Below are 55,771 nucleotides of genomic sequence, written 5' to 3' on the forward strand. Positions count from 1 at the left end.
TCAGGTGCGGTGGTGGTCCCCAGCGGTGGTGGCGGCACCATCGGCGGCGGGATCACCGACCCGCTCGGCTCGCTGGCCAAGGGCTGCGCGCAGGCCGCCGCCTACGTGGTGCGGGCGCTGTCCGGCGCGATCGACGGCACCACCCAGGTGGACTTCACCAACGCCGCCTTCCTCCAGCAGTACGCGGTGGTGTTCGCGGCCTCCACGGTGATCACCCTGGTGCTCTGGCTGCTCGCGGTGACCAAGCGCGCGGTCCGCGGCGCCTCGCTGGCCGGGGCCATCTCGGAGGCGATCGGCTTCCTCTGGCTGACCGTCATCGCCTCCGCCTTCACCCCGCTGATCCTCTACACCCTGGTCTCCGCCACCGACGGCCTGACCGACGCGATCTCGGCCGGCACCAAGTCCGACACCGGCACCTACCTGGGCGGCTTCGCGGACACCCTGGAGAAGGGGTCGATCGGCGGCGGGCCGCTGATCCTGATCATCATCTCGCTGGTCGCGGTGCTGGCCGCCGCGGTGCTCTGGATCGAGCTGCTGATCCGGGCCGCGATGCTCTACGTCGGCGCGCTGCTCGGCACCGCCGTGTACGCCGGGCTGGTGGACAAGCAGCTCTGGAAGCACGTCCGGCGCTGGGCCGGGGTGATGCTCGCGGTCGACCTGGCCAAGCCGATCATCGTGATCATCCTCGGTCTGGCCGGCGCGGTGGCCACCGGTGCCGGGGTCACCGACGACTTCTCCAAGGTGCTGTCCGGCCTGGCCATCCTGTTCCTGTCGATCTTCGCGAGCGCCGCCGTCTACCGCTTCGTCCCCGGCTTCGGCGACGAGATGATGCAGCTGCGGAACGCCCGGGCGAGCGCCGTCTCGGCCGGCTCGGCGATGATCAACGGCCCGGCCAACCTGGTCAAGCAGGGCATCTCCACGCACGGTTCGCGCGGCGGCCCGCAGGCCGCCAACGCCTCCACCGGAGCGGGCGGCGGCTCCGTCGCCCCCGGTATCGCCGCGCACGGCTCCCGCACCCCGGCCCCGCCGGCCCAGGCCCCCGCCCCGACCACCAACCCAGTGAAGGGAGCGTGACCGGCCAGTGAGCAGCGAACAGTACGGCGGTGGTTCCTACGCCCAGCCGTACGTGCACCAGCGTCGGACCTATCTGATCGGCAAGTCCCGCCCGAACGCGCCGATCGGGCGCAACCGGGAGTCCGGGGAGATCGTGCTGATCATCTTCGGCGCCTTCCTCGGCATGGTGTGGGGCCTGGCGATGCCGGTCCTGCCGTTGCGGATCGCCGGTCTGATCGGCCTGCCGCTGCTCGCCGTGATGGCCGTCTACGTGCCCTACCGGCGGCGGACGTTCTACAAGTGGGTGGAGATCAACCGCACCTACCGCCGCACCGCGCGCAGCGGCCGGGGCCTGTGGCGGTCCGACGTGGTGGACGCCGGCACCCGGCTGGACGGCCGGGAGATCGAGATCGGCCCGCCGCCCGGCGTCGGACGGCTGCGCTGGCTGTCCGCGCCGTTCGGTCCGGACGAGGTCGGGGTGCTGATGCACCTGGAGCGCCGTACCGTGACAGCCGCGATCGAGATCGAGGGCCCGGGCGTCGGGCTGCGCGACTCGGAGGACCAGGAGACGCTGGTCGACCGGTTCGGCACGCTGCTCAAGCACGTCGCCAACGGGGACGGCTTCGTGACCCGGCTGCAGATCCTGGCCCGGACGCTGCCGGCCGACCCGGACGCGCACGCCAAGGACGTGGAGCGGCGGGGCAACCCGTCCTCGCCGGGCTGGCTGCAGGACAGCTACGACCAGCTCCAGTCGATGGTCTCCACCTCCTCCGAGCAGCACCGGGCCTACCTGGTGGCCTGCATGCACTACACCCGAGACCTGGCGGCCGAGGCGCACGCGATGGGCCGTACCTCGGGGGCCCGGCGGGCCAGGGACGACGAGGGACTGGCGGCCGTGATGGCCCGTGAGCTGACCGACATCTGCGCCCGGCTGGCCGAGGCCGACATCCGGGTCAGGCAGCCGCTCGGCCACGCCCGGCTGTCCTCGCTGCTGCACTCGATGTACGACCCGGACCACCCGATCGACCACATCCAGGCGATGAGCCAGCGGAACGCCTGGCCGGCCGAACTGGACGCCACCCACCAGCAGTTCCTGCAGGCCAAGACCCGGGAGTCGGCCACCAGGGAGCCCTGGTGCCACGCCACCGCCTGGATCAAGGAGTGGCCGCTCACCCCGGTCGGGGTGAACTTCCTGGCCCCGCTGCTGGTGCACACCCCGGACGTGATCCGCACCGTCGCGGTCACGATGGACCTCGAGCCGACCGACGTCGCGATCGAGCGGATGCTGACCGAGAAGACCAACGACGAGGCGGAGGCCAGCCGGGCCGCCAAGATGAACCGCACGGTGGACCCGCGCGACCTGGCGCACACCGGCCGGGTGGACCAGCGCGGCGACGACCTGGCCTCCGGCGCGGCCGGGGTGAACCTGGTCGGGTACATCACGGTCTCCTCGCGCAGCCCGGAGGCGCTGGCGCGCGACAAGCGCACCATCCGCGCCTCGGCGGGCAAGAGCTACCTCAAGCTGGAGTGGTGCGACCGCGAGCACCACCGGGCCTTCGTCAACACCCTCCCGTTCGCCACGGGCATCCGCCGCTGACCCTTCCCGGGAGGACCACTGATGGCCATCGGAAGCCTGACCGACGCTTTCACCAGCCTGATGTTCGGCAAGGTGGAGACCGCCCGGCTGCCCGTGCGCACCTCCACCGGCCAGGCCCAGGCGGTGTACCTGCCCACCGCCGCCCCGGGGCTGGGCGACTCCGGGGTGATCATCGGCCGCGAGGTGTACAGCGGCAAGGGTTACGTCTACGACCCGTTCCAGCTGTACGGGCAGCAACTGCCCGCCCCGCACTGGCTGGTGCTCGGCGAGTCCGGCAACGGCAAGTCGGCGCTGGAGAAGACCTACGTGCTGCGCCAGCTGCGGTTCAAGGACCGCCAGGTGGTGGTGCTGGACGCGCAGGGCGAGGACGGCGTCGGCGAGTGGAACCTGATCGCCAACGCGCTGGGGATAAAGTCCATCCGGCTGGACCCGATGGCCGCCCGGGACGGCGGCGTCAAGCTCAACCCGCTCGACCCGGCGATCACCACCACCGGCCAGCTGTCGCTGCTGCGCACCATCATCGAGGTGGCGATGGGGCGCGGCCTGGAGGAGCGGGCGGGCTTCGCGCTGAAGGCCGCGCACGCCCATGTGCTGGCCACCGTGACGGACCGTCAGCCGGTGCTGGACGACATCATCACCACCCTGCGCAGCCCCGAGCTGGGCTCCACCGACTCGCTCGGGGTCGAGGTCCGGGACGTGCAGTCCTGGGGCCTGGACGTCGCGCTGGTGCTGGACCGGCTGGTCGACGGCGACCTGCGCGGCATGTTCGACGGCTCCACCACCGACGGCATCGACCTGGACGCGCCGCTGATCGTCTTCGACCTCTCGCACATCGACCGGAACTCGATCGCGATGCCGATCCTGATGGCGATCGTCGGGGTCTGGCTGGAGCACACCTGGATCCGTCCGGACCGGAAGAAGCGGATCTTCCTGGTCGAGGAGGCCTGGCACATCATCAACAGCCCGTTCGTGGCCCAGCTGTTCCAGCGGCTGCTGAAGTTCGGTCGGCGGCTCGGGCTGTCCTTCGTCGCGGTGGTCCACCACCTCTCCGACGTGGTGGACGGGGCGGCGGCCAAGGAGGCCTCGGCGATCCTCAAGATGGCCTCCACCCGGACCATCTACATGCAGAAGGCCGACGAGGCGAGAGCCACCGGCCGGGTGCTCGGCCTGCCCCGCTGGGCGGTGGAGATCATCCCGACGCTGTCCCCGGGCATCGCGGTCTGGGACGTGAACGGCAACGTCCAGGTGGTCAAGCACATCATCACCGAGGCCGAGCGGCCGCTGGTGTACACCGACCGCGCGATGACCGAGGACGCGGTGGCGGAGCGGGACCGGGCCGAGCGGCACCTGGAGGCCGAGCCCCGGCGGTGAGGGGCCGTCAGTCCCCGGCGGTCCGGTCGGATTCGTCTGCAGGAAACGCTCTCGTTACCTCCGGGGTCCTGACAGCTACGCGCGTTGACTCTAGGCTGCATCGGGTCACACCACCCTCGGCTCCACCCCACGGCGGAGCCCCAAACGGTGCAGGGGAAACCTCATGCCCAATGTCGGTCAGCTCGGCCGCTTCCGTCGGCCCGCGTACGCCGCGGCCGCCGTCGTCGGCCTGTTCGGGACGTTGCTGGTGCCGAGCGCCGCCCAGGCGCACGGCTGGGACTGGAACTGGCACCAGCCCAAGACCGAGGACCTCCAGATCCTCGCCATCAACGACCTGCACGGGAACCTGGAGCCGCCGGCCGGCTCCTCCGGGAACATCAAGGAGATCGACCCGGCGACCGGCAAGGTGGTGGACACCCCCGCCGGTGGCATGGAGTACCTGGCCACCGCACTGCGCCAGGCCCGCGAGGGCCACCGCAACACGGTCACCGTGGCGGCCGGCGACCTGGTCGGCGCCAGCCCGCTGCTCTCCGGCCTGTTCCACGACGAGCCCACCGTCGAGGCGCTCAACAAGGTCGGCCTGGACGTCACCAGCGTCGGCAACCACGAGTTCGACGAGGGCTCCAAGGAACTGCTCCGGCTGCAGAACGGCGGCTGCCACCCGACCGACGGCTGCTACGAGAAGGGCCGCAAGTTCAAGGGCGCGGACTTCGAGTACCTGGCCGCAAACGTCACCAACGAGAAGACCGGCCGCCCGATCCTCAAGCCGTACTGGGTGAAGAACGTCCACGGCGTCAAGGTCGGCTTCATCGGCGCGACCCTGGAGGGCACGCCGAACATCGTCACCGCGGCGGGCATCCAGGGTCTCAAGTTCGGCGACGAGATCGAGACCATCAACAAGTACGCCAAGGAGCTCAAGCGCCAGGGCGTGGACTCGATCGTGGCGCTGATCCACGAGGGCGGCTACCCGGCCTCCAGCACCTACAACTACGACTGCGGCGCGGCCGGCCAGGGCATCTCGGGCCCGATCGTGGACATCGCCAAGGGCCTCGACCCGGCGATCGGCGCGATCGTCACCGGGCACACCCACAACGCGTACGCCTGCGCCATCCCGGACCCGAACGGCCAGCTGCGGTCGGTCACCAGCGCCGCCTCGTTCGGCCGGCTGTACACCGAGATCAACCTCAAGCTGGACAAGCGCTCCGGCGCGATCGTCCGCCCCTCGGTGACCGCCGCCAACCACGTGGTGCGCCGCACCACCGAGAAGGCCGCCGACATCACCTCGCTGATCAGCCGCTACAGCAAGCTGGCGGCTCCGATCGCCAACCGCTCGCTCGGCTGGATCGGCGCGGACATCAACGGCCGTGGCTCCAGCGCGTACGAGAAGCCGCTCGGTGACGTGATCGCCGACGCCCAGCTGGCCGGGCTCGCGCCCGCCGACAAGGGCGGCGCGCAGATCGCCTTCATGAACCCCGGCGGCATCCGCTCCGACCTGGTCTACAAGGCCAGCGGCGCCGAGGGCGACGGCGTGGTGACCTACGGCGAGGCGTTCACCGTCCAGCCGTTCACCAACATGATGCAGGTCAAGACCCTGACGGGTGCCCAGGTCGTGCAGCTGCTCAAGGAGCAGGTCAGCGGCCTCAACACGGCCGCTCCGAAGATCCTGCAGAACTCCAAGGGCCTGACCTACACCCTGGACCTGAACAAGACCGGCGCCGACCGGGTGCCGGCCGACTCGGTCAAGCTGAACGGCGCCCCGATCAACCCGACCGCCAACTACCGGGTCGCGGCCAACGAGTTCCTGGCCGGCGGCGGCGACGGCTTCCCGACCTTCGCGGCGGGCACCGACAAGCTGGTCGGCGTCTCCGACCTCGACCTGTTCGCGGCCTACCTCGGCGCCAACTCCTCCGCCACCGCCCCGCTGGCGGTCCCGGCGCAGGACCGGATCAAGGTCATCGGCGTCGGCGAGGACGTCAACTGACGTCCACCGCACACCTGAAGTGAGAGGGGCACCCCTGCGGGGGTGCCCCTCTCGCGTGCGGTCCGCCTGCCGCCTACGGCCGGTCGGTCTGGCCGGGGAGGCGGACGGTGGCCAGGGTGCCGGGGCCGTCCGGGGGTGCGCCGAGGGCGACCTCGCCGCCGGAGTCGCGGACGGCCTGCGCCACGATCGACAGCCCGAGGCCGGAACCGGGGAGCTGACGGGAGGACGGGGAGCGCCAGAACCGGTCGAAGACGTACTGGAGTTCGTCCTGCGGGATGCCGGGGCCGTGGTCGCGGACGGTCAACCTGCCCTGGAGCAGGGAGACTTCGACGGTGCCTGCCGGCGGGGAGTACTTGACCGCGTTGTCCAGCAGGTTGATCACCGCGCGCTCCAGTGCGGCGGCGTCGCCGTGCACGTACCAGGGCTGGATCGCGAGCTCGAAGTGCAGTCCGGGGCCGCGCAGTCGGGCCCGTTCGACGGCCCGGTCGGCGATCTCGTGCAGGGCCACCACGGTGGGGTTCTGACCGGGCCTGGGGGAGTCCGGGCGGGACAGCTGGAGCAGGTCGCCGATCAGCAGGGTGAGTTCCTGCATCTGCGCCTTCATGTTGCCGAGCAGCTTGGTGCGGGTCGCCTCGGGCAGCGGGCGGCCGGTGTCGTTGGAGCGGATCAGCAGGTCGACGTTGGTGCGGAGGGAGGTCAGCGGGGTGCGGAGCTCGTGCCCGGCGTCGGCGATCAACCGGGTCTGCCGGTCACGGGAGTTGGCCAGCGCGGTGGACATCGAGTTGAAGGAGGAGGACAGCCGGGCGATCTCGTCGTCCCCGTGCACCGGGATGGTGGAGCCGACCTCCTCGGTGCGGGCGATGTGCTCGACCACGCCCGTGAGTTGGTCCACCGGCTTCAGCGCGGACCGCGCGACCAGCCGGCCGGTCACCCCGGCCCCGACCACGCCGAGGGCGGCGACGGCGAGCAGGATGAAGGCGAGCTGCTGGAGCGACTTCTCCACCGAGGCGAGCGGCTCGGCGGCCAGCATGACGTAGGTCTGCCCCTCGTAGGGGAAGGTTGAGGCGCGCACCATGACCGACTCCCCGTTGGTGTACGTGCTCTCGTGGAAGACGTACGTCCCGGGGGCGGTGGTGGAGTTCAGCAGTGCCAGGTCGACCGAAGTGACCTTGATCGCGTGGTTGGAGCCGATCTGCAGGCAGATCTGCTGGTCGGGGCTGATGGCCTGGAGCGGCCAGCGGGGGCCGAGCGGCTGCCCGGCCGGCAGCTTGCCGACCGCGGCGGTGGCATTGGCCAGCGCCGAGTCCGGGGTGGCGCCACAGGGCCAGTAGGTGGCCCCGGGCCGAGTACCGGCGGTCGGTGAGTTCGGTGCGCCCCTGAGGTTGCTCCGTACCTGCTCGTACAGCTGTCCCCTGACGATGAACCAGCAGGCCAGCGCCGACAGCGCGATGGCGACCGCCACCGCGGCGGCGGTGAGCATGGCGAGCCGGCTCCGGAGGGAGCGGCTGCGGAACCAGCCGGTGAGTCTCTTCACGCCGCTGGGCCGGTGGCGGACCGGAGGGCGTAGCCGACGCCGCGGACGGTCTGGATCAGCCGGGGGAGGCCGCCCTGTTCGGTCTTGCGGCGCAGGTACATCACGTAGACGTCCAGCGAGTTGGAGGAGGGCTCGAAGTCGAAGCCCCAGACCGCCTTGAGGATCTGTTCCCGGGTCAGCACCTGGCGCGGGTGCGAGAGGAACATCTCCAGCAGCATGAACTCGGTCCGGGTCAGCTCGATCGGCTTGCCCTCCCGGGTGACCTCGCGGGTCGCGGTGTTCATCCGCAGGTCGGCGAAGGCGATCACCTCGGTGTCCTCGGCCTCGACCGCCGCGCGGGCGGCGGCCTCGGAGGCGAGGGCGCTGCGGCGGAGCAACGCCCGGACCCGGGCCAGCAGTTCGTCGAGTTCGAACGGCTTGGCCAGGTAGTCGTCGGCACCGACGTCGAGACCGGTGACCCGGTCGCCGACCGCGTCCCGGGCGGTGAGCATCAGGACCGGGGCGGTGTCGCCCCGGGCCCGCATCCGGCGGACGGCGGTGAGGCCGTCCATCCGGGGCATCATGATGTCGAGCAGGACCAGGTCGGGGTGGTCGCGTTCGACGGCGTCCAGCGCCTCGAAGCCGTCGGTGGCGGTGGTGACCTCGTAGCCCTCGAAGGCGAGGCTGCTCTCCAGGGCGTCCCGCAGCGCGGGCTCGTCGTCGACCACGAGGAGCCGGGCCGTGCTGCCCGGGGTCTCGGCAGAGGTGCGGTCGTCGGCGGGGGGTGTCATCGGGGCGGGACCTTTCCTAGTCCGGTCGTACGGTCATTGTGCTGCTCAGAGCTGCTGGCCGGCCTGCAACTTGGGCAGCACGTCCTTGATGTCGTTGATCGGGATGGCGAAGCCGAGCCCGACGCTGCCCGCGGTGCCGGACCCGGCGGTCGAGCTGGAGCCACTGGCCGAGTACATCGCGGAGTTGAGGCCGATCACTTGGCCGGCGGCGTTGATCAGCGGGCCGCCGGAGTTGCCGGGGTTGAGCGCGGCGTCGGTCTGCAGCGCCTTGTAGTTGGCGGTGTCGCCGCCGGTGGAGCTGCCGGAGCTGCGCTGACCGGGCAGGTTGGGGAAGCCGAAGCCGCCGTTGCCGCTGGTGGTGGACTCGTCGACCTGGACGGTGACCGGGCGGTCCTTGGCGCTGATGATGCCGGAGGTGACGGTGCCGGTCAGGCCCTCGGGGTTGCCGATGGCGACCACCGAGTCGCCGACCTGGACGGCGTCCGAGTCGCCGAGGGTGGCTGTGGGCAGCCCGCTGACGCCGTTCGCGGTGATCACGGCGACGTCCAGCGAGGCGTCGGTGCCGGTCACGGTGGCGGTCTTGGTGGAGCCGTCCTTGAAGGTCACGGTGAGCTGGCCGCCGCCGCTGACGGCGCCGGAGATCACGTGGTAGTTCGTCAGGATCTGGCCGTTCGCGGTGAGCACCACGCCGGTGCCGGTCGCGGTGCCGGAGGCGGACTTCACGGTGATCTGGACCACGCTCGGCGAGACCGCCGAGTTGATCGCGGTGACGTCGGCGCTGCCGTCGGACTTCGCGGAGACCGGGCGCACCAGGGTGCTCGAGCTGCTGCCGCCGGAGCCGTGGTCGGCGGCGATCACCCCGCCGGTGACCCCGCCGAGCAGGGCGGCCACCGTGGCCACGGCGGTGACCAGGGCCAGCCGGCCCTTGAGGAAGCCCTTACGGGCGTGGCTGACCGGGGGCACGGGCTCGGTCGGCGGTGCGGCGAAGTCCTCGGCGTACGGGCCGTGCGGGAGCACGGTGCCCTCGATCACGTGGGCGCTCGGCGCCTCGGTCGGTTGCGGCGGGGTCCAGCCCGGGTAGCCGTACGGACCCTGGTCTTCGGTGTTGCGGTGCTGGTCGCTCATGCATCCAACGTCCGCCCGGTTGATGAGAGCCGGATGAGAGCGCGGTCAGAGCCGCCCGAGAAGCCCGTTGACTTCTCATAAAGCCTGGTCAGCCCTGGGAGGGGGCTCCGCAGCCGCAGGAACGGCGGATGACCAGCCGGGACGGGAACTTCCGGACCCGCTCGGTGTCCGAGCCGGGCACCATCAGCGAGTCGTCCAGCACCAGGTCGACGGCGGCCCGGGCCATCGCGTCCCGGTCCGAGGCGACGGTGGTCAGCGGCGGGTCGGCCAGCGCGGCCTCGGGGATGTCGTCGAAGCCGGCCACCGCCAGGTCCTCCGGCACCCGCAGGCCGACCTCACGGGCGGCCCGGAGCACGCCGATCGCCTGGTCGTCGGTGGAGCAGAAGATCGCCGGCGGCCGCTGCGGCGAGCGCAGCAGGGCGACCGCGACCTCGTACGCGCCGTAGCGGTGGAACGGGGCGTCCACCAGGTTGGGCTCGACCGGCAGGCCGTGCGCGTCCATCGCGCGCTGCCAGCCCTCGACGTGGTCGATCACCGGGTCGCCGGGAGCGGGCTGCTCGACCGGGCCGCCGAAGCAGACCACGTACGGGTGCCCGTGCACCTCCAGCAGGTGGCGGACGGCGGTCTCGGCGCCGCCCACGTCGTCGGTGACCACCGCGACGTCGTCGATCGCCTCGGGCCGGCGGTGCAGCAGCACCACCTTGGCGCCCTCCATCGCGGCGAACTCCTCGGCGGCCCGCTGCGAGGGGCCCTGGCTGACCAGGATCAGGCCGGAGACCCGCATCCCGAGGAAGGCGCGGACGTAGTGCACCTCGCGGTCGTCCACGTAGTCGGAGTTGCCGATCAGCACCAGCTTGCCGCGCTCGGAGGCGGCCCGTTCGACCGCGTGCGCCATCTCGGCGAAGAACGGCTGCCGGGCGTCGGGGACGACCATGCCGACCAGGTTGGTCCGCCGGGAGGCCATCGCCTGGGCGACGCTGTTCGGCCGGTAGCCGAGCTGCTCGATCGCCGCGAGCACCTTCTCCTTGGTCGCGGGCGCGACCGGTCGCGGCCCGTTGTTGATGACGTAGCTGACGACCGCGGTCGAGGTCCCAGCCAGTCGGGCTACATCGTCACGCGTCACCTTGGCCACGGGGGGAGTCTACGCGGGTCGCGCAAGGGGGTACGGCTGGCCGCCCGACCCGCCCCGGACAGGCCGGGGCGTAGTCGGACAAGCCGGTCACGGCCGGCCGCCGGGCCGTCAGTACTCGCGGGCGGCCGGGGAGCGCTGCTCCAGCCCGGGCCGCTCGCCCTTGTCCGGCTTCTCCGGGATGACGAAGCGGTAGCCGACGTTGCGGACGGTGCCGATCAGCTGCTCGTTCTCGACGCCGAGCTTCGCCCGCAGCCGCCGGACGTGCACGTCCACCGTCCGGGTGCCGCCGAAGTAGTCGTAGCCCCAGACCTCCTGGAGCAGCTGGGCCCGGGTGAACACCCGGCCCGGGTGCTGGGCCAGGTACTTCAGCAGCTCGAACTCCTTGAAGGTCAGGTCGAGCACCCGGCCCTTGAGCTTGGCCGAGTAGGTGGCCTCGTCGACCACCAGGTCGCCGTTGCGGATCTCCATCGGGCTGTCGTCGGAGACCACCTGGAGCCGGCCCATCGCCAGCCGCAGCCGGGCCTCGACCTCGGCCGGGCCCGCGGTGTCCAGCAGGACGTCGTCGATGCCCCACTCGGCGGTCACGGCGGCCAGGCCGCCCTCGGTGACCACCAGGATCAGCGGGCAGCCGATCCCGGTGGAGCGGAGCAGCTGGCAGAGGCTGCGGATCTGCGGCAGGTCCCGGCGGCCGTCCACCAGGATGACGTCGGCGCTCGGGGTGTCGACCAGGGCGGAGCCCTCGGCCGGGGCCACCCGGACGGTGTGCAGCAGCAGGCCGAGGGCAGGCAGTACCTCGGCGGAAGGCTGCAGCGCGTTGGTGAGCAGGAGGAGAGAACTCATACCCGGTAGTCCCCTTTCCGGGTCGTCGCGGTCGCAGCCGGTCGGCCGGGGGGCCGGTGGCGGGCTGCGGTGAAGGTGGGGGAGCGGACGTCCGAGGGACGAGATCCGACCGGTTCGTGAGCGCGCAGCACCGGCCGGGGCGTGCGTCCGGGGTCCCGCAACCCCTGATGCTCCGTCTCAGTCCTGCTCATCCGCGAACCTTCCGGTCTGCTCCCGCTGCACTCCCGCCCGGCCGGGCTCCCGCACACCGTTGTGCGGCTCCGGCCGGTCGGTCCTCGCCGGCAACGGTGCGGGTGGGGCACCGTCCCGGGAGGCCATCCGTACGTGGCGTCCTGAAAGCACAAAAGGACCCGGGGGCGACTCTGCCCAGGTCCCTCACGCCACGAGAATAGCCGACCACTCCCCGCACGGGGAGGGCTGTGCACGCGTCGTCGGGCCACATCGGGTCACTCCGGGCGTGACTCCCGCCACGTCCGCGCCGTTCACCGGGTGCCGAACGCGCCACGCGCGACCAGCGCCGTTACGGCTTCCGGGCCCGGCCGGTCCATCATGGGAGCCGCACCGGCCGCACCGTACGTGTACACCTTTGGCGTGGGTGCCCCGGCAGCAGAGCCGGCGCACCGCACCGGGCGAGGACGACGAGGAGGGCTGCCATGGCAGCGCACACTTCCACCGCACGAGCGACGGCGCCCGGGGCCACCAGGGTGACCGGCACCCTCCGGTACTGGGCCGCGGCCAAGGCCGCCGCAGGGGTCGCCGAGGAGCCGTACCTGGCCGCCACGCTCGGCGAGGCGCTGGCCGAGGTCCGGCAGCGCCACGGCGACAACCCCCAGCTGCTCCGGATACTCACCCACTGCTCCTACCTGGTCGACGGCCACCAGGTGGGCGCCCGCGACCACACCACCGTCCCCCTCACCGAGGGCGGCACCATCGAGGCCCTCCCACCCTTCGCCGGCGGCTGACCCGGCCTTCCGGCACGTGGTTCGGATCTACGGCGCCAGGGGCTCGGGGAACTGCGACGCCGACCTCGGACCAGGTGATCCGTTCAGGGGCGGTCAGGCACTTTCGCAGTGACCCCGGCGCCAGATCTCCTCGCCCACGCGGCGGAGCCGCAGATCGGCAGAGCCCCGAGCCCCTGGGTAGTAGACCGCTGAGCGCCTGCCTACAGCGCAGCCCCCAGATTGGACAGTGCAGAAATGGTCCTGACCGCCGCCCCCGCGAAGAGCGACTCGCCGATCGTGGCGCCGGGCCTGCGGCCCGCGGTGCTGACGGCGGGCCTGTGCGCACTGCTGGCGGTGGCCGCTCTCGGGGGCCGGTACGGCCTTGCGGCCGGGCTGACGGTGGCTCAGGGGCTGACCGCGGTGGGGTGGTTCAGGCTGCACGGGATGTGGCCGGCCCGGCAGGGTATCGCCGGGGTGGCGCTGACGGGCTTCGCCGCCGACGCCGGGGTGTTGGTGGGTGGGGCGACCGGTCTGGCGGTGGCGCTGGGGGTCGGCCTGGTGGTGGTGCTGGTCTGGCAGACGTTCCGGCCGGCCGATCCGGCCGAGCGGTTCTATGCGCTGACCGTGCTCGGTTCCGGCGTGCTGCTGACCGGGCTGATGGCCGGGCTGCTGCTCGCGGGGCACGCCCCGGCCGCGCTGCTCGCGGTCGCGGTGGGCACGCTGCTGGCGGCGGCCCCGGTCCGGGGTGCGCTCGGGCCGGTCGCCGCGGTGATGCTGGGGGCGACCGCCGGGGTGCTGGCGGGCGGTCCGCCGGCCGCGGCGGGGCTGGCGGCGGTCGGTGCGGTGGTCGGCCACCGGGTGGCGTCGTACGACTTCCCGTCCCGGTTCGTGCACTTCACGGCGGGTGTGGTGCTGCCGCTCACGGTGGCCGCGCCGCTGGTGTGGATCGGCTCGCGGCTGGTCGGCTGACCGGCCGCCCCGTCCGCTCTGCGAGACGCACTGTCCAGCATTGCCGTTCCGGGGCCTGCCCGGCCGGGTGGCGGACGGGGCCGGGCCCGGTGCGAGTAGGGCGGGAAACCCGCAAATCTCACTATGTGATGCGAATCGTCTCACTATTCGACACGCTGATGACAGCGGCCGGTCCGAGTCCCTAGCATCGTCAGCATGAAGCGACAGGCGGACCTCACGAAGCGGCGGGCGGTAGACCTGTGCCGCGTGGCCGCCTGCCTGTGTCGAATGCGCTGAACGGGCGGTTCTGACCGGCACGTCCGGCCCTGCCCACTCCCTTGCCGCTGGCTCTGACCAGGCAGTTCCACGCCTCAGGCCGCCTCGGCACCCCTGCAAGGAAGCCCAACCCCGGCCACGCCCGTGCGTCTCGGTATTCGGACAGAATTCCGGACGGCCCGGCCTCCCGGGGTGCCGCTCACACAGACCTCCGCACCCCTTCCGCAGTACCGCCCCCGGATGGAGACACCACCATGAGCCGCAGTGACGTCCTGGTCGACGCCGACTGGGTCCAGGAGAACCTGGACAACCCGAAGGTCGTCGTCGTCGAGGTTGACGAGGACACCGCCGCGTACGAGCTGAACCACATCCGCAACGCGGTCCGGATCGACTGGAAGCAGGACCTCCAGGACCCGGTCCGCCGCGACTTCGTCGACCAGGCCGGCTTCGAGGCGCTGCTCTCGAAGAAGGGCATCGGCAACGACCACATCGTGGTGCTCTACGGCGGCAACAACAACTGGTTCGCCTCGTACGCCTACTGGTACTTCAAGCTCTACGGCCACGGTGACGTCCGCCTGCTCGACGGCGGCCGCAAGAAGTGGGAGCTCGACGCCCGCGAGCTGGTCGCCGAGGTGCCCGAGCGCGCCGCGACCGAGTACAAGGCGCAGGAGCAGGACAAGTCGATCCGCGCCTTCCGCGACGACGTGGTGAACGCGATCGGCACCCTCAACCTGGTCGACGTCCGGTCGCCCGACGAGTTCGCCGGCCGCCTGCTCGCCCCGGCCCACCTCCCGCAGGAGCAGTCGCAGCGTCCGGGCCACGTCCCGTCCGCCCGCAACATCCCGTGGGCGAAGAACGCCAACGACGACGGCACCTTCAAGTCGGACGAGGCGCTCAAGGAGCTCTACTCCGCCGAGGGCGTCGACCTGGCGAAGGACACCATCGCGTACTGCCGCATCGGTGAGCGCTCCGCGCTCACCTGGTTCGTGCTGCACGAGCTGCTGGGCCAGGAGAACGTCAAGAACTACGACGGCTCCTGGACCGAGTACGGCAGCCTGGTCGGCGTGCCGATCGCGCTCGGCGACAACTGAGCCTCTCGAACCGTAGGAAGGGAAGACATCATGTGCGGTGCGAAGGCCGGTGGCCCCGATCTGGCAGGAGTTGACGTGGCCAAGGAGACGATCATCCAGGGTTCGGTGACCCGCGACGGCGAGCCCGTCAACGGTTACGTCCGTCTGCTGGACGAGAGTGGCGAGTTCACGGCCGAGGTGCCCACCTCGGCGACCGGGCAGTTCCGCTTCTTCGCCCGTCCGGGCAAGTGGACGCTGCGCGCGCTGGTCCCGGGCGCGACCGTGGACCGGGTCGTGGTCGCCTCCCAGGGCGCCCAGACCGAGGTCGCGATCGCGGTCTGACGACCCGACAGCTCCCCGACGTACGACCGAGGGCCCTCTGCCGCGCAGGGGGCCCTCGGCCGTACCGTGGAAGGGTGCAGCAGCGCCGGAGGCACCTCTACTACTTCGTCATGATGGCCGTCTGCGTGACGATGTTCGTCCTGGCCTGGGGAGTGGTGCGGTTCTTCTCGGTGCCCGCCGCGATCGGGATGTGCGTGGTAGCGGCGGTGATACCGCCGACCGCCGCGATCTTCGCCAACAAGCGCGACCCCGAGGACGACTGGTGGCAGGACCCGCGCTGGGACGACCCCCGGTGGGACGAGCCCGGCCACGACCGGGACCGGCCGGATCAGTAGACCAGGGCCTGCACGTCGTCGGCCATGATCTCCTGCACGAACAGCTGCGCCCCGGCGATCCGGGCACCCTCGACCAGGTCCTGCTCGACGATGCCCCGGCGCACCGCGCACTGGGTGCAGACGGTGACCTGGCCGGCCGCCAGCACCGCGTCCAGCAGGTCGGGCAGCGGCGCGGCGTGCGGCAGCTCGAACTCGGCGGCCCGGCCCGGCAGTGCGAACCAGGTCGCCTCGCCGGTCAGCCAGAGCGAGACCTCGACCCCGCTGGCGACCGCGACGGCGGCCACCGTGAACGCCTGCGAACAGCGCTCCGGGGCGTCGGCTCCGGCGGTGACCTTGATGACCAGCTTCTTCGGCATGGTGACACCTTATAGACGACGTGGCGGGGCTCACCGAGACCGGCGCATACCGGGCCGATAGACTCAGCCCGTCCTGCTCTGTACCGCAACGCCGCAATGGGAGCGCCCCGTGTCCGGTCTGGAAATGTTCTTCGACGGTCTGCTCGCCCTGATGGCCGTGTTGATCACCTGGTTCGCCATCTTCGCCGTCATGAAGCTCTACCAGGGCCAGCGCTGATCCCTCCCGTACGGTTGAGGCAGTCCCACACCGACGACAGCGACCAGGAACATGATCGAGATCCCTTCTGACCTCCACAAGGACGTCGTCCCGCTGGCCTTCCTCCTCGGCACCTGGGAGGGCGCGGGCGTCTACGACTTCCCGGGCACCGAGAAGTGCAACTTCGGCCAGGAGATCGTGTTCCGGCACGACACCCGGGCCTTCCTCGAGTTCCGCTCCCGCTCCTGGGTGCTGGACAACGACGGTGAGAAGGTCCGCCCGCTGGAGACCGAGCACGGGTTCTGGCGGATCACCAGCAACCAGCACGGCACCAGCGGCGAGCGCGAGATCGAGGTCTCCTCGGTCCGCGACGACGGCACCGTGGAGATCTGGTACGGCAAGCTGCACGACGGCAAGCCGCAGATCGACCTGGCCACCGACGCGGTCGCCCGGATCGAGGGCGCGGCCCCGTACACCGGCGGCAAGCGGCTCTACGGCATGGTCGCCGAGGAACTGCTCTGGGTCGGCGAGAAGGCCGCTCCCGAGGTGCCGCTGCGGCCGTACATGTCGGCGCAGCTCAGGAAGGTGCTGAACCCGGCGAAGCTGATCCAGGACATCGCGGACCTGCCGGACGACGGCATCGCCTTCTTCCGCTGAGCCGGTGGTGCACCGTAGGGGCCGACCGGATGGTCGGTCCCTACACTTGTCGCACCCGGCCTGATCCGACGCGAATGGTCAGCAGGCCCTAGAGGCAGGGCAGGCGCACCGTGGCTGACACCGAGACCCCCTTCGACTGGAAGGCCGACCTGCGCGAGCGCGGGTACCGGCTCACCCCGCAGCGCCAGCTGGTGCTGGAGGCGGTGGACACGCTGGACCACGCCACCCCGGACGAGCTGCTGCACGAGGTCAGGAAGACCGCCAGCGGGGTCAACATCTCCACCGTGTACCGGACCCTGGAGCTGCTGGAGGAGCTCGGGCTGGTCTCGCACGCGCACCTGGGCCACGGCGCCCCGACGTACCACCTGGCCGGCCGGCACACCCACCTGCACCTGGTCTGCCGGGACTGCGAGAGCGTCACCGAGACCGACACCGCGATCGCCGCGCCGCTGATCGACAGCCTGCGCGCGGAGCACGGCTTCGACACCGACCTCAAGCACTTCGCCATCTTCGGCCGCTGCGCGGACTGCACCGCCAAGCTCGGCGGGGCACAGTCGTAAGCTTGCCGTCATGAAGAGTCCGCTGCTTGCCCTGCCCGGTGCCGTCCCCGCCGAAGGAGCCGACGAAGGGGTGGCCGCGCACTACGGCGGCCTCTTCCCCGAGCAGCGCGAACTGGCCGAGGGGCGCGGGTTCGTGGACCTCTCGCACCGGGGCGTGCTGACCGTCACCGGCGCGGACCGGCTGAGCTGGCTGCACCTGCTGATCACCCAGCACGTCAGCGCGCTGCCGCCGCAGCAGGCCACCGACGCGCTGGTGCTCTCCCCGAACGGGCACGTCGAGCACGCGCTCTACCTGGTGGACGACGGCGAGACCACCTGGGCGCACGTCGAGCCGGGCACCCAGGCGGCGCTGATCGGGTACCTGGAGAGCATGAAGTTCTTCTACCGGGTGGAGGTCGCCGACGCGACCGAGGAGTACGCCGTGGTGTACCTGCCGGCCGGCTCCGAGGCCTCCGCGGAGGGCGCCGCCGCGGTCCGCGAACTCCCGTACGGGCGGGACCTGTTCGTGCCGCGGGCCCGACTGGCCGAGCTGACCGCGGGCTACGGCCCGGCGGCCGGGGTGTGGGCGTACGAGGCGCTCCGGATCGAGGGCCACCGGCCCCGGCTGGGCTTCGAGACCGACCACCGGACCATCCCGCACGAGGTGGACTGGCTGTCCAGCGCCGTGCACCTGCAGAAGGGCTGCTACCGGGGCCAGGAGACGGTGGCCCGGGTGCACAACCTGGGGAAGCCGCCGCGCCGCCTGGTGCTGCTCAACCTGGACGGCACCGAGGAGAAGCTCCCGGCGCACGGCGCCGAGGTGCTCCGGCCCGGCCAGGACCGCCCGGTGGGCTTCGTGACCTCCTCGGCCCGGCACCACGAGCTGGGCCCGATCGCGCTGGCCCTGGTGAAGCGGAACGTGCCGGTGGACGAGGTGCTGCTGGCCGACGGCGTGCCGGGCAGCCAGGACGTGATCGTCCCGGCCTAGGCCCTACAGCTCCAGCAGGACGGTGAACGGGCCGTCGTTCACCAGCGACACCTTCATGTCGGCGCCGAACCGGCCGGTCTCCACCGTGGCGCCGAGCGCCCGGAGTTCGGCCACCACGGCGTCCACCAGGGGCTCGGCCTGCGGGCCCGGGGCCGCCGCGTTCCAGGTGGGGCGGCGGCCCTTGCGGGCGTCGCCGTAGAGCGTGAACTGACTGATCACCAGCAGCGGGGCGTCCAGGTCCGAGCAGGACAGCTCGGTCTCCCCGCCGTCGAACAGCCGTACCGACCAGAGCTTCCGGGCCAGTTGGGCGGCCTGCTCCGGGGTGTCCGCGTGGGTCACCCCGACCAGCACGCAGAGCCCGGGGCCCTCGATCGCGCCGACCGTCTCGCCGTCCACCGTCACGGCCGCCTCGGCGACCCGTTGCACCACTGCTCGCATGGGCCTCATTCTGCCGGAGCGCGTCGGCCGCCCCACGGGCGCGTGGCAGGGTCGCGCACGCCGGGGGCGCATTCCGCGCGCGGTCGGACGAGGGGCACGGCCTGCGGATTGTTCCGGTCGTATCAGCCACCCCCCTTCGCCAGGGGGCCGTTCGGGTGCACGGGCGGTGCACCGGCCGGTCCCGGATGGCACGCTGTGGGCGACGCGTGGACGAGTACCCATGCGGGGTAGGGAGTTCCGGGGTCGCTCGCACGGGTGGAGTCGCTGCCCGGCGGGAACTCCCGGCGTCGGGCGGGCGTCACCGGACACGGGGCATCCGGCGGCGGACTCAGTGGGGGATCAGTGACCGGTACAGCGGCAGGTGGTTGGTTGATGGACGCGAGCAGCACGGCCCACGAGCAGGAGTACGGCCTCACCGGGCTCGGCCTGGAGCAGCTCCGGCTGCTCCGCCGGGACGCACAGGACCAGGAGGCCGACCTCTCGTACCTGCGCCGGCTGCTGCACGGGCGGTTGGACATCCTGCGGGCCGAGCTGGCCCGCCGGCGGTCCACCGGGTCCGAGCCCGGGGGTGACGGGCTGTCGGACGCGCTGCTCGACCAGCTGCCGGCGATCCTGGCCGACACCCCGTCACCGGTCCGCCGCCCGGCCAGGCACCTGCGGCTCGGCCCGCCGCGCGGGGAGCGCTACCAGCGGGAGGCGGACGCCCTGATGGGTGACGTCCAACTGGCCGATCTGGAGGCCCACCAGACCGTCGAACTGGTGGCCGCCGTCGAGCGCCTGACGCTGCACGAGCGGGAGGTCTCCGGGCGCAGGCAGGCGCTCCAGCGGCGGGCGGACGACTGCAGCGCGGAGATCACCCGGCGCTACCGGGAGGGCGAGGCCAGGGTGGACGACCTGCTCACCGGCGGGTGAGCGTGCGGGACCGGTTCGGCTGGGGCACGGTGGGACCGGGGGCGCACCGATGGGAGAAGAGCCATGAGCGAACACGTGTACCGGGTCACCGAGATCGTCGGTTCCTCGACCGAGGGGGTGGACGCGGCGATCCGGAACGGGGTCGGGCGGGCCTCGCGGACGTTGCGCAACCTGGACTGGTTCGAGGTCACGCAGATCAGGGGGCACATCGCCGACGGCGGGGTCGCGCACTTCCAGGTGGGGCTGAAGGTCGGCTTCCGGCTGGACGACGAGGACTGACCCGCACCGGGGCTGCCCGCCCCGGCGGCGGGCAGCTCAGTGCCGGGACGGCAGGACCAGCGGGACACCGCTGACCGGGTGCGGGAAGACGTCCACGGGGTGCGCGTACACCTCGGTCAGCAGCGGGGCGTTCAGCACCTCGGCGACCGGTCCGTCGGCCACCGCGCGGCCGCCCGCGAGCAGCACCACGCGGTCGGCGTAGGCGGCGGCCAGCGAGAGGTCGTGCAGCACCACCACCACGGCGTCGCCCGCCTCGGCGCGGTCCCTGGCCACCCGCAGCACCAGCTCCTGGTGGCGCAGGTCGAGGGCGGCGGTGGGCTCGTCGAGCAGCAGCAGCGCGGCCCGCTGGGCGAGCACCCGGGCCAGCGCGATCCTGGCCCGCTCGCCGCCGGAGAGCGCGGTGAACGGGCGGTCCACGAAGGCGGCCGACTCGGTCGCGGCCAGCGCGGCGGCCACCGCCGCGTCGTCCTCCTGCTCGGCCGCCGTACCGGCCCAGGGCGCGCGGCCCATCCGGACCACCTCGCCGGCCGGGAACGGGAAGGAGAGCGCGGCGGACTGCGGCAGCAGCGCCCGGTGCAGGGCGAGTTCGGCCGGGCGGTAGCCGGCCAGCGGGCGGCCGCCGAGGGTGACCGTGCCGGAGGTCGGGGTGACGTCCCCGGCCAGCACCGAGAGCAGGGTGGACTTGCCGGCCCCGTTCGGCCCGAGCAGGGCGAGCACCTCGCCGGCCCGGACCACCAGGTCCACCCCGCCCAGCAGTTCGCGGCCCTCGACCTCCAGCCGGAGGCCGGCCGCGGTGAGCAGTTCGGCGCCCGGGAGCGGACGTTCGGGCACCTGGCGGCGTCGCTTCACGCCCAACCCCCTTGCTTGGTACGGGTCCGGCGGAGCAGCCAGAAGAAGAACGGGCTGCCGATCAGCGCGGTGAGCACGCCGAGCGGCAGTTCGGCGGGCTGGGCCAGGGTGCGGGCGGCCAGGTCGCCGAGCACCAGTACCAGCGCGCCGGCCAGCGCGCTGCCGGGCAGCAGGAAGCGGTGCCCGGGACCGGCGAGCATCCGCAGCAGGTGCGGGACGACCAGGCCGACGAAACCGATGATGCCGCTGACCGAGACGGCGGCGGCGGTCAGCAGCGCCACCACGGTGATCAGCACCAGCCGCATCCGCTCGACGTCCACGCCGAGGTGCCTGGCCGGGCGCTCGCCGAGCGCCAGCAGGTCGAGCTTCCGGGCGTGGAACGGCGCGACGGCCAGGCCGAGCAGGGCGAACGGCAGGACCGCGAGCACCTTTCCCCAGGTCGCCTGGGAGAGTGAGCCGAGCTGCCAGAAGGTCACCTGGTTGATCGCGGCGCTGTCGGCGGTGAACAGGAAGATGCCGATCAGCGCGCCGCAGAAGGCGTTCACCGCGACCCCGGTGAGCACCAGGGTGACCACCTCGGTCCGGCCGCCCGAGCGGGACATCGCGTACACCGCGAAGACCGTCAACAGGCCGGTGACGAAGGCGAAGACGGTGACCGTCCAGCTGCCGAGCGCGTCCAGGCCGAGCACGATGCAGGCGACCGCGCCGACCGCGCCGCCGGAGGACACCCCGATCACGCCGGGCTCGGCCAGCGGATTGCCGAAGACGCCCTGCATCAGGGCTCCGGCGCAGCCGAGCGAGCCGCCGACCAGCAGGGCCAGCACCACCCGGGGGAAGCGGACGTTCCAGAGCACCGACTCGGGTACCCGGTCGAGCGCGTGGCCACCGAGGCCGGCCCGGTGCGCGACCGAGGCGAGCAGGTCGCCGAGCGGGATGCGGTAGGCGCCGACCCCGGCCGCCAGCAGGGCGGCGACCAGCAGGGCGAGCCCGAGCCCGGCGGTGAGCAGGGTGCTGCGGCTGACCCTGGGGCGGGTCAACGGGAGGGCGGTGGCGGTCACTTGGCGGCCCCGTAGAGCTGGTCGGAGATCGACCTGAGCACCTCGGGGGTGCGCGGGCCGTAGCTGAGCAGGACGCCGTCCGGCACCGAGACCACCCGGCGGTCGAGACCGGCCGGGGTCTGGGCGACCCCGGGCAGCTTGAGCATCCCGTCGATGCCGCCGACCGAGTCCAGGCCCTTGCTCATCACCAGCAGGGCGTCGGGGGCGGCCTTGACCAGTGCCTCGCTGGTGAGCGGGGTGAAGTCGCCGGTCAGCCCGGAGGCGGTGCCCGCGTCCACGCCGCCGACCGCGTCGATCAGCGAGCCGGCGCCGGAGTCGGCGCCGCCGAGCAGGAAGACCGAGGCGCTGCCGCGCAGGTAGAGGAAGGCGACCTTGGGCTTGGCGCCGGTGTGCCGGACGGCGGCCTGCACCTCCTGGGTGCGGGCGGCGGTCCGCTCGGTCAACTGCCGCCCGGCGTCCGGCACTCCGAGGGCGGCGGCGACCTTGGCGATCCGGCTGTCGATGTCGGAGAGCTGCTTGGCGTCGTCCAGCACGATCAGCGGGACCCCGGCGGCGCGGATCTGTGCGATCGCCTCGGCCGGGCCGGTGGACCGGTCGGCCAGCACGACGGTGGGGTGCAGCGAGAGCACGCCCTCGGCGGAGACGTCGTGCGCCTGGGTGATCACCGGCAGCGCGGCGGCCTGCTCGAAGGTGGTGGAGACGTCCCGGGCCACCACCCGGTCACCGAGGCCGAGGCTGAACACCAGCTCGGACAGGCTGCCGCTGAGCGGGATGATCCGGTCGGCGACGGACACCGTGACCTGGCGGCCGTCGGCCGAGGTGACGGTGGCGGGCAGCACGGGGGTGGCGGCGGCCAGCGGCTCGACCCGGTCGGGCGCGGCCGGGGCCTTCGCCGCCCCGGACCCGGCGGCGGTGCCGCCGCAGGCGGCCACGGTGGCCAGCAGCAGGGCGAGGCCCAGCGCGCGGGCCCGGTTTCGGATGGTCCCCGTCAACTGCTGCTCCTTAGCTGGGTGCTGGCACGTCCGGACCGTGAAGCGGTGGTGGACCCGGGGTGTCTCTTGACGCATATATTAGGTTAGCCTTACCTGACATCCGCAAGGGGGGGCTCTGCTGAGCCCACTCCGAACCCATGCTGCCGAGGAGCCCTTCGCCATGCCCGTACCGCGACGTCTGCGCCGCCTTGCCGCCACCCTGGTCGCGGTGCTCGCGTCGCTGCTGCTGGTCGCCCTGCCGAGCGTCCCGGCGCTGGCGGCGCCCGGTACGGTTGCCGGCGGGCGGCTGGACTGGGGGTTGAAGCAGTCCTTCCTCAGCTATGTCACCGGCCCGATCGCCAAGGGCAGTTGGGGTCTCACCGGTGGGGCGGCCACGGTCGGCGGCAGCACCTTCCGGTTCCACTCGGCGACCGGGACGTACGACCCGGAGAGCGGTGCGCTGACGGCCGCCTTCTCCGGCGGGGTCACCTTCAAGGGGCATGAGTCCAACGGCAGTTACGGCCTCGACATGAAGCTCGGCCGGTTCACCCTGAAGGCCGGCGGCAGCGGCGCGGGCCTGTACGCCGACGTCAGCAGCAAGGCCAAGGACACCGGTGTGGTGAGCAACGCCACCCAGGCCAAGCTGGTCGACCTCGGCCTGGACGGGCTCGACCTGCGCGGCCGCTCCGGCACCCTGACGCTCTCCAACGTGCCCGCCACGCTGACGGCTTCGGGCGCGGTGGCGTTCGGCAACTTCTACACCGCCGGCACCGCGCTGGACCCGCTGACCGTCTCGGTCGACGTCAAGGCCGCCGCCGCTGCGACCCCGGCCGCCCCGGCCACCCCGCCGGCCGGCACCCCGGCGACCACGCCGCCGCCCCCGGCCGCCGCCACCGAGACCCCGGCGGCCCCGCCGGCCGTGACCGGGACCGAGTTCGCCCAGGGCGCGCTCGACTGGGGCGTCCGCCGGACCTTCCGGGACTACGTCACCGGCACCATCGCCAAGGGCGACTGGCAGCCGGCCGACGGCGCCGCCGACGGCGGCGCGTTCTTCCGCTGGACCCCGGCCAAGGGCAGCTACGACCCGGCCACCGGCGAACTCACCGCCGCCTTCACCGGCACCGTCCGGTTCCGGGGCCTGAGGACCGGCGACGCGTACGGGCTCGACCTCAGCCTGACCAACCCCGCGGTCAAGGTGGCCGGGGGCAAGGGCACGCTGCTGGCCGACGTGTCCGGCAGGACCGTGAGCGGTGCGGCCCAGCAGCTCCCGGCCGTCCCGCTCGGCACCTTCGACGCGGCCGCGCTCAAGCCCGAGGGCGGTCTGCTCAAGGTGACCGAACTCCCGCTGCTGCTCACCGAGGACGGCGCCAAGGCGTTCGGCGGGCTCTACCCGGCGGGCACCGCGATGGACCCGCTGAGCTTCGCCGTCGCCCTCGACCCGGCCGCCGCCCTCCCCCCGCTGCCGAACCTCGGCAGCACCCCGACCGCCACCCCCGCCACCCCCGCCGCCCCGGCGTCCGCTGCGCCGGTCGCGGCGGTCACCGGCCAGGGATCCTCGCCCTGGCCGTGGATCGCCGTCGGCGGCGGGGCGCTGGCCGCCGGTGCGGCCGTGGCCGTCACCCTGCTGGTCCGGCGTCGCCGGACCGTCTGAACTCTTCCCCGCCGCCGTTCCTGAAGGAGTACCAGCACCATGTCCGTCACCGCCAAGAGCGCCCGCCGCAACCGCACCCCCCTTCCGGCCCTGGCCGCCGTCGTGGTCGGGCTCGGTCTGACCGCCGTCGGCATGCCCTCGGTGGCGTTCGGGGCCGGGCCGGCCACGGTGGTCTACGACCAGGGCTCGCTGGACTGGGGCGTCAAGGAGTCCTTCCGCAGGTACCTGGAGGGCCCCGCCTCCCAGGGCGGCAAGATCGAGCTGACCGGCGGCACCACCCGGAACGCCGATGGCAGCTTCCACCTGGACGGCAGCGGCGCATACGACGGCACCGCCCACACGATCAGCGGCGCCTTCACCGGCGGACTCCACTTCACCGGCCACCAGGGCCAGTTGGACATCGCGCTGACCGACTTCAAGCTCACCACCGCCGGCTCCACCGGCACCATCACGGTGGACGCGGTGACCGCCGAGACCACCGAGGACCCGACCACCAAGGCGAAGAGCACCAAGCTGGTCACGCGCTCGGACGTCCCGCTGGTCACCTTCGCGGTCGGCCGCGACACCACCACCGGGGTGGCCACCCCGACCACGCTGACCGAGGACGGCTCCAAGGCGTTCGGCGGCTTCTACCAGGCCGGTGCGGCGATGGACCCGGTCAAGCTGGTGCTGACCAAGTCGACGCCGTCGCCGTCCGCGAGCCCGTCCGCCTCGGCCTCTCCCTCAGCTTCGGCTTCGGCCTCTGCGTCGGCGAGCCCGAGCGCGCCGTCCGAACTGCCGATCGTGGACGGCGTCCTGAACTGGGGCGTCAAGAAGTCCTTCGTCAGCTACCTGACCAGCCCGGCCGCTGCGGGCAAGGTGGAGTTCGGCGGCGGCGCGGCCGACTTCCGGTTCGCCGGCGGCAGCGGCGCGTACAACACCAAGACCCACGCCGTCTCGGCCGGGTACCAGGGCTCGGTGCACTTCCTCGGCCACCCGAAGGACGGCGGCTACGAGCTCGACCTGACCTTCGCCAACCTGGCCGTCGCGGTGGACCAGGGCGGCGCGTTCCTGACCGCCGACGTGAAGTCCAAGGCGCTGGACGGCAAGGTGACCGAGCTCAAGGGCGTCCGGACAGCCGCGCTGGACGTGTCCAAGGCCAACTTCGCGCCGGTCAACGGGGTGGTGACGCTGACCGAGCTGCCGGCCACCCTGACCGCCGACGGTGCGGCGGCCTTCGGTGGCTTCTACGGCGCCGGTACCGCGCTCGACCCGGTCAGCGCCACGCTCGCCTTCCGGAAGACCGCCCCGTCGCCCTCCGCTTCGCCGTCGGCGAGCACCTCGCCGTCCGCCCCCGCCTCGCCGTCCGCGAGTGCCTCGCCGACCCAGACGCCCGCCGAACTGCCCATCCTGGACGGTGCGTTGGACTGGGGCGTGAAGGAGTCCTTCCGCGCCTACCTGAAGACGCCGGCCGCTGCGGGCAAGGTGGAGTTCGGCGGCGGTGCGGCCGACTTCCGGTTCGGCGGCGGCAGCGGCGCGTACAACACCAAGACGCATGTGGTGACGGCCGCGTTCAAGGGTTCGGTGCGTTTCCTGGCCCACCCGAAGGACGGCGGCTACGAGCTCGACCTGACCTTCGCGGATCTCGGCCTGCGGGTGGACCAGGGCGGGGCGTTCCTGACCGCCGACGTGAAGTCCAAGGCGCTGGACGGCAAGGTGACCGAGCTCAAGGGCGCCAAGGTCGCCGCGCTGGACGTCTCCAAGGCCGGCTTCGCCCCGGTCGACGGCGTGGTGACGCTCAATCAGCTCCCGGCCGCCCTGACGGCCGAGGGCGCCTCGGTCTTCAGCGGCTTCTACCAGGCCGGTGCGGCGCTCGACCCGGTCACCGCCTCGCTGGTCTTCGACAAGGGCGCCACGGTGCCCACCCCGGCCCCGGGCACCGGCGGTACGGTCACCCCCGCCCCGGCCCCGGGCGGCAGCACCGGCGGCGGCGCGGTGCTGACCAGCAGCGGCGGCTCCACCGGCGGTGAGCTGGCCTCCACCGGGATGGACACCCCGATCGTCCCGCTGGTCGCCACGGCGGCCGGGCTGCTGCTGCTCGGTGGCGGCACCACGGTGCTGCTGCGCCGTCGCACCGTCAGGTAGGACCGGGCAGACGCCGCTGCCCCCTGGTGAACTTCACCAGGGGGCAGCGGCGTTGAGGAATCAGGCGCTGAGCGGGTAGCGCAGGTCCAGGTCCGAGAAGATCGCGCCGTTCAGCGTGAACGCCTTCTTGGTCTCGTCGGTCACCCGGCGGCGCTCCACCTCGTCCAGCGCCTGGCCGGCCGCGTCGAGCTTGGAGCGGTAGTCGCGCTTGAACGCGGCCGGGTTCTCGACCTGCTCGAAGACGTAGAAGTGCACCCCGGGGCCCTTCTTCTCGAAGCCCCAGGTCTTCTCGGCTATGCCACGGATGATCTGACCGCCCGACAGGTCGCCCAGGTAGCGGGTGTAGTGGTGGGCCAGGTACCCGGCCGGCCAGGTGTCGATCAACTGCTCCAGCCGGGCCACGTACGCGGCGGTGGCGGGCGAGGCGGTCAGCCCGGCCTGCCAGTCGGCGCCGCGCAGGTGCAGCAGGTCGGCCTCCAGGGCGGCGGTGCGGAACAGCGCCGGGTCGATGAACGGACCGATCACCGGGTGCTCGGCGAGCTCGGCGGCCCGGCCCTCCAGTGCCCGGTAGACGAACCAGAGCTGCCCCGAGAGCTCCGCGTAAGCCTCCACGCCCAGCCGCCCGTTGAGCAGGTGCCCCATGAACGAGGAGGATTCGGCGGCCTCGTGCTCGGCGGCGCTGGCGGTGCGCAGCACGACGGAGAACGGGGTGGGCTCAGGGCTGGTCATGCGGACCTCCGGTTGGGGCGGATGCTGGCCCTGATTCTTATGGTTAGCCTTACCTAAGTCAACATGATGCCGACAGGGTGTCGGGAAAAGTGTCGGCACCGCGCCGCCCGCATCGGTACCGGCTGCCGTCGAAGGGCAGAAAAACGGCCGGGGCGAGCATCTCTGCTCGCCCCGGCCGGGGTGGCCCGTCGGGCCGGTGTCGGTGCCGGGCTCAGTGGCCGGACTCCTCGTGGCGCTTGACCGAGGCGACGATCTCGGCCTCGGCCTCGACGCGGCCGACCCAGTCGGCGCCCTCGACGGACTTGCCGGGCTCCAGGTCCTTGTAGACCTCGAAGAAGTGCTGGATCTCCAGGCGGTCGAACTCCGACACGTGCTGGATGTCCTGCAGGTGCTCCCAGCGCGGGTCCGTCGCCGGGACGCAGAGCAGCTTGTCGTCGCCGCCGGCCTCGTCGGTCATCTTGAACATACCGATGGCGCGGCACTTGATCAGGCAGCCCGGGAAGGTCGGCTCCTCCAGGATGACCAGCGCGTCCAGCGGGTCGCCGTCGTCCGCGAGGGTGCCCTCGACGTAGCCGTAGTCGGCCGGGTAGCGGGTCGAGGTGAAGAGCATCCGGTCCAGACGGAGGCGACCGGTCTCATGGTCGACCTCGTACTTGTTCCGCGAGCCCTTCGGAATCTCGATCAGGACGTCGAACTCCAACGGTTCCTCCAAGGTAGGGACTGACAGAATCCAAGTGTCTCCTACGGGAGGGTGTGCTCAGGAAAGGGGCCGGTCGGTGCAGCGAGGTGCAGGGGTGGGGCGTGGTCGCCGGATGGCGGTCGCCGGGATGCTCGGGGTGGCGCTGACGGCGAGTGCGCTGAGTCCGGCGTGGGCCGATCCGAGCCCGGGTGCGACGCCCGGGAAGACCGGCAGCGGTACGCCGCAGCCGCCGACCGCCGCCGGGCTCAAGGCCGTTGCCACCGGCGGCCCGGTGCTGGCCGCCAGTACGACCGGGGCGGAGGGCATGCCGACCACCGCCGGACTCCAGCGCGACCTGGCCGCGCTGCTCCAGGACAAGGCGCTCGGCACCCTCAACTTCGCCATCACCGACGGCGCCACCGGCCAACTGCTGTACGGCGCGGGCGAGAACACCCCGGCCACCCCCGCCTCCACCACCAAGCTGCTCACCGCGCTGGCCGCGCTCGAGCTGATCCCCGGCGACACCCGGCTGACCACCAGGGTGGTCAAGGGCACCGCACCGGACGAGATCGTGCTGGTCGGCGGCGGCGACCCGACCCTCTCCACGCTGCCCGTCGACCAGGTCAAGGTCGGTGGCCTGCCGGTGGACCCCGACACCGCCCCCGCCACCGTGGCCGAGCTGGCCAAGCGGACCGCCGCGGCCCTCAAGGCGGCCGGGCTGAGCTCGGTCAAGCTCGGCTTCGACGTCTCGATGTACACCGGCCCGGCGAACCACCCGCAGCACGACGCGATGAACATCGCCACCGTCACCCCGCTGATGGTGAACGAGGGCCGGATCGACCCGAAGTCCCCCGACGAGGCCCCGGCCCGGGTCTTCGACCCGGCCGGCCAGGCCGCTGACGCCTTCGCCGCGGCGCTCGGTGCCGAGGGCGTGACCGTCCAGGGCAAGCCCAAGCCCGGCGTGGTCGCCGCGGCCGGCGCCCAGCCGGTCGCCGCCGTCGAGTCGCCCACCGTCGCCCGGCTGGTCGAACGCCTGCTCACCACCTCGGACAACACCCTCAGCGAGGCGATGGCCCGTCAGGTCGCGATCGCCGCCAAGCAGCCCCCGAGCTTCGAGGGCGCCTTCGCCGCCACCCGGCTGACCCTGGAGAAGCTCGGCGTCCCGATGGCGGGCGTGGTCCTGCACGACGGCAGCGGTCTGCACACCGGCAACCAGATCTCGCCGCTGGTGCTCTCCAAGGTGCTGGCGCTGGCCGCATCGCCCGAGCAGCCGCGGCTGCGGCCGGTGCTCACCGGCCTGCCGATTGCCGGCTTCACCGGGACGCTGCTCAGTCGGTTCGGCGTCGCGACCCGGGCGCAGAACGGGATCGGCATCGTCCGCGCCAAGACCGGCACCCTGGCCGGCAGCGGCATCCACACCCTGGCGGGCACCGTCCTGGACGCCGAGGGCCGGGCACTCGCCTTCGCCCTGATGACCCGCACCACGGCCACACCCGACGCGGCCCGCGCCGCCGTCGACCGGGTCGTCGGCCAACTCGCCACCTGCGGCTGCCACTAGGCAGGTGCTCAGCTTTTTGCAGGGCGCCCGGTTGCACCACCCAAGGGCTCGGGGCTCTGCTTTTGTGCGGCTCCGCCGCGTGGGCGACGCCGACCTTTTGGCAGGTGGTTCGGAAGAGTCAGGGGCTCGGGGAACTGCGACGCCGGCCCTTGAAAGGTCACCGTTGCGTAGGTGGTCAGGCACTTTCGCAGTGACCCCGGCGCCAGATCTCCTCGCAGTTCCCCGAGCCCCTGGGTAGTGCAACCGGACGCCCTGCAAAAGGCGCAGCCCCGAGCCCCTGGGTAGTGCAACTGGACGCCCTGCCAAAGGCGCAGCCTCCGAAGCATCTGCCCGAGCCGCTGGTGGTCCCGTACGGTGAGGGCATGACGAGCGCTAGCGGCGGGGCTGGGATGGTCGACTGGGATCTCGCGGTCGCGACGGCGACCCGGCTGGCGAGGTCGGGCCCGGAGGTGAGTCGGGCCGAGGCGCGGGCGGTGGTCTCGGAGCTCCGGCGGCACGCGCTGGAGGCGGAGGAGCACGTCCGCGCCTTCACCCGGATGGGATCGAGCAGCCTGCTGACCACGGCCGCCACCCCGGTGCTGGTGGTGGACCGGCCGGGGTGGATCAGAGCCAACGTGGCGGGCTTCCGGACCATCGTCCGGCCGCTGGTGGAGAAGTTGCAGTCGCGTCGCTCGGACTCACCCGGTTCGGCGGCGCTGGGTTCGCTCGGTGAGAAGGCCACCGGGGTCGAGGTCGGTGCGGTGCTGGCGTTCCTGTCGGGGAAGGTGCTCGGTCAGTACGAGACCTTCGCCCCGGCCGAGTTCCCCGGTGCGCTGCCGGTGGCGCCGGACAGCCCGGCCGGGATCCTGGAGACGCCGCGGCAGGCGCTCCCGCCGCTGACCCCGGGGCGGCTGCTGCTGGTGGCGCCGAACATCGTCCAGGTCGAGCGCGAGCTGGACGTGAACCCGCACGACTTCCGGCTCTGGGTCTGCCTGCACGAGGAGACCCACCGGACCCAGTTCACCGCCGTCCCGTGGCTGCGCGACCACATCCAGTCCGAGGTGCAGTCCTTCCTGGCGCAGACCGACGTCGACCCGGTGGCGCTGCTGGACCGGGCCAGGGACCTGCTGGCCGGGCGTGGGGAGGAGCGCCGGGGGAGTCTGCTGGAGGTGGTCCAGTCCCCGCAGCAGCGGGACACCCTGAACCGGCTGACGGCGGTGATGTCCCTGCTGGAGGGGCACGCCGACGTGGTGATGGACGGGGTGGGCCCCGCCGTGGTGCCGAGCGTGGCGGAGATCCGGGAGAAGTTCCAGCGGCGCCGGGCCGGTGGCGCCGGCCGGCTGGACCTGGTGGTCCGGCGGCTGCTCGGGATGGACGCCAAGCTGCGGCAGTACCAGGACGGGGCGGTCTTCGTCCGGGGCGTGGTGGACCGGGTCGGGATGGACGGCTTCAACCGGGTCTGGACCTCGCCGAACACGCTGCCGACCCGTGACGAGATCCACAATCCGGGCGCCTGGGTGGCCCGGGTCACCGCCTGAGACCGGACCGGGCGACCGGGTCGTCCGTACGTTCGCGCCGGTTGACCCGTTGGCTGCGGATGAACGTTTCTTCATTCACTCGTACGTGGGACGGTGGTCGTACCGGTGGCGCGGGTGGCGTAGCCGGTGCCCGGATTCTGCGACCATCTGTGAGCACCCGGTGACCGTGCGCTGACGCCGCGTCACCATCTGCTCCGCCTCTCCGCCAAGGAGTGCTTACCCGTGGGACCACACCCCGCTGTCGCGGCGATACGCCTCGCCGTCCGCCGTACCCTCGCCGAACTCGCCGCAGACCTGGGCGAGACCACCCCGGCCGCCCGGGCGCCCCGCAGCCGTCCGTCCGAGCTCGCCCTGAGCGGTGCCGCCGGTGCCACCACCCTGATCGGCAACGCCCGCCGACACCCCTCCGGCCTGCCCCGCACCCCCGCCGCGCCCGGTTCGCCGCTGGTGCTGGTCGCGGTCAGCGGCGGCGCCGACTCGATGGCACTGGCCACCGCGACCGCCTTCGAGGCGCCCAAGCTCGGCCTGCGGGTCGGTGCGGTGACGGTGGATCACGGACTCCAGGCCGGTTCGGCCGAGCGGGCCCAGCAGGTCGCCGAGCGGCTGCGCGAGCTGGGCCTGGACCCGGTGGAGGCGGTCCCGGTCCTGGTGGGCCGTCAGGGCGGCCCGGAGAACGCCGCCCGGGAGGCCAGGTACGCCGCGCTGGACGACGCCGCCGAGCGGCTCGGTGCGGCGGCCGTGCTGCTCGGCCACACCAGGGACGACCAGGCGGAGACCGTGCTGCTCGGTCTGGCCCGGGGCTCCGGCTCCCGTTCGCTGGCCGGGATGCCCGCGCAGAAGGGCCGCTACCGCCGCCCGTTGCTGGAGCTCGACCGGGCCGCCACCCGGCAGGCCTGCTCCGCCCAGTCGATCCCGGTCTGGGACGACCCGCACAACAGCGACCCGGCCTACACCCGCTCCCGGGTCAGGCACGAGGTGCTGCCGGTGCTGGAGAAGCACCTCGGCGCCGGCGTGGTCGAGGCGCTGGCCAGGACCGCCCGGCTGTTCCGGGACGACGCGGACGCGCTGGACCAGTGGGCCGCGCTGGCCGAGCGCGACCTCCGGACGGCCGAAGGGGCGCTGGACGTCACAAAGCTGGCCGAACTGCCCTCGGCGGTCCGCCGCCGCCTGCTCCGTCGGGCCGCGCTCAGGGCGGGCTGCCCGGCCGGTGACCTGTTCGCCCGTCACCTGGAAACCGTGGACCTGCTGGTGACCGGCTGGCGCGGCCAGGGGCCGTTGCACCTACCCGGTGGCGTGGAGGTCACCCGTAGGTGTGGCACGCTGGTGTTTCGGCGACAGAGCGACTGACGAGTGAACACCTGGTCGCAGGGCCGCCGCCGACACAGGACCCCGAACGTTTGAGGACGTATCCCCGGTGGATCACAACGACATGGGCGCCGACCTGGCGAAGGTGCTCATCAGCAAGGACGAGATCGACGCCAAGCTGCTTGAGCTGGCCGAGCGGATCGACCAGGACTACGCCGGACGGGATCTGCTGATCGTCGGCGTGCTCAAGGGCGCCGTGATGGTGATGGCCGACCTGGCCCGCGCGCTGCACTCGCAGGTGACGATGGACTGGATGGCGGTCTCCTCCTACGGGATGGGCACCAAGTCCTCCGGCGTGGTCCGGATCCTGAAGGACCTCGACACCGACATCGCCGGCCGGGACGTCCTGATCGTCGAGGACATCATCGACTCCGGCCTGACGCTGTCCTGGCTGCTGGGCAACCTGGGCTCGCGCGGCCCGGCCTCGCTGGAGGTCTGCACGCTGCTCCGCAAGCCCGACGCGGCCAAGGTCGAGATCGACGTCAAGTACGTCGGGTTCGACATCCCGAACGAGTTCGTGGTCGGCTACGGCCTGGACTACGCGGAGAAGCTCCGCAACCTGCCGTTCATCGGCACGCTGGCCCCGCACGTCTACGGGGGCTGACGGACCGTCCGACAACAGCTGCCCCAATCGGGCGACGGGCGGGAACAGTGCGATGTTCCCGCCCGTTGTGCCGGGGTAGGAAAATACGTCGTAGTCGTGGTGCTCTCGCCTCGGGTGGAGAGGACTGCGGTACGGTCCCATCAACCGCTCTTCTGATGAGCACATACCCGGAATGCGCCGACGGCCCACAGCCGTGCAGCGCCGTTGAGTGGCAGGAGGGACGGGGCGGAAACGCCCCGCATGGATGGACGTCAAGCGATACTTCCGTGCGCCGATCATGTGGATCGTGCTGGCCGTCCTAGCCGTCATTGTGCTGATGCAGGTCGTCTCCGACTCGAGCGGCTCCAAGACGGTGGACACCAGCCAGATCGTGGCTGCGATCAACAACAATCAGGCGAAGTCGGTGCAGATCACCACCGGCGACTCGAATCTGATCAAGGTCGAGCTGAGGGACGGTCAGAAGCTGCCGGTTGGCAGCAATGGCAAGGTTCCCTCCGGCTCCAAGTTCCAGGCCTCGTACATCGGAGACCAGGGCGCCGCTGTCGCGGACGACCTGAGCAAGAACCCCGGCCTGGTTCCCAACGGTTACACCGTCGTCCCCGAGAAGCAGTCGACCTTCGTCAGCGTCCTGCTGTCGATGCTGCCGATCGTCATCATCGTGCTGGTCTTCCTCTTCTTGATGAACCAGATGCAGGGTGGCGGCTCGCGGGTCATGCAGTTCGGCAAGTCCAAGGCCAAGCTGCTGACCAAGGACACCCCGAAGACCACCTTCTCCGACGTCGCAGGCGCCGACGAGGCGGTCGAGGAGCTCCACGAGATCAAGGAGTTCCTGCAGGAGCCGGCCAAGTTCCAGGCGGTCGGTGCCAAGATCCCCAAGGGCGTGCTGCTGTACGGCCCGCCCGGGACGGGCAAGACCCTGCTGGCGCGTGCCGTGGCCGGCGAGGCGGGCGTCCCGTTCTACTCGATCTCCGGCTCGGACTTCGTCGAGATGTTCGTCGGTGTCGGTGCCTCCCGGGTCCGCGACCTGTTCGAGCAGGCCAAGGCGAACGCTCCGGCGATCGTCTTCGTCGACGAGATCGACGCGGTCGGCCGGCACCGCGGGGCCGGCCTCGGGGGCGGTCACGACGAGCGCGAGCAGACCCTCAACCAGCTGCTGGTCGAGATGGACGGTTTCGACGTGAAGGGCGGCGTCATCCTGATCGCCGCCACCAACCGCCCGGACATCCTCGACCCGGCGCTGCTGCGCCCCGGCCGGTTCGACCGCCAGATCGCGGTCGACCGCCCGGACCTGATGGGCCGCCTGGAGATCCTCAAGGTGCACCAGAAGGGCAAGCCGGTCGCGCCGGACGTCGACCTCAAGGCCGTCGCCAAGCGCACCCCCGGCTTCACCGGTGCCGATCTCGCCAACGTCCTGAACGAAGCCGCCCTGCTGACGGCCCGTTCGGACAAGAAGCTGATCGACAACAACATCCTGGACGAGGCCATCGACCGGGTCGTTGCCGGACCGCAGAAGCGCACCCGGATCATGTCCGAGAAGGAGAAGAAGATCACCGCGTACCACGAGGGCGGTCACGCCCTGGTCGCGGCGGCTTCCCCCAACGCGGACCCGGTGCACAAGATCACCATCCTGTCCCGCGGCCGGGCCCTGGGTTACACCATGGTGCTCCCGGACGAGGACAAGTACTCGACCACTCGCAACGAGATGCTCGACCAGCTGGCGTACATGCTGGGCGGGCGCGCGGCGGAGGAGCTGGTCTTCCACGACCCGACCACCGGCGCCTCGAACGACATCGAGAAGGCCACCGCCACCGCCCGCGCCATGGTCACCCAGTACGGGATGACCGAGCGGCTGGGTGCGATCAAGTTCGGCACGAGTGACTCCGAGCCGTTCCTGGGCCGCGAGATGGGCCACCAGCGCGACTACTCGGAAGAGGTCGCCGGGCTGGTGGACGAGGAGGTCAAGAAGCTGATCGAGAACGCGCACAACGAGGCCTGGGAGATCCTGGTCGAGAACCGCGACGTGCTCGACAACCTGGTGCTGGAACTCCTCGAGAAGGAGACCCTGAACAAGGAGCAGATCGCCGAGATCTTCCGCTCCATCGTCAGGCGCCCGGCCCGGCCGGCCTGGACGGGCTCGTCCCGTCGTACGCCGTCCACCCGTCCGCCCGTGCAGTCCCCGAAGGAGCTGGCGCTCACCAACGCCGCCCAGTCGGAGATCGCCGCCCCGGTGGTCGACACGGTCAAGCAGCCCGAGGCCCCGGCCGAGAGCTGACCGACCGTACGGAATGGATGCCGCGCCACCAGGGTTTGTACCCTGGAGGCGCGGCATTCGTGCTGTCGGCCCTTCCCCTTGAACCAAGCGAGGCACAGATGATCGACCCGGTGACCCTGGAGCAGGACGCCGCCGCCATCGGGACGTTCGACCAGAAGCGGGCCGAGAACGCGGTCCGCGAGCTGCTGCTCGCGATCGGTGAGGACCCGGACCGCGAGGGCCTGCTGGAGACCCCGGCCCGGGTGGCCCGCGCGTACAAGGAGATATTCGCCGGGCTCTGGCAGGAGCCGGAGGACGTCCTCACCACCACCTTCGACCTCGGCCACGACGAGATGGTGCTGGTCAAGGACATCGAGGTGTTCTCCACCTGCGAGCACCACCTGGTGCCGTTCCGCGGCGTCGCGCACGTCGGGTACATCCCGTCCACCAGCGGCAAGATCACCGGCCTCTCCAAGCTGGCCCGCCTGGTCGACGTCTACGCCCGCCGCCCCCAGGTCCAGGAGCGGCTGACCAGCCAGGTGGCGGATTCGCTGATGCGGATCCTGGAGCCGCGGGGTGCCATCGTCGTCATCGAGTGCGAGCACATGTGCATGTCGATGCGGGGCATCCGCAAGGTCGGCGCCAAGACCATCACCTCCGCGGTCCGCGGGCAGCTCCGCGACCCGGCCACCCGCGCCGAGGCGATGAGCCTGATCATCGGGCGGTAGCCGGCCCTCCGGGGTGACTCTGACCCTTTGGCAGGTGCTTCGGAAGAGTCAGGGGCTCGGGGAACTGCGACGCCGGCCTCGGTAAAGGTGATCGTCGCGTAGGTGGTCAGGCACTTTCGCAGTTACCCCGGCGCCAGATCTCCTCGCAGTTCCCCGAGCCCCTGGGTAGTGCCTGGCTGATGCCCGGAGGCAGGCGGCCTCAGCCGAGGGCGTTGCGTTTGGCGGGCATCGCGAGGGTGACCATCCGGCGCCAGCCGACGGTGCGTTCGTAGAGGTAGAGGACGTGCAGGCCGGCCGCCAGCAGGAGGCGCTGGTGGCGGGGCCACCGGAGGATGCGTCCCATCGCGCCCATCACGGCCAGCCCGACGTCGCGGTGGGTGCGGATCTCGGCCCGGGCGATCGACTCCAGGGTGTGCCGGATGTACGGCTCGTGGCCCGCCGCCGCGAGCCGGAGCAGCTCCTCGTGGCAGTACGCGAGGTGGTTGTCCTCGTCGGCGGAGATCATCCGGAGCGCCTTCCCGAGCTCCGGGTTGGCGCTGTACGCCCTCACCAGCTGCCGCATCTGTTCCGAGGCGCGCTGCTCGGTGACCCGGCTGTGGGCCAGGTAGGTGATGATCTCCCGGTCGTCGAGCGGGGTGGCGGACTTCAGGCGGTGGTGGGAGAGGCCGATGCCCTGGCGTTCGAGCAGCATGCAGTAGTCGGTGTCGAGCGGGATCGAGACCTTGCTCAGGCCGCGCTTGTTGAGCAGCTGGGTGAAGATCCGGCCGTGCTTGCGCTCGTCCGCTCCGTGCCGGGCGATCTTGGGGGCGAGCACCGGGTCGGTGGTGAGTTCGGTGATCCGCTCGTTCTCCCAGCCGCCCTGGTCCTCGCCGCCGGCCGCGACGCTGCAGAACAGCTGGTACGCCTCGTCGTGGGCGTAGATCTGGTGGAAGAGTGCACGGGTACTGAGCATGGATCTCTCCTACTGAACGTCCGTCAGCACGGTGGTCCGGTCGGTGGCGTGGCCCGTTCCGGTCGCACCGGGGTCCCGGAACATCGTGTGGCGAGCGGCCGGGCCGGGGCCACCGGAGCTGCGCCGGACGGGTAGCCGCCGCCGGGGCTCCGGGGGCGCAACCGAGGGCCTAGAATGCGGCGTCCACCCGTGTGCGGCGCCGATCCGCGCCCCGCGTGCACCACCAGGCCCGCACCCGCCGTTCGGCGGGGCGGGCACACCCGTCCCCAGGGCTCTGCCGTCGCCGGGGGCTCCAGCAACGACCGTACTGGGGCTCCAACTTGACGGTCCGATTGCCAGATCAAGGATTTGTCATGAAGGTTCATCACGACTCCTCCTACGGAGTGACAGAACGGACCGCCGCAGCACCTACGCTGACTCTCCATGAGCGTTCCAGTGTCCGTTGAGCCGTCCGTCGAGGCGCCGGGGGAGCAGCCGCGCCGCAGGTTCCAGCACCTGCGGACGCAGGCCGCCTCGGTGCCCCGTGCCTGGCTGCCCGGTGCGGTCGGGTACGCCGCGCTGCTGATCGGTCTCGTCGACATCGCCTGTGCGGTGTTCCCCAAGCTGCGCAACACCAAGATGCACTGGCTGGCCGGGCAGCTGCCCGGCGGCACCACCACGCTGGCCGCGGCGGGCACCCTGATGGTCGGCCTGCTGCTGGTGATACTGGCGCACGCCCTGCGCCGCCGGAAGCGCCGGGCCTGGCGCGCGGTCTGCGTGCTGCTCCCGATCGGGGCCGGCCTGCACCTGCTGCGCTGGCACCAGGTCGGTCCGGCGGTGATCTCGCTGGTGCTGTTCGTGGTGCTGCTGGTGCACCACCGCGAGTTCTACGCCAAGGCCGACCCGCGCACCCGCTGGCGGGCGGTGGTCGCGTTCGTCCTGCTGACCCTGGTCAGCGTCGGGCTCGGCCTGGTGATCGTCGGCGTCAGGCACGGGGCCGAGATCGGTGACCCGGGCCTGTTCGAGCGGCTGCAGCACGTGGCGTACGGCCTGTTCGGCTTCGAGGGTCCGATCGACTACCGCAACGACCGGGTCGCCTGGTACGTCGGCTACTCGCTGGGCGCGCTCGGCCTGCTGACCGCGGGCACCACCGCGTACCTGGCGCTGCGGCCGGAGCGGCCGCAGCCGGAGCTGACCGCCGAGGACGAGGTCAAGGTCCGGGCGCTGCTCGACAAGCACGGCGCCCGGGACTCGCTGGGCTACTTCGCGCTGCGCCGGGACAAGAGCGTGCTGTTCTCGCCGACCGGCAAGGCGGCGATCTCCTACCGGGTGGTCTCCGGCGTGATGCTCGCCTCCGGCGACCCGGTCGGCGACTACGAGGCGTGGCCCGGGGCGATCAAGCTCTTCATGGCCGAGGCCAGGGAGCGGGCCTGGGTGCCCGCGGTGATGGGCTGCAGCGAGCTGGGCGGCGAGATCTGGACCCGGGAGGCGGGCCTGGACGCGATCGAGCTCGGCGACGAGGCGATCGTGGACGCCACCACCTTCTCGCTCTCCGGCCGGGCGATGCGCAACGTCCGGCAGATGGTCAAGCGGATCGAGCGCAACGGCTACTCCTGCCAGGTCCGCCGGGTCGGGGACCTCAGCCAGGAGGAGAAGCACCGGATCGCCGACGCCGCCGCCCGCTGGCGCGGCACCGACACCGAGCGCGGCTTCTCGATGGCGCTCGGCCGGTTCGGCGACCCGGGCGACGACGACTGCGTGGTGGTCACCGCCCACAAGGCCCCCGAGGAGGGCGAGAGCGGCGACGACCTCAAGGCGGTGCTGCACTTCGTCCCGTGGGGTGCCGACGGCATCTCGCTGGAACTGATGCGGCGTGACCGGGCGGCCGACCCGGGGCTGAACGAGCTGCTGATCGTGGCGGCCCTGCAGGCCGTGCCGGCGCTCGGGGTGCGGCGGGTCTCGCTGAACTTCGCGATGTTCCGCTCGGCGCTCGCGCGCGGGGAGCGGATCGGGGCGGGGCCGGTGCTGCGGGCCTGGCGGGGGCTGCTGGTGTTCTCCTCGCGGTGGTTCCAGATCGAGTCGCTGTACAAGTTCAACGCGAAGTTCCAGCCGGAGTGGGAGCCGCGGTTCCTGGTGTATCCGCAGACCAGGGATCTGCCGCGGATCGGCTTCGCCGCGATGCAGGCGGAGGCGTTCATCACGCTGGGGATGCCGAGGTTCGGGCGCAAGCGGCAGCGGCAGGGGCTGATGCCGGAGGCTGCGCCGCTGCCGAAGGCGGCCTAGGGAAGTTGCACTGCCCGGGGGGCTCGGGGCTGCACCTTTGGCAGGGCGTCCGGTTGCACTACCCAGGGGCTCGGGGAACTGCGAGGAGATCTGGCGCCGGGGTCACTGCGAAAGTGCCTGACCACCTACGCAACGGTGACCTTTCAAGGGCCGGCGTCGCAGTTCCCCGAGCCCCTGACTCTTCCGAACCACCTGCCAAAAGGTCGGCGTCGCCCACGCGGCGGAGCCGCACAAAAGCAGAGCCCCGAGCCCCTGGACCGTAGCGGGCTGAGCACCTGCCGAAAGGGCGGCGGCGCCGGTGTGGTGGAGCCACACATAATGGCCGGATGAGCAACCTGCCCGGGCTTCCGCGTCTTGATCGCTGCGCTGTGATGGGGGTGGTCAACGTGACCCCCGACTCGTTCTCGGACGGGGGGTTGTGGCTGGACCCGGCGGCGGCCGTGGCGCATGGGCTGGCGTTGACGGAGCGGGGTGCCGACCTGGTCGACGTGGGTGGGGAGTCGACCCGGCCGGGGGCGCGGCGGGTGACGGAGCAGGAGGAGCTGCGGCGGGTGATCCCGGTGGTCCGGGAGCTTGCGGCGGCGGGGGTGGTGGTGTCGGTGGACACCATGCGGGCGGCGGTGGCCGAGCAGGCGGTGACGGTCGGGGCCCGGTTGGTGAACGACGTGTCGGGCGGGCTGGCCGATCCGGGGATGGCAGCGGTGGTGGCGGCCACCGGGGCGCCGTTCGTGGTGATGCACTGGCGCGGGCAGTCGGCGGACATGGACAAGCTGGCGGTCTATCAGGACGTGGTGACCGACGTGGTGGCCGAACTGAAGGACCGGATGGCGGCGTTGACCGCGGCGGGGGTGAGGGAGGATCAGCTGGTGCTCGATCCGGGTCTGGGCTTCGCCAAGACCGAGGAGCACAACTGGGCCCTGCTCGGCCGGCTGGCCGAGCTGACCGCGCTCGGGCGGCCCGTCCTGGTGGCCGCTTCGCGCAAGCGGTTCCTGGGTACGCTGCTCGCCAACCCGGGAACCGGGGAGCCGCGCCCGGCCAGGGAGCGGGACGACGCCACCGCGGCCGTCTCGGTGCTGTCGGCCAGGGCGGGTGCGTGGGCGGTCCGGGTGCACGACGTGGCCGGCACCGCCGATGCCGTACGAGTGGTGGCGGCCTGGGAACGGGCGGCACGAAGGGGGCGGTGAGATGGGCCCCGGAGGGGATGCTGGCTTGGCACTGCGGAGGAAGCATGGCGGGTGACGGCAGGTCGACCGATGACCGGGCGACGGCGGCGGCGTTGGACCGCGACGCCGTCCTGGCAGCCAACCAGGCGCTCTACGAGGCGCTGGAGAACGGGGACCTGGAGGGCGTCGAGGCCGCCTGGCTGGGCCCCGGTGAGGCGGACGACAAGACCGGGGCGGTCTGCGTGCACCCCGGCTGGCCGGTGCTGCGCGGCCGGGCCCAGGTGACCCGTTCGTACATGTTGATCATGATGAACACGGAGTACATCCAGTTCTTCCTGACCGATGTGGAGTGCGAGGTGCAGGGCGATGTGGCCCTGGTCACCTGTACCGAGAACATTCTGTCCGGCGGGGAGGCCGAGGAGGACGGTGAGCTCGGCCCGCTGGTGGGTGGGAAGGTGGTCTCCACCAACCTGTTCCGCCGGACCCCGGCCGGCTGGAAACTCTGGTCGCACCACGGTTCACCCGTGCTGACCAGCGGTGACGACGAGGAAGAGGACTGACGCCCGAGCAGGGTGGCAGGGAATCCGGCCCTGGCCGGAAGTGTTGTCGCGACGTGCACCGGATGTTCACGTCAATGGCCGTTCCGGCGCGCGTGGCGCCGCGCGGTGCCGGGTAGGACGGTCGGGGTTCGTCGTCGCCCGCAGGTAGATTCGAAGGTCGCGGGCGACGAGGCCCGGCGCCCCGCCCTGCGCGGGGCCTGTCCACATGGGAGAAGTGAGTTGCTGGACCGCGTCACACTGCGGGGCCTCCGCGCCCGGGGTCACCACGGCGTCTTCGAGCGCGAGCGGATCGAGGGCCAGACCTTCGTGGTCGACCTGGTGCTGTACCTGGACACCCGCCCGGCGGCCTCCGGCGACGACCTGACCCGTACCGCGCACTACGGCGTGGTGGCCGAGGAGGTCACCGCGATCATCTCCGGCGAGCCGGTCGACCTGATCGAGACGCTGGCCCAGCGGATCGCCGACCAGTGCCTGAAGCACGCCGCCGTCGAGGAGGTCGAGGTCACCGTGCACAAGCCGGACGCCCCGATCACCGTCCCGTTCGACGACGTCACGATCACCATCCACCGGGGCCGCGCGTGACGTCCGTGCCCCGTCCCGCCCCCGAAGCCGCAGAGGGATCTTGATGAGCACCAGCGACCCGACCGCCTCGCCGACCACGTTCGACCTGGAACGCCGGGTGGACACCGCCGACTCGACCCTGCACAACCCGCGCAGCGCGGTGGTCGCCCTCGGCAGCAACCTGGGCAACCGCCTGGAGACCCTGCAGGGCGCGGTGGACGCGTTGGAGGACACTCCCGGGGTGCGGATCACCGCCGTCTCCGCGGTGTTCGAGACCGAGGCGCTGGGCGGCCCGGACGAGCAGCCCAACTACTTCAACGCCGTCGTGGTGCTGCGCACCACGCTGCCGCCGCACTCGCTGCTGGAGCGCGCCAACGCGGTCGAGGACGCCTTCGGCCGGGTCCGCACCGTCCGGTGGGGCCCGCGCACCCTGGACGTCGACATCCTGGCGTACGAGGGCGTCACCAGCGACGAGCCGGAGCTGCTGCTGCCGCACCCCCGGGCGCACGAGCGGGCCTTCGTGCTCGCCCCGTGGCAGGACGCCGACCCGGACGGCGAGCTGCCGGGCCTGGGCCGGGTGGCCGACCTGCTCAAGGAGATCGCCGACCTGCCCGGTCAGAGCGTCCGGCGCCGGGAGGACATCCAGCTCCGGCTGCCCGAGTGAGACCCGCCGATCGCCGGCGGGTCCAGGAACTTCCCGATCCGGTCGGCCGTCGGACCGGGTGAGCGCCGGTACGGTGGGCTGACCAGCCGTCAGGATCTCGCACCGCCCGTTCACCCGCCGGGAAGGACCTCCGTGAAGCCGCTCCGCCTCCGCCTGCTGCTCGCCATCGCCGCCGTGGCGACGGCGCTCGCCTGGGCCGGTGCCCGGCTGTGGGACTCGCTGGGCCACCTGCCCGGCGTGCCCGCGGCCGCCCCGATCGTGCTCGCGGCCGTCGCGGTCGTCCTGCTGGCCACCGCGATCTCGCTCCGGTCCCGGCTCAAGGCGGTCCGCGAGCGGCAGCCCGGCGCCAAGGGCGTGGACCCGCTGGCCGCCGCCCGGGCGGTGGTGCTGGCCCAGGCCAGCGCCCTGGTCTCGGCGCTGATGACCGGCGTGTACGCGGGCACCGGCATCCACCTGCTGAGCCAGCTGGACAACCCGGCCCGCTCCTCGCAGGCGATCACCGCCGGCTTCGCCGTGCTGGCCGGGGCCGCGGTGGTCGCCGCCGCGCTCTGGCTGCAGCACGTCTGCCGGCTCCCGGAGGACCACGAGGGGCCGACCGGCCCGGCCCCCTCGCCGCGCTGACGGGGCGTCGGGAACCGGTCACCGGCGGTGGCCGTGACGGACTGTCAAGAGCGGAAAACGAACCCAGGCTGACAGCGCCCCAATTCGCACGCTAGTTTCTTTGGCATGTCTCGCGGACGCCACCGGCACTCCTCACTCCTCGGCCGCTCTGTGCCGCCGATCGCCATCGGCGTACTCGTCGTCGCCGCCCTCGGTGCACTCGCGGCCAGTCCGGACACCCTCGTGGTGCGTTCGGTCGGGATCGCGGCGGTGCTCGCCGCGGTCGGGGTCGGCGTGGTGCTGCGCCAGCGCGACCGCACCGCCCGGGTGGCCGCCGAGCTGGCCGCCACCCGCCGGAAGCGGTCCGAGGAGCGCTTCGAGGAGCAGCTCGCCGAGGCCGAGTACGCCGCCGAGGTGGCCGAGGAGCGGGCCACCCGGTTCGGCCGCCGGCTGACGGCGGAGAAGTCCCGGTTGGCCAAGGCCGAGACCGAGATCGCCCGGCTGCTCCGGGAGCGGGCCGTGAGCGTGGCCGAGCAGGCCCTCAAGGAGGCCGAGGCGCACCAGCGGGCACTGGCCGCCGCCCGGCCCAAGTACCCCGCCTCCCCGGCCGCCTACGTCCGCGCGGCGTCCGTCCTGCGGCAGCTGGAGCAGGAGGCCGACCGGGCCGAGGCCCGGCGGGAGAGCGACCAGCGGGCCGCCGTGGTGCTCCGCCCGGCCGCGCTGCCGGAGACCGTCCCGACGGTCCGTCAGCTCGGTGCCGCGCCGGAGCGGCCGGTGCTGTCCGCGCCGGGGGCCTCGGCCGAGTCCGTGGTCGCGGTCCGGCAGCGGGCCAGGCCCGCCTCCCGGGTGCCGAACTTCAGCTTCTTCGGCCGCAGCGGTGCGGCCGGTGCCGCCGCCGTCCGGGCGGCCGCCCCGGCGCCCGCCGTGGGCAGCGTGACGGAGCTGGGCGCCCAGGGTGACCTGGCCGACGTGCTCGGCGACGAGGCGCTCGCCGAGAGCGCCCGCTACGCCGCCCGGCAGCAGCCCGCCGAGCAGCCGGTGGCCGCTCCGGAGCCGGACGAGCAGCACGCCAGGCCCGAGGTGGTCGACCTGACCCCGCACGACGACACCGAGATCATCCAGGTCGCCCAGCTCCGGGCCGAGCTGGGCTGACCCCGGGTACGACCGAGGGGCGCGGGGAGTGATCCTCGCGCCCCTCGGTCGTGTCGGAACGTCAGATGCTGACGCCGAAGTCCTGGGCGATCCCCGCCAGGCCGGAGGCGTAGCCCTGGCCGATGGCGCGGAACTTCCACTCGGCGCCGTTGCGGTACAGCTCGCCGAAGATCATGGCGGTCTCGGTGGCCGCGTCCTCGGAGAGGTCGTAGCGGGCGATCTCCGCCTCGCCGGCCTGGTTCAGCACCCGGATGTAGGCGTTCCGGACCTGGCCGAAGCTCTGGCCGCGGGTGGTGGCGTCGTAGATCGACACCGGGAAGGTGATCCGGGCCGCCTCGGCCGGCAGGCCGGCCAGGTTGACCTTGATGACCTCGTCGTCGCCGGCACCCTCACCGGAACGGTTGTCGCCGGTGTGCACCACGGTGCCGCCGGGGGCGCTGGTGTTGTTGAAGAAGACGAAGTGCTCGTTGGTCAGCACCTTGCCCTCCGCGTTCAGCACGATGGCGCTGGCGTCCAGGTCGAACTCGGCACCGGTGGTGGTGCGTACGTCCCACCCGAGGCCCACGTTGACCGCGGTGAGGCCGGGGGCCTCCTTGGTGAGCGAGACGTTGCCGCCCTTGGAGAGGCTCACTGGCATGGTGTGGTGTCCCTTCGTCGCTTTTGTCGGAAGAACGCGAGCGGCGGGGCCGGTGGTTCCTGCCGCGGCCGCCAATTTCTCATGCCGGGACCCCGAAGGGGGCTCAGACCCGGGGAAACTTCCCCTGAACCGTCCAGATGTTCGGGTTGTCGGCCAGTCCTTCGTGCAGGTCGAACAGGTCGGCCAGGACGTCCTGGAGGAAGTCCCGGGCCTCCCGTCGCAGATCGGCGTGCCGGACCACCGCGATCGGCTCGTCCGGCAGCCAGGTCGCGCTGATCTCGACCAGGCCGAACCGGCGGGCGAACCGGAGCAGCTCGGTGTTCTGGGTGAAGTCCAGGTCGTACGTCTGCACCGTGGCGGAGCGGCTGCCGCGCCGGTCCTGGTCGAGGTGCTCGACCGTGTCGCAGAGCGCCCAGGCGAAGTCCAGCACCGGCACCCATCCCCAGCCTGTGGACAACTCCGCGCCGTCCGCATCCAGGTAGACGTCGCCGCAGAACAGGTCGTGCCGCAGGCTGCGGACCGGTGCGGTCCGGTAGTCCGTCTGCGGAGGGTCGGGGAAACGGTTGGAGAGGGCGTAGCCGAGCTCGATCACACCGCCCATCCTCCCAGGCGTAAACCTGGTGACCGCGCCGCAGTGGCGGGAGATGATGGGCGTATGCCCGAGCCCATCCGCGTCCGGGGATCGGTGGTCGTCCCCGACGCCGAGCTCGTCTGGCGCTTCTCCCGTTCCTCCGGCCCCGGTGGCCAGCACGTCAACACCTCCGACACCCAGGTCGAGCTCCGCTACGACCTGGCGGCCTCGGACGCCCTGCCCCAGGTCTGGAAGGACCGCGCCCTGGAGCGGCTCGCCAACCGCCTGGTGGACGGCCGCATCCTGGTGGTGCGGGCCTCCGAGCACCGCTCGCAGTGGCGCAACCGCGAGGTGGCCGCGGCCCGGCTCGCCGCCCTGCTCGGCGAGGCCACCGCCCCGCCGCCCAAGACCCGCCGCAAGACCAAGCCCACCCGCGGCATGATCGAACGCCGCCTCTCCAACAAGCGGCACCGCTCCGACCTCAAGCAGGGCCGCAGCCGGCCTGCGGCCGACTAGCTCAACTTTTGCAGGTGCTCATCCGGCTACGGTCCAGGGGCTCGGGGCTCTGCTGTTGTGCGGCTCCGCCGCGTGGGCGACGCCGGCCTCGTTCAGGGTGATCGTCGCGTAGGTGGTCAGGCACTTTCGCAGTGACCCGGACGGCAGATCTCCTCGCAGTTCCCCGAGCCCCTGGACCGTAGCCCCGAACGCCCTGCCAAAGGCGCAGCGCCGAGCCCGGAGGACCTGTTCAGGCGAGGTGGCGGTAGCCGCCGCGGTGGTAGAGCAGGGGGGCGGCCCCCGGGGCGGTGACGGTGGCGGCGAGGACGTGGCCGAGGAGCAGGACGTGGTCGCCGGCCGGGATGCGTTGGACGGTGCGGCACTCGACGGTGGCGAGCGCCCCGTCGATCAGCGGCGCCCCGGTGTGTGCGCCCCGGTGGTGCGCGGTGTCGGCGAACAGCAGCCGGTCGCTCAGCCGCCCCTTCATGGCGAACCGGGAGGCGACCGCCCGGTGGTTCTCGCCGAGCAGCGAGACGGCCCAGAGCTCGGACCGGGTCAGCACCTCGTCCATCCGGGAGTCCTCGCGGACCGAGACCAGCACCAGCGGCGGCTCCAGCGAGACCGAGAGGAACGAGGTCGCCGTCATGCCGGCGTCCTCCTCGTCCTCGGGGTCGTGGACGGTGACCAGCGCGACGCCGGAGGCGAGCTGGCCGAGGGCCGCGCGGAACTCCTCGGGAGTGGCGGCCGGGCTGGTGGTGGAGGACTGCGGGGACGTCTGCACGTACCGCACGGTAGTCGTCCGGCCGGGCGGGCGGCATCGGGCCGTGGTCGTAGGACCGCTGGGTCGGAGGGCTGAACCGGCGGCGGCCTTCGGTCCGGGCCGTGGACGACCGGAACCGCCAATGGTCGCGATTGTCCGGAGATGTCATCTCCATGGCGGGTGAGCTGCGGTTTCGGTCATGTGCATTGTGTGATTTGGGTCACAAGTGGTGACCTATTGTTGACCGAGCGTGCCGAACGTTGTGCTCCCTGTGATTCAGTTCTTCTGGCAATCGGACGATAACCATCAAGAACTATCCGAAGCAGCCGGGGAGCCCCCGCATGGAAGCCGAGTCGGAGCCCTACGTCCGCCTCGCGACCCTCCGCACCTTGCACCGGGTCGTGGCGGACCTCAACGCTGCCCGCAGCCTGGCCGGGACCTTGCAGGCCGTGGTCGAGGGTGCCGTGCACGGGCTCGGCTTCGACGCCGCGGCGGTCAGCCTGGTGCGGCCGGACGGCGACCTGGTGGTGGCGGCGGTCTGGGAGCTCGAGGAGAGCGCCTTCGGCGGCCCCGCGGTGCTGCTCGGTCAGGTCGGTTCGCGGGAGTCCTGGGAGCGGATGCTGAGCGTCAGCGACCACTGGGGCACGCTGCGCTTCCTGCCGTACGACCGGGGCTGGGCGATCGGCACCGACATCCCGAGCTGGACCGGGGACGGCCCGCTGCCGGTGTACACCAACGACTGGCACCCGGCCGACGTGCTGCTGGCCCCGATGTACAGCGCCGGCGGAGACCTGCTCGGCGTGCTGTCGGTGGACCGCCCGCGCAGCGGCAAGCGGCCCGGGGCGTGGACCAGGGAGGCGCTGGAGATGTTCTCGCTCCAGGCGTCGATCGCCATCGGGAACGCCCGGCTACGCGCGGAGATGCAGCGGGCGCTGGCCCGGCTGGAGAAGGAGCAGCAGGCGCTCAGGGCCAGCGAGGAGAGCTTCCGGCAGGCGTTCGAGTACGCCCCCAGCGGGATGGCCATCACCGAGCTGCACGGGGCCGGCACCGGCCAGCTGACCCGGGTCAACGACGCCCTCTGCCGGCTGCTCGGCCGTCCGCGGGCCACCCTGCGGCAGCAGCGGTTCGCCGACCTGGTGCACCCCGACGACCTGGAGCTGCTGAACCGGACCAGTGCCGAGGGAGGCCGGGCCGAGCTGCGGCTGTCCCGCCGGGACGGCGGTTACCAGTGGGTCTGCCTGCGTAACTCGGTGGTGGCCGACGCGGCCGAGGGCCCGAGCTTCCTGCTCACCCACGTCGAGGACATCGAGGAACGCAAGCGGCACGAGTTCCAGCTCGCCCACCGGGCCAGCCACGACGCCCTCACCGGGCTGCCGAACAGCGCCGAGCTGCGCACCCGGCTCGGCCGCCGGCTGTGCGCCCAGGCGCCCGGCGCACCCGCCGTGCACCCGGAGCAGGAGCGCCACGACACAGAGCCCGCGTACGCCGGTCAGGCAGCCTCGTACGGGGCGCACGGCGCCTTCGACGGCCAGGGGGGCCAGATCGCGCTGCCGCACGGCTACGGGACCCCTGACGGCTTCGGCCGGTCGCCCTATCCCGACCGGGAGCAGTTCGGCCGCCCCCGGGAGTGCACCGAGGTGCCGGCCGACCACGTGCACGCGGTGATCCCGGCCGAGCTGCCGGGCGGGAGCGAGCTGTGGGGCGGTTCGATCAGGCCGGGCACGGCCGAGAAGGGGCTCGCGGTGATCTTCTGCGATCTGGACGGTTTCAAGTCGATCAACGACCGGTTCGGCCACAAGGCCGGCGACGGGGTGCTGATCGAGGTGGCCAGACGGCTCCAGCAGGTGGTCCGCGAGGGTGACACGGTGGCCCGGCTCGGTGGTGACGAGTTCGTGGTGCTGGCCGACGGGATCGGCCGCGAGGAGGCCAAGGACCTGGCCGGACGGCTGCGCAACGCGATCATCCCGCCGATGCGGATCGACAACCGGACCACCCGGGTCGGGGTCAGCCTCGGCATCGGCTGGGCGGGCTGCGGGATGAGCATCGAGGAGGTGCTGCACGTGGCCGACGAGCGGATGTACGACGAGAAGCGGGCCCGCGGCGGCCCGGCCCGGGGCGCGCGGGGCGAGCGTTCGCACCGGCGCGCGGGGTGAACCTCTCCGTACGGCTTCTCCACCGGTCCTCCTGATTGCGCGGGCCGCGAACCGACTTTCCGCCGCGTCGCGCTCGGCAGGTAGGGTTCGCCTGGTACGAGCGTTCATCTGCCCGTACGGCGTTCGGCCGCCGTACGGAGTGCTGCGATGGGGAGTTGACCACCGTGACGACGGCCGGCAGTAACGGAGCGCCCGAGGACGCGGCGAAGGAAGACCCGTTCGCGTACCTCTACCGTCCTGCGGACGGCGAGGAAGTGGCCAGCCGGCCCCGCGACTCCTCCTACTCCCGCCCGGTCGAGGTCGGCCGCGCGCAGTACGGTCAGCAGCCCGCGCAGCCGCCGACCCTCCCGGGCCCGCCGCGGCAGGTCACCGCCCAGATCCCGCAGCCGCCGGCGCCCCGGTACGCCGAGCACTCCCGCCCGCAGCCGGGCGAGCAGCAGCCGGCCGGGCGCAGCAAGGGCGTGGTGATCGGCGCCGTCGCGGTGGTCGCCGCGATCGCGATCGGCGCCGGGGTAGCCCTCTCGATGGGCGACGGCGGCAAGAAGGACGACAAGGCCACCGGCGGCAGCAGCGCCCCGGTCAACCCCTCGACCGCCTCCTCCGGGTCCGCCTCGCCCTCCGCGAGCGCCACCCCGGACGGCAAGCCGGTCGCGGACGCGAGCGCACTGAAGGGCCAGAACGCCCCCTCGGGCAACAGCGTGAAGGGCGCCAAGTCGGCGGACGGCAGCTACCTGACGCTGACCGCGGGCTCCTCGGTGACCTGGACGTTCACGGCCCCGAGCGCGGGCGCGTACAAGTTCTGGCTGCACTTCAACAACACCGGCCAGAACTTCAACGCGGCCGTCGCGGTCAACGGCAAGGACCGGGACGGCGGCATCGTCGTGAAGAACTACTCCGGCGCCGGGGTGGACCCGGCCCAGGCCTGGTACAGCACCAACATATGGCCGGAGCTGCAGGCCGGGACGAACACCGTGACGGTGAGCATCCCGGCCGGGAGCAGCAACAGCATCCTGGTCGACCAGGTCGCCCTCACCCCGATGACCGTCAACGAATACCCGAGCTGATCCCCGGCTCCGCCGCGCGGGCGCACGTGGTGCACGTGGTGCACGTGGTGCACCACCAGGGGCTCGGGGAACTGCGACGCCGGCCCTTGCAAGGTGATCGTTGCGTGGGTGGTCAGGGACTTTCGCAGTGACCCGAGCGCCAGATCTCCTCGCAGTTCCCCGAGCCCCTGGATAGTGCAACCGAGCCGCCTGCCTAGAGCGCAGCCCCGAGCGCCTGCTCAGAGCGCGGCTCGGTGGGCCCGGCCGACCACGTGGGAGAGGCGGGCGACCGTTTCGGCCATCGCGGACCGGGCCGGGGCGAGGTACCTGCGCGGGTCGGTGAGGCCCGGCTCCTCGGCGAGGCGTTGGCGGACCACCGGGGTGAACGCGGTGTTGAGCGCGGTGCCGATGTTGACCTTGACCAGCCCGGCCGCGATCCCGGCGGACAGCTCCTCGTCGGCCACCCCGGAGCTGCCGTGCAGCACCAGCGGGACGGGCACCGCCTCGGCCAGACGGCGGATCAGCTCGTGGTCGAGCAGGGCCGTCCGGGTGGTCATCGCGTGGGAACTGCCGACCGCCACCGCGAGCGCGTCCACCCCGGTCTCGGCGACGTAGCGGGCCGCCTCGGCCGGGTCGGTCCGGGCACCGGGGGCGTGCGGGGAGAGCGGCGGCTCGCCGTCTTTGCCGCCGACCCGGCCGAGTTCGGCCTCCAGGTGCAGGCCGTGCCGGTGCGCCCAGTCGGCGGCCTCGGCGGTGCGCTTGACGTTCTCGTCGTGCGGCAGCGCGGAGGCGTCGTACATCGCCGAGCTGAACCCGGCGGCGGCACTGGCCCGCAGCAGGTCGAAGTCCTCGACGTGGTCGAGGTGCAGCGAGACCGGCACCTTGGCGGCGGCCGCGAGTTCGGTGCAGGCCCGGGCCAGCGGGAGCAGCCGGCCGCCGTGGTAGGCGACGGCGTTCTGACTGATCTGCAGCACCACCGGGCTGCCGGTGAGTTCGGCCCCGGAGACGATCGCCTCGGCGTGCTCCAGGGTGATCACGTTGAAGGCGGGCAGGCCGCGGCCGTCGGCGACGGCGGAGGCGAGCAGGTCGGCGGTACGGGCAACGGGCATGGGTGTCCCCCAGGGAGAGGTGGGCAGCGGGACGCAGAACCGCTGCTCACCTCCCCGGTGGGACGGGGTGTCAGGCCGCGTGGGCCTTGGCGAGCCGGTCCGCGCCGACGATCCACTCGCCGCGGCGCATCACCGCGACGAGATCGTGGGTTTCGGAGTCGAGCACGACGAGGTCGGCGTTCTTGCCGACCTCCAGGGAGCCGATCGAGTCGGACAGGCCGAGCAGCCTGGCCGGCACGGTGGACAGCGAGGTGACGGCCTGGTTGAGCGAGAGGCCGTTGACGGTGACGGAGCGCTTGAAGGCGACGTCCAGGGTCAGGGTGGAGCCCGCGATGGAGCCGCCCTCGACCAGCCTGGCGACGCCGTTCTCGACCCGGACCTGGAGCGGGCCGAGCGGGTAGAGCCCGTCGCCCATCCCGGCCGCGCCCATCGCGTCGGTGATCAGCGCGACCCGCTCGGCGCCCGCGGTGCCGTAGGCGAGGTCGAGCACCGACGGGTGCAGGTGCACGCCGTCGTTGATCAGCTCGACGGTGACCCGCTCGTCCTCCAGCAGGGCGACGATCGGGCCGGGCGCGCGGTGCTGGATGCCCGGCATCGCGTTGAACAGGTGGGTGGCCACGGTGGCCCCGGCCTCGACGGCCTCCAGGGTCTTCGCGTAGTCGGAGTCGGTGTGCCCGACGGCCGCGATCACCCCGAGCTCGGCGAGCATCCGGACCGACTCCAGACCACCCGTCAGCTCCGGTGCCAGGGTGAACATCTTCGCGGTGCCGCGGGCGGCGTCCACCAGCTTGCGCACCAGCGCCGGGTCCGGGTCGCGGAGCAGGTCCGGGCGGTGCGCGCCGCACCGGTTGTGCGAGATGAACGGGCCCTCGAAGTGGACGCCCGCCAGCACGCCGTCCTCGACCAGCTCGGAGAGGACGGCCGCCTGGTGGCAGAGCTCGTCGATCTCCCCGGTGACGGTGGAGGCGATCGTGGTGGTGGTGCCGTGCGCCAGGTGGGTCCGGGCGACGGTGAGGGCCTCCTCGGCGATGCCGGAGGCGTAGCTGCCGCCGCCACCACCGTGCACATGGAGGTCCACGAAGCCGGGGACGACGGTGTACCCGGTCAGGTCGACGTCGCCCGGTTCCCTCTCGCCGCCGAGGCCCGCGATCCGCGAACCCTCGATGGCCAGCCGGCCGTTCTCGACGACACCACCCGGCAGGACCAGTCGGGCGCCGGCCAGTGCAGTTCGGTCCGCGGTCACGCGGTCACCTCCATGGAGAGCAGATCCCAGGCGAGCAGGCCCGCGCCCAGGGATGCGGCGGTGTCTCTGAGCATGGCGGGTACGACCTTCGGGGGCATCTGGAAGGTCAGCCGCTCGGACACCGCTGCGCGCAATGGTGTGAAGAGCGTGTCACCGGCTTCGGCCAGCCCACCGCCGATGATCACCGTCGACGGGTCGAGCAGGCTCTGGGCCAGCACGATCCCGTCGGCGAGTGCCTCGACGGCGTTCCGCCAGACGGCCAGGGCGCGTTCGTCCCCGGCGTCGACGGCGGTGGCGCAGGCCGCCGCGTCGGCGTCCGGGTCGCCGCTCGCCTCGGCCCAGGCCCGGGAGACCGCGGAGGCCGAGGCCAGCGTCTCCAGGCAGCCGCGGGCACCGCAGCCGCACAGCGGGCCGCCGGGGCGGACCACCACGTGGCCGATCTCGCCGCCGTAGCCGTGCGCGCCCGCCTCGATCGACCCACCGATGCCGATGGCCCCGGCGATGCCGGTGCCGAGCGCGATGAAGAGGAAGCGGTCCACGCCCGCCCCGGCACCGATCCGCCCCTCGGCCAGCCCGCCGGAGCGGACGTCGTGGCCGAGGGCGACCGGCAGGCCGCCGAGGCGCTCGCCGAGCAGCTTGCGCATCGGGAGGTCCCGCCAGCCGAGGTTGGCGGAGAAGACCGCGATCCCGTTCTTCTCGTCGATCGTCCCCGGCACGGCGACGCCGGCGGCGAGGGGGCCGCTGCCGAAACGGGCGAGCCCCTCGGCCGCCAGTTCGGCGGCGAAGTCGAGGATGGTGGCGACGACGGCATCGGTGCCGTGCTCCCGCCCGGTCGGTCGGCGTGCCTCGAACAGCACGGAGCCGTCCTGGGCGAGCAACGCGGCCTTCATGCCGGTTCCGCCTACATCGAGTGCGATGACGTGCTTCACGGGGGACAGTTTCCCTTGACCAAGTCGGAGAGGTCTAGTCCAGTTGCGCGATTGGTCTGGTCCAGCGAGGTGAGGTTTGTCGCCTTTAAGGATGGCTTAAGGGCGTTTGGGTGGCGATAGGCAATCTTCTTTACCTAATCCCGAACGGGAGGCGGCGGTCAGGTGAGGATGATCGAACGGGTCAGTGCGCGCGGCCGGTCCGGGTCGAGGCCGCGGGCCTCGGCGGTGGCGACGGCGAGTTTCTGGGCCCGGATCAGGTCGGCCAGCGGGTCGCCGCCGGGCTCGTGCACCAGCACCGCGCCGGTCGCCGCGACCTGCTCGGCCAGCCCCTCGGGGAGCTCGCCGAAGGCCCAGACCGCCCGGCCGGGCGCGGCGATCGCGATCGGGCCGTGCCGGTACTCCATCGCCGGGTAGGACTCGGTCCAGGCCCCGGCCGCCTCGCGCATCTTCAGCCCGGCCTCCTGGGCCAGCCCGTAGGTCCAGCCCCGGCCGAGGAAGGTGACCTGCTCGGCCGCGACCAGCTCGGCCGGGACCGTCCAGGCGACCGCCGCCTCGGCGTCCACGGCCGCCTCGGCGATCCGCCCGGTGCCGGGCGGCAGGGCGCCCTCCAGCTCCAGGTGGGCGCGCAGCAGGGCGAGTGCGGTGGTGGCGAACCGGGTCTGCACCACCGAGCGCTCGTCGGCGAAGTCCAGCAGCACGGTCTGCTCGGCGACCTCGAACACCGGGCTGCCCGGGGTGCCGGTGAGCACCGTGCTGGGCGTCTTGAGCCGCTCCAGCAGTTCGAGCACCTCGGTGGTGGTGCCCGAGCGGGTGATCGCCAGCACCCGGTCGTAGCGGCGGCCGACCGGGAACTCGGAGGCGGCCAGCGCGTCCGTCTCGCCGTGCCCACCGCTCTCGCGCAGCGCGGCGTAGGACTGGGCCATGAACCAGGAGGTGCCGCAGCCGACCACCGCGACCCGCTCGCCGCGCTGCGGCAGGACGGGCGCCGCGGCGGGCGCGAGGGCGGCGGCCTGCCGCCAGTTCGCGGGCTGGGTGGCGAGTTCCTCGGCGGTCAGTGAGGAGAAGGGCATACGGGCTCCTTCGGAAGGGCTCCGGAGTAGAATGCGTGAAGCTGTTTGATTTATAGAGGTTTCGAGCATCATTGCGCAAGAGCGGCTCGCTTGATGGAACTGTGGGAAGCTGACCCCGCCGTCGTACGGCGGCTCCGGGACTGGAAGGGACGGCATCTGCGTGTCCAGGTACGAGCGGTGGAACGCGTTGCTGGAACTGCTCAACGAGTACGGCAAGTTGGAGGTCGAGGAGGCCGCCGAGGCGCTGAGCGTGTCGGCCGCGACCATCCGGCGCGACCTGGACCAACTGGCCCGCCAGCAGATGGTCACCCGGACCCGTGGCGGGGCGGTCGCTCACAATGTCTCGTACGATCTGCCGCTGCGCTACAAGACCGCCCGCAATGCCGACGCCAAACAGCGGATCGGCGCCGCGGTGGCCGAACTCGTCGCCCCCGGTGAGGTGGTGGGCCTGAACGGCGGCACCACCACCACCGAGGTGGCCCGCGCGCTGGCGGTCCGCCCGGAGCCCGAGGGGGCCGGCCCCGGCGTCACCATCGTCACCAACGCGGTCAACATCGCCAACGAGTTGACGGTCCGTCCGCAGGTGAAGATCGTGCTGACCGGCGGGGTGGCCCGGCCGCAGTCGTACGAGCTGATCGGGCCGTTGGCCTCCCTGGTGCTGAACGAACTCACGCTGGACATCACGGTGTTGGGCGTGGACGCGTTCGACGCCGAGCACGGTGCGACCGCGCACAACGAGGGCGAGGCGAGCGTCAACCGGCTGCTCGCCGACCGGGCCCGCCGGGTGGTGGTGGCGGCCGACTCCTCCAAGCTCGGGCACCGCGCCTTCGCCCGGATCTGCGGGCTCGACCAGGTCTCGGCGCTGGTCACCGACACCGGGATCGGCCCGGAGTTGACCGCCGCCTTCACGGAGGCCGGAGTCCGGGTGATCGCGGTCTGAACGGCGCCGGTCGTTGCAAGGGGCGCAACGGCGGCGGAGATTGGGTAACTACCCCGGTCAGAGGTCTGGACCAGTAGTACCCGGCGCTGAGAGGGTGGCCGACGCTCCTCCTCCCCCCGAAGGTGGTCCCCCGTTGTTCAGCGCTACCCGGAAGCCCGTCCTGCCCCTGACGGCGCTCGCCGCCTCCACCGCGCTGCTGCTCAGCGGCTGCGGTTCGAACGTGCTCGGCTCCGGCGGTGACGTCACCCTGCGCCTGGTGGTGGCCGACTACGGCGACAGCCCGGCGAACACCTCCAGCCTGTACTGGAACGACCTGGTCAAGCGGTTCGAGCAGGCCAACTCCGGCATCAAGGTCGACCTCGAAGTGGTGATCTGGGACGACATCGACAAGCGGGTCGGCGAGCTGCTGAAGAGCGGCCGGATCCCGGACATGCTGCAGACCGGTGGCTACGCCGACCAGGTCGCGGCCGGCCGGCTGTACCCGGTGAGCGAGGTGCTCACCATCGACGCCCAGGTCAACACGATCGACGCGTTCGCCAAGGCCGGCCAGGTGCTGGGCAGCCAGTACGGCATCCCGTTCATCGCCTCCTCGCGCGCCTTCTTCTACAACAAGGCGATCTTCGAGAAGGCCGGCATCAGCCAACCCCCCGCCAGCTGGGACGAGTTGCGCAAGGACGCCAAGCTGATCAAGCAGAAGGTGCCCGGTGTGGTCCCGTACGGACTGCCGCTCGGCCCCGAGGAGGCACAGGCCGAGTCGCTGATGTGGACGATGAGCGGCGGCGGCGGACTGGCCGACGACGCGGGCAACTACAGCATCGACAGCACGCAGAACCGGGCCACCTTCGAGTGGCTGCGCACCAACCTGGTCAAGGACGGCCTGACCTACGCCGACCCCGGCACGGTGAACCGCAAGACCGCCTTCGCGGACTTCGCGGCGGGCAAGGTCGCGATGCTCAACGGCCACCCCGCGCTGGTCCAGAAGGCGGTCACCGGGAAGATCGACTACGGCCTGGCGGCGATCCCGCGCAAGGACCCGCAGTCCAAGGCGGCCAGCTTCGCGGTGGCCGACTGGATGATGGCCTTCAAGGCCAACGGGCACCGCGCCGAGATCAAGAAGTTCCTCTCCTTCGCCTACCAGAAGGA

At 72.1% G+C, this 55,771-nt stretch carries 55 protein-coding genes (2 of these 55 cut by a window edge); 35 read left to right on the forward strand and 20 right to left on the reverse strand.

Going from position 1 to position 55,771, the window contains the following annotated elements:
- From OHV05_RS19255 to OHV05_RS19270, 4 genes are all read left to right on the forward strand, one after another.
- Nucleotides 1-1,074: the 3' portion of a hypothetical protein gene (locus OHV05_RS19255; RefSeq protein ID WP_405018784.1), read on the forward strand. 168 nt of this gene lie to the left of the window's left edge; only the last 1,074 of its 1,242 coding nucleotides appear in the window; its start codon lies beyond the left edge, outside the window; its stop codon occupies nt 1,072-1,074.
- A 7-nt stretch (nt 1,075-1,081) separates the two neighbouring features.
- On the forward strand, nt 1,082-2,650 hold the full coding sequence (locus tag OHV05_RS19260; protein ID WP_403036943.1) for an SCO6880 family protein: 1,569 nt from the start codon (nt 1,082-1,084) through the stop codon (nt 2,648-2,650).
- 21 nt (nt 2,651-2,671) lie between these two features.
- Nucleotides 2,672-4,021, forward strand: a complete 1,350-nt coding sequence (locus tag OHV05_RS19265; RefSeq protein WP_403036945.1) for an ATP-binding protein — start codon at nt 2,672-2,674, stop codon at nt 4,019-4,021.
- Between the two features lie 163 nt (nt 4,022-4,184).
- The gene (locus OHV05_RS19270; RefSeq protein WP_403036948.1) at nt 4,185-6,002 is read left to right on the forward strand and encodes a bifunctional metallophosphatase/5'-nucleotidase; all 1,818 of its coding nucleotides are present in this window, start codon (nt 4,185-4,187) and stop codon (nt 6,000-6,002) included.
- A 73-nt stretch (nt 6,003-6,075) separates the two neighbouring features.
- Here OHV05_RS19270 and OHV05_RS19275 read toward each other — a convergent pair whose 3' ends face one another.
- The 5 genes from OHV05_RS19275 to OHV05_RS19295 form a co-directional block, all read right to left on the reverse strand.
- Nucleotides 6,076-7,536, reverse strand: coding sequence for a sensor histidine kinase (locus OHV05_RS19275; protein WP_405018785.1), 1,461 nt, complete (start codon nt 7,534-7,536; stop codon nt 6,076-6,078).
- Nucleotides 7,533-8,306 carry a response regulator transcription factor gene (locus OHV05_RS19280; protein WP_403036954.1) on the reverse strand — a complete coding sequence of 258 codons (774 nt, stop codon included), beginning with the start codon at nt 8,304-8,306 and terminating at the stop codon, nt 7,533-7,535. The genes OHV05_RS19275 and OHV05_RS19280 overlap by 4 nt, the downstream gene beginning before the upstream one ends.
- Before the next feature lie 45 nt (nt 8,307-8,351).
- Nucleotides 8,352-9,431, reverse strand: a complete 1,080-nt coding sequence (locus OHV05_RS19285; RefSeq protein ID WP_405018786.1) for a S1C family serine protease — start codon at nt 9,429-9,431, stop codon at nt 8,352-8,354.
- An 88-nt stretch (nt 9,432-9,519) separates the two neighbouring features.
- Nucleotides 9,520-10,563, reverse strand: coding sequence for a LacI family DNA-binding transcriptional regulator (locus tag OHV05_RS19290; RefSeq protein WP_403036959.1), 1,044 nt, complete (start codon nt 10,561-10,563; stop codon nt 9,520-9,522).
- 108 nt (nt 10,564-10,671) lie between these two features.
- Nucleotides 10,672-11,403, reverse strand: coding sequence for a response regulator transcription factor (locus tag OHV05_RS19295; RefSeq protein ID WP_405018787.1), 732 nt, complete (start codon nt 11,401-11,403; stop codon nt 10,672-10,674).
- Nucleotides 11,404-12,056: 653 nt separating this feature from the next.
- Here OHV05_RS19295 and OHV05_RS19300 point away from each other — a divergent pair.
- The 6 genes from OHV05_RS19300 to OHV05_RS19325 all read left to right on the forward strand — a co-directional run bounded on the left by OHV05_RS19300 (nt 12,057) and on the right by OHV05_RS19325 (nt 15,315).
- Complete coding sequence (locus OHV05_RS19300) at nt 12,057-12,365, forward strand: MoaD/ThiS family protein (protein ID WP_405018788.1); 309 nt, start codon at nt 12,057-12,059, stop codon at nt 12,363-12,365.
- A 234-nt stretch (nt 12,366-12,599) separates the two neighbouring features.
- A complete protein-coding gene (locus tag OHV05_RS19305; RefSeq protein ID WP_405018789.1) occupies nt 12,600-13,313 on the forward strand; it encodes a hypothetical protein in 714 nt (237 codons plus the stop codon).
- Nucleotides 13,314-13,508: 195 nt separating this feature from the next.
- A complete protein-coding gene (locus OHV05_RS19310) occupies nt 13,509-13,589 on the forward strand; it encodes an Ms5788A family Cys-rich leader peptide (protein ID WP_369405619.1) in 81 nt (26 codons plus the stop codon).
- Nucleotides 13,590-13,822: 233 nt separating this feature from the next.
- Nucleotides 13,823-14,659 carry a sulfurtransferase gene (locus tag OHV05_RS19315; protein ID WP_405018790.1) on the forward strand — a complete coding sequence of 279 codons (837 nt, stop codon included), beginning with the start codon at nt 13,823-13,825 and terminating at the stop codon, nt 14,657-14,659.
- Nucleotides 14,660-14,689: 30 nt separating this feature from the next.
- Nucleotides 14,690-14,980 (forward strand): DUF1416 domain-containing protein, encoded by a 291-nt coding sequence (locus OHV05_RS19320; RefSeq protein ID WP_405018791.1) that lies wholly within the window; start codon nt 14,690-14,692, stop codon nt 14,978-14,980.
- A 74-nt stretch (nt 14,981-15,054) separates the two neighbouring features.
- On the forward strand, nt 15,055-15,315 hold the full coding sequence (locus tag OHV05_RS19325) for a DUF3099 domain-containing protein (RefSeq protein WP_403036971.1): 261 nt from the start codon (nt 15,055-15,057) through the stop codon (nt 15,313-15,315).
- Here the strand turns inward: OHV05_RS19325 and OHV05_RS19330 are convergent.
- Nucleotides 15,309-15,671, reverse strand: a complete 363-nt coding sequence (locus OHV05_RS19330; RefSeq protein ID WP_403036972.1) for a DsrE family protein — start codon at nt 15,669-15,671, stop codon at nt 15,309-15,311. The two genes, OHV05_RS19325 and OHV05_RS19330, sit on opposite strands and share 7 nt — an antisense overlap.
- A 268-nt stretch (nt 15,672-15,939) precedes the next feature.
- Here OHV05_RS19330 and OHV05_RS19335 point away from each other — a divergent pair, with 268 nt between their 5' ends.
- From OHV05_RS19335 to OHV05_RS19345, 3 genes are all read left to right on the forward strand, one after another.
- Complete coding sequence (locus OHV05_RS19335) at nt 15,940-16,524, forward strand: FABP family protein (RefSeq protein ID WP_403036975.1); 585 nt, start codon at nt 15,940-15,942, stop codon at nt 16,522-16,524.
- A 110-nt stretch (nt 16,525-16,634) separates the two neighbouring features.
- A complete protein-coding gene (locus OHV05_RS19340) occupies nt 16,635-17,084 on the forward strand; it encodes a Fur family transcriptional regulator (RefSeq protein ID WP_405018792.1) in 450 nt (149 codons plus the stop codon).
- 10 nt (nt 17,085-17,094) lie between these two features.
- Nucleotides 17,095-18,051, forward strand: a complete 957-nt coding sequence (locus OHV05_RS19345; RefSeq protein ID WP_405018793.1) for a YgfZ/GcvT domain-containing protein — start codon at nt 17,095-17,097, stop codon at nt 18,049-18,051.
- Nucleotides 18,052-18,054: 3 nt separating this feature from the next.
- Here the strand turns inward: OHV05_RS19345 and dtd are convergent, their stop codons facing one another.
- Nucleotides 18,055-18,489, reverse strand: coding sequence for a D-aminoacyl-tRNA deacylase (gene dtd / locus OHV05_RS19350; RefSeq protein WP_405018794.1), 435 nt, complete (start codon nt 18,487-18,489; stop codon nt 18,055-18,057).
- 372 nt (nt 18,490-18,861) lie between these two features.
- Here dtd and OHV05_RS19355 point away from each other — a divergent pair, with 372 nt between their 5' ends.
- Together OHV05_RS19355 and OHV05_RS19360 are read left to right on the forward strand one after the other, a co-directional pair.
- On the forward strand, nt 18,862-19,401 hold the full coding sequence (locus tag OHV05_RS19355; protein WP_403036985.1) for an ABC transporter substrate-binding protein: 540 nt from the start codon (nt 18,862-18,864) through the stop codon (nt 19,399-19,401).
- Between the two features lie 63 nt (nt 19,402-19,464).
- On the forward strand, nt 19,465-19,680 hold the full coding sequence (locus tag OHV05_RS19360; protein ID WP_184915732.1) for a dodecin: 216 nt from the start codon (nt 19,465-19,467) through the stop codon (nt 19,678-19,680).
- A gap of 36 nt (nt 19,681-19,716) precedes the next feature.
- Here the strand turns inward: OHV05_RS19360 and OHV05_RS19365 are convergent, their stop codons facing one another.
- Genes OHV05_RS19365 through OHV05_RS19375 form a run of 3 tightly spaced genes read right to left on the reverse strand, consistent with a single transcriptional unit; the run spans nt 19,717 to nt 22,579 of the window.
- Nucleotides 19,717-20,535 carry a heme ABC transporter ATP-binding protein gene (locus OHV05_RS19365; RefSeq protein ID WP_405018795.1) on the reverse strand — a complete coding sequence of 273 codons (819 nt, stop codon included), beginning with the start codon at nt 20,533-20,535 and terminating at the stop codon, nt 19,717-19,719.
- Nucleotides 20,526-21,587, reverse strand: a complete 1,062-nt coding sequence (locus OHV05_RS19370; RefSeq protein ID WP_405018796.1) for a FecCD family ABC transporter permease — start codon at nt 21,585-21,587, stop codon at nt 20,526-20,528. The genes OHV05_RS19365 and OHV05_RS19370 overlap by 10 nt, the downstream gene beginning before the upstream one ends.
- On the reverse strand, nt 21,584-22,579 hold the full coding sequence (locus tag OHV05_RS19375) for a hemin ABC transporter substrate-binding protein (RefSeq protein ID WP_405018797.1): 996 nt from the start codon (nt 22,577-22,579) through the stop codon (nt 21,584-21,586). Before OHV05_RS19375 ends, OHV05_RS19370 begins: the two co-directional genes overlap by 4 nt.
- Nucleotides 22,580-22,739: 160 nt before the next feature.
- Between OHV05_RS19375 and OHV05_RS19380 the strand changes: the two genes are divergently transcribed.
- The gene (locus OHV05_RS19380; protein ID WP_405018798.1) at nt 22,740-24,209 is read left to right on the forward strand and encodes an HtaA domain-containing protein; all 1,470 of its coding nucleotides are present in this window, start codon (nt 22,740-22,742) and stop codon (nt 24,207-24,209) included.
- A 39-nt stretch (nt 24,210-24,248) separates the two neighbouring features.
- Nucleotides 24,249-26,333: an HtaA domain-containing protein gene (locus tag OHV05_RS19385; protein ID WP_405018799.1), complete on the forward strand. Its 2,085-nt coding sequence runs from the start codon at nt 24,249-24,251 to the stop codon at nt 26,331-26,333.
- Between the two features lie 60 nt (nt 26,334-26,393).
- On the opposite strand, the gene OHV05_RS19390 is transcribed toward OHV05_RS19385, so the two are convergent.
- Complete coding sequence (locus OHV05_RS19390) at nt 26,394-27,062, reverse strand: heme oxygenase (biliverdin-producing) (RefSeq protein WP_405018800.1); 669 nt, start codon at nt 27,060-27,062, stop codon at nt 26,394-26,396.
- 211 nt (nt 27,063-27,273) lie between these two features.
- The gene (locus tag OHV05_RS19395) at nt 27,274-27,762 is read right to left on the reverse strand and encodes an inorganic diphosphatase (RefSeq protein WP_405018801.1); all 489 of its coding nucleotides are present in this window, start codon (nt 27,760-27,762) and stop codon (nt 27,274-27,276) included.
- Between the two features lie 94 nt (nt 27,763-27,856).
- Here OHV05_RS19395 and dacB point away from each other — a divergent pair, with 94 nt between their 5' ends.
- The 6 genes from dacB to folE all read left to right on the forward strand — a co-directional run bounded on the left by dacB (nt 27,857) and on the right by folE (nt 35,764).
- Nucleotides 27,857-29,299, forward strand: coding sequence for a D-alanyl-D-alanine carboxypeptidase/D-alanyl-D-alanine-endopeptidase (gene dacB, locus OHV05_RS19400; RefSeq protein WP_405018802.1), 1,443 nt, complete (start codon nt 27,857-27,859; stop codon nt 29,297-29,299).
- 362 nt (nt 29,300-29,661) lie between these two features.
- Nucleotides 29,662-30,816, forward strand: a complete 1,155-nt coding sequence (locus OHV05_RS19405; RefSeq protein WP_405018803.1) for a zinc-dependent metalloprotease — start codon at nt 29,662-29,664, stop codon at nt 30,814-30,816.
- Nucleotides 30,817-31,038: 222 nt separating this feature from the next.
- A complete protein-coding gene (gene tilS, locus OHV05_RS19410) occupies nt 31,039-32,163 on the forward strand; it encodes a tRNA lysidine(34) synthetase TilS (RefSeq protein WP_405018804.1) in 1,125 nt (374 codons plus the stop codon).
- A gap of 67 nt (nt 32,164-32,230) precedes the next feature.
- Nucleotides 32,231-32,785: a hypoxanthine phosphoribosyltransferase gene (gene hpt / locus OHV05_RS19415; RefSeq protein WP_350670525.1), complete on the forward strand. Its 555-nt coding sequence runs from the start codon at nt 32,231-32,233 to the stop codon at nt 32,783-32,785.
- Between the two features lie 244 nt (nt 32,786-33,029).
- Nucleotides 33,030-35,057, forward strand: coding sequence for an ATP-dependent zinc metalloprotease FtsH (ftsH, locus tag OHV05_RS19420; protein ID WP_405018805.1), 2,028 nt, complete (start codon nt 33,030-33,032; stop codon nt 35,055-35,057).
- Between the two features lie 98 nt (nt 35,058-35,155).
- A complete protein-coding gene (gene folE, locus OHV05_RS19425; protein WP_403037018.1) occupies nt 35,156-35,764 on the forward strand; it encodes a GTP cyclohydrolase I FolE in 609 nt (202 codons plus the stop codon).
- Nucleotides 35,765-35,963: 199 nt separating this feature from the next.
- Here folE and OHV05_RS19430 read toward each other — a convergent pair whose 3' ends face one another.
- Complete coding sequence (locus OHV05_RS19430; RefSeq protein WP_405018806.1) at nt 35,964-36,716, reverse strand: ferritin-like domain-containing protein; 753 nt, start codon at nt 36,714-36,716, stop codon at nt 35,964-35,966.
- A 423-nt stretch (nt 36,717-37,139) separates the two neighbouring features.
- On the opposite strand from OHV05_RS19430, the gene OHV05_RS19435 reads away from it, so the two are divergent.
- The 7 genes from OHV05_RS19435 to OHV05_RS19465 all read left to right on the forward strand — a co-directional run bounded on the left by OHV05_RS19435 (nt 37,140) and on the right by OHV05_RS19465 (nt 43,678).
- A complete protein-coding gene (locus tag OHV05_RS19435) occupies nt 37,140-38,978 on the forward strand; it encodes a phosphatidylglycerol lysyltransferase domain-containing protein (protein ID WP_405018807.1) in 1,839 nt (612 codons plus the stop codon).
- Between the two features lie 326 nt (nt 38,979-39,304).
- Nucleotides 39,305-40,162 carry a dihydropteroate synthase gene (gene folP, locus OHV05_RS19440; RefSeq protein WP_405018808.1) on the forward strand — a complete coding sequence of 286 codons (858 nt, stop codon included), beginning with the start codon at nt 39,305-39,307 and terminating at the stop codon, nt 40,160-40,162.
- A gap of 44 nt (nt 40,163-40,206) precedes the next feature.
- On the forward strand, nt 40,207-40,701 hold the full coding sequence (locus OHV05_RS19445; RefSeq protein WP_405018809.1) for a nuclear transport factor 2 family protein: 495 nt from the start codon (nt 40,207-40,209) through the stop codon (nt 40,699-40,701).
- 222 nt (nt 40,702-40,923) lie between these two features.
- The gene (folB, locus tag OHV05_RS19450; protein WP_403037416.1) at nt 40,924-41,283 is read left to right on the forward strand and encodes a dihydroneopterin aldolase; all 360 of its coding nucleotides are present in this window, start codon (nt 40,924-40,926) and stop codon (nt 41,281-41,283) included.
- Between the two features lie 43 nt (nt 41,284-41,326).
- Nucleotides 41,327-41,926: a 2-amino-4-hydroxy-6-hydroxymethyldihydropteridine diphosphokinase gene (gene folK, locus OHV05_RS19455; protein ID WP_405018810.1), complete on the forward strand. Its 600-nt coding sequence runs from the start codon at nt 41,327-41,329 to the stop codon at nt 41,924-41,926.
- A gap of 132 nt (nt 41,927-42,058) precedes the next feature.
- The gene (locus OHV05_RS19460; protein ID WP_405018811.1) at nt 42,059-42,547 is read left to right on the forward strand and encodes a DUF3180 domain-containing protein; all 489 of its coding nucleotides are present in this window, start codon (nt 42,059-42,061) and stop codon (nt 42,545-42,547) included.
- A gap of 105 nt (nt 42,548-42,652) precedes the next feature.
- The gene (locus OHV05_RS19465; protein WP_403037038.1) at nt 42,653-43,678 is read left to right on the forward strand and encodes a hypothetical protein; all 1,026 of its coding nucleotides are present in this window, start codon (nt 42,653-42,655) and stop codon (nt 43,676-43,678) included.
- 61 nt (nt 43,679-43,739) lie between these two features.
- Here OHV05_RS19465 and OHV05_RS19470 read toward each other — a convergent pair whose 3' ends face one another.
- Nucleotides 43,740-44,315, reverse strand: a complete 576-nt coding sequence (locus OHV05_RS19470; RefSeq protein WP_403037040.1) for a TerD family protein — start codon at nt 44,313-44,315, stop codon at nt 43,740-43,742.
- 103 nt (nt 44,316-44,418) lie between these two features.
- On the reverse strand, nt 44,419-44,907 hold the full coding sequence (locus OHV05_RS19475; RefSeq protein WP_405018812.1) for a hypothetical protein: 489 nt from the start codon (nt 44,905-44,907) through the stop codon (nt 44,419-44,421).
- Nucleotides 44,908-44,970: 63 nt separating this feature from the next.
- Between OHV05_RS19475 and arfB the strand changes: the two genes are divergently transcribed.
- Nucleotides 44,971-45,402: an alternative ribosome rescue aminoacyl-tRNA hydrolase ArfB gene (gene arfB, locus OHV05_RS19480; protein ID WP_405018813.1), complete on the forward strand. Its 432-nt coding sequence runs from the start codon at nt 44,971-44,973 to the stop codon at nt 45,400-45,402.
- A 229-nt stretch (nt 45,403-45,631) separates the two neighbouring features.
- Here arfB and OHV05_RS19485 read toward each other — a convergent pair whose 3' ends face one another.
- On the reverse strand, nt 45,632-46,162 hold the full coding sequence (locus tag OHV05_RS19485) for a flavin reductase family protein (protein ID WP_405018814.1): 531 nt from the start codon (nt 46,160-46,162) through the stop codon (nt 45,632-45,634).
- A 320-nt stretch (nt 46,163-46,482) separates the two neighbouring features.
- Here OHV05_RS19485 and OHV05_RS19490 point away from each other — a divergent pair, with 320 nt between their 5' ends.
- Both OHV05_RS19490 and OHV05_RS19495 read left to right on the forward strand, forming a co-directional pair.
- On the forward strand, nt 46,483-48,294 hold the full coding sequence (locus OHV05_RS19490) for a diguanylate cyclase domain-containing protein (RefSeq protein WP_405018815.1): 1,812 nt from the start codon (nt 46,483-46,485) through the stop codon (nt 48,292-48,294).
- 155 nt (nt 48,295-48,449) lie between these two features.
- Nucleotides 48,450-49,358: a hypothetical protein gene (locus OHV05_RS19495; RefSeq protein WP_405018816.1), complete on the forward strand. Its 909-nt coding sequence runs from the start codon at nt 48,450-48,452 to the stop codon at nt 49,356-49,358.
- 218 nt (nt 49,359-49,576) lie between these two features.
- On the opposite strand, the gene OHV05_RS19500 is transcribed toward OHV05_RS19495, so the two are convergent.
- From OHV05_RS19500 to OHV05_RS19515, 4 genes are all read right to left on the reverse strand, one after another.
- Nucleotides 49,577-50,446, reverse strand: coding sequence for a ketose-bisphosphate aldolase (locus OHV05_RS19500; protein WP_405018817.1), 870 nt, complete (start codon nt 50,444-50,446; stop codon nt 49,577-49,579).
- 70 nt (nt 50,447-50,516) lie between these two features.
- Nucleotides 50,517-51,689 (reverse strand): N-acetylglucosamine-6-phosphate deacetylase, encoded by a 1,173-nt coding sequence (gene nagA, locus OHV05_RS19505; RefSeq protein ID WP_405018818.1) that lies wholly within the window; start codon nt 51,687-51,689, stop codon nt 50,517-50,519.
- Nucleotides 51,686-52,618 carry an ROK family protein gene (locus tag OHV05_RS19510; RefSeq protein ID WP_403037059.1) on the reverse strand — a complete coding sequence of 311 codons (933 nt, stop codon included), beginning with the start codon at nt 52,616-52,618 and terminating at the stop codon, nt 51,686-51,688. Before OHV05_RS19510 ends, nagA begins: the two co-directional genes overlap by 4 nt.
- 158 nt (nt 52,619-52,776) lie before the next feature.
- Nucleotides 52,777-53,688, reverse strand: coding sequence for an SIS domain-containing protein (locus OHV05_RS19515; RefSeq protein ID WP_405018819.1), 912 nt, complete (start codon nt 53,686-53,688; stop codon nt 52,777-52,779).
- A gap of 160 nt (nt 53,689-53,848) precedes the next feature.
- Here OHV05_RS19515 and OHV05_RS19520 point away from each other — a divergent pair, with 160 nt between their 5' ends.
- Together OHV05_RS19520 and OHV05_RS19525 are read left to right on the forward strand one after the other, a co-directional pair.
- A complete protein-coding gene (locus OHV05_RS19520; RefSeq protein WP_405018820.1) occupies nt 53,849-54,628 on the forward strand; it encodes a DeoR/GlpR family DNA-binding transcription regulator in 780 nt (259 codons plus the stop codon).
- A gap of 133 nt (nt 54,629-54,761) precedes the next feature.
- A protein-coding gene (locus OHV05_RS19525) for an extracellular solute-binding protein (RefSeq protein WP_405018821.1) crosses the window boundary here: on the forward strand, nt 54,762-55,771 show its 5' portion. The gene runs 274 nt beyond the window's last position; only the first 1,010 of its 1,284 coding nucleotides appear in the window; its start codon is at nt 54,762-54,764; its stop codon lies off the right edge, out of view.

Source organism: Kitasatospora sp. NBC_00070, from assembly GCF_045041205.1.
Classification (GTDB): domain Bacteria; phylum Actinomycetota; class Actinomycetes; order Streptomycetales; family Streptomycetaceae; genus Kitasatospora.

Coding starts and splice junctions, on each gene's coding strand:
- OHV05_RS19265 (WP_403036945.1), top strand. CDS start 2,672: ATGGCCATCGGAAGCCTGACCGACGCTTTCACCAGCCTGATGTTCGGC.
- OHV05_RS19270 (WP_403036948.1), top strand. CDS start 4,185: ATGCCCAATGTCGGTCAGCTCGGCCGCTTCCGTCGGCCCGCGTACGCC.
- OHV05_RS19280 (WP_403036954.1), bottom strand. CDS start 8,306: ATGACACCCCCCGCCGACGACCGCACCTCTGCCGAGACCCCGGGCAGC.
- OHV05_RS19285 (WP_405018786.1), bottom strand. CDS start 9,431: ATGAGCGACCAGCACCGCAACACCGAAGACCAGGGTCCGTACGGCTAC.
- OHV05_RS19295 (WP_405018787.1), bottom strand. CDS start 11,403: ATGAGTTCTCTCCTCCTGCTCACCAACGCGCTGCAGCCTTCCGCCGAG.
- OHV05_RS19300 (WP_405018788.1), top strand. CDS start 12,057: ATGGCAGCGCACACTTCCACCGCACGAGCGACGGCGCCCGGGGCCACC.
- OHV05_RS19305 (WP_405018789.1), top strand. CDS start 12,600: ATGGTCCTGACCGCCGCCCCCGCGAAGAGCGACTCGCCGATCGTGGCG.
- OHV05_RS19310 (WP_369405619.1), top strand. CDS start 13,509: ATGAAGCGACAGGCGGACCTCACGAAGCGGCGGGCGGTAGACCTGTGC.
- OHV05_RS19315 (WP_405018790.1), top strand. CDS start 13,823: ATGAGCCGCAGTGACGTCCTGGTCGACGCCGACTGGGTCCAGGAGAAC.
- OHV05_RS19320 (WP_405018791.1), top strand. CDS start 14,690: ATGTGCGGTGCGAAGGCCGGTGGCCCCGATCTGGCAGGAGTTGACGTG.
- OHV05_RS19330 (WP_403036972.1), bottom strand. CDS start 15,671: ATGCCGAAGAAGCTGGTCATCAAGGTCACCGCCGGAGCCGACGCCCCG.
- OHV05_RS19335 (WP_403036975.1), top strand. CDS start 15,940: ATGATCGAGATCCCTTCTGACCTCCACAAGGACGTCGTCCCGCTGGCC.
- OHV05_RS19345 (WP_405018793.1), top strand. CDS start 17,095: ATGAAGAGTCCGCTGCTTGCCCTGCCCGGTGCCGTCCCCGCCGAAGGA.
- dtd (WP_405018794.1), bottom strand. CDS start 18,489: ATGCGAGCAGTGGTGCAACGGGTCGCCGAGGCGGCCGTGACGGTGGAC.
- OHV05_RS19355 (WP_403036985.1), top strand. CDS start 18,862: ATGGACGCGAGCAGCACGGCCCACGAGCAGGAGTACGGCCTCACCGGG.
- OHV05_RS19360 (WP_184915732.1), top strand. CDS start 19,465: ATGAGCGAACACGTGTACCGGGTCACCGAGATCGTCGGTTCCTCGACC.
- OHV05_RS19380 (WP_405018798.1), top strand. CDS start 22,740: ATGCCCGTACCGCGACGTCTGCGCCGCCTTGCCGCCACCCTGGTCGCG.
- OHV05_RS19385 (WP_405018799.1), top strand. CDS start 24,249: ATGTCCGTCACCGCCAAGAGCGCCCGCCGCAACCGCACCCCCCTTCCG.
- OHV05_RS19390 (WP_405018800.1), bottom strand. CDS start 27,062: ATGACCAGCCCTGAGCCCACCCCGTTCTCCGTCGTGCTGCGCACCGCC.
- OHV05_RS19405 (WP_405018803.1), top strand. CDS start 29,662: ATGACGAGCGCTAGCGGCGGGGCTGGGATGGTCGACTGGGATCTCGCG.
- ftsH (WP_405018805.1), top strand. CDS start 33,030: ATGGACGTCAAGCGATACTTCCGTGCGCCGATCATGTGGATCGTGCTG.
- folE (WP_403037018.1), top strand. CDS start 35,156: ATGATCGACCCGGTGACCCTGGAGCAGGACGCCGCCGCCATCGGGACG.
- OHV05_RS19430 (WP_405018806.1), bottom strand. CDS start 36,716: ATGCTCAGTACCCGTGCACTCTTCCACCAGATCTACGCCCACGACGAG.
- OHV05_RS19435 (WP_405018807.1), top strand. CDS start 37,140: ATGAGCGTTCCAGTGTCCGTTGAGCCGTCCGTCGAGGCGCCGGGGGAG.
- folP (WP_405018808.1), top strand. CDS start 39,305: ATGAGCAACCTGCCCGGGCTTCCGCGTCTTGATCGCTGCGCTGTGATG.
- OHV05_RS19445 (WP_405018809.1), top strand. CDS start 40,207: ATGGCGGGTGACGGCAGGTCGACCGATGACCGGGCGACGGCGGCGGCG.
- folK (WP_405018810.1), top strand. CDS start 41,327: ATGAGCACCAGCGACCCGACCGCCTCGCCGACCACGTTCGACCTGGAA.
- OHV05_RS19465 (WP_403037038.1), top strand. CDS start 42,653: ATGTCTCGCGGACGCCACCGGCACTCCTCACTCCTCGGCCGCTCTGTG.
- OHV05_RS19470 (WP_403037040.1), bottom strand. CDS start 44,315: ATGCCAGTGAGCCTCTCCAAGGGCGGCAACGTCTCGCTCACCAAGGAG.
- arfB (WP_405018813.1), top strand. CDS start 44,971: ATGCCCGAGCCCATCCGCGTCCGGGGATCGGTGGTCGTCCCCGACGCC.
- OHV05_RS19490 (WP_405018815.1), top strand. CDS start 46,483: ATGGAAGCCGAGTCGGAGCCCTACGTCCGCCTCGCGACCCTCCGCACC.
- OHV05_RS19500 (WP_405018817.1), bottom strand. CDS start 50,446: ATGCCCGTTGCCCGTACCGCCGACCTGCTCGCCTCCGCCGTCGCCGAC.
- OHV05_RS19515 (WP_405018819.1), bottom strand. CDS start 53,688: ATGCCCTTCTCCTCACTGACCGCCGAGGAACTCGCCACCCAGCCCGCG.